The following is a 47,518-nucleotide window of genomic DNA, read 5'->3' on the forward strand; positions in this document are numbered from 1 at the left end:
CCCAAGAAACCCCGTAGCCCAAAGCTACGGGGTTTTTTGCATTGGGATGCAGGAAACGGGGGAACAGGCTGAACAGCCAAAACGGACATCCCAAAAAAGAGAGCGCTGACGCGCTCTCTTTTTTCATTTTGAATGCGCAATGCTTCAGAGCGGCAGGCATTCACCCTGTACAAAGACCTTGAGTTCGCCCGACTGGATCGAGGTCCAGGTTTCATTCTTGGTCAACGGCGCTGTGACGATGATGGCCACACGGTCCTGTGGTGTGGTCTCTCGGGCGAAGTCCACGGTAAGGTCCTCATCCGACAGATGGGCCTGGGCAAAGGGGTGGCGTCGTTCGATGTAGCACAGGTGTGTGGTGGCATGGGCCCACAGCGCTTCGCCGTTGGACAGCAGGAAGTTGAAGGTGCCGTGTGGCGAGATGCGCCTGGCCAGTTCGCGCAGCGTATGCGTGAGTTCCTGCACACTGGGCAGGCCGGCATGGGACTTCCAGAGCTCCTGAAGAATCCAGCAGAAGGCCTGCTCGCTGTCGGTGTTGCCTACCGGATGGAAGTGGGCATGCAGTTTGGGAGCGAAGCCCTTGAGATCTCCGTTGTGGGCAAAGACCCAGTTGCGGCCCCACAGTTCACGCACGAAGGGGTGGCAGTTCTGCAGGCTTACCGCGCCCTGCGTGGCCTTGCGGATGTGGGCGATGACGTTGCGGCTCTTGATCGGGTACTCGCGTATCAGCTTGGCGATGGGCGAGTCGATGGCGCGCTCATAGCCGACGAAGTGGCGCAGGCCCTTGTCCTCGAAGAAGGCGATGCCCCAGCCGTCCGTATGGTCGCCGGTATTGCCCGCCCGCTGGGTGAACCCCGAGAAGCTGAAGCGCACGTCGGTGGGCGTGTTGCAGTTCATTCCAAGCAGCTGGCACATGGCGGTATCGTTGTTTGCGTAGTTCAAGCCATAGCCTAACGCCTGGCGCGGCAGCTGCAAGCACAATGCGGGGCAACGGCAAAAAAACGGAACACACCCATGCCCATCCTCTGTCTGCATACGGCGCACAGCAACGCCGTGATCTTCGAGCAGGCGGCTGCCGAACTGGGCTGGCCGGCCCACTCAATCGTTCATCAGGTGCATGAGGAACTGCTGTTGGAGGCGGAGGCTGCAGGTGGCATGAATGCGTCGCTTCGGCAGAAAACGGCAGGGCAGCTCGATGCGCTGGCAGACCATGCCGACATCGATGCCGTGCTGCTGACCTGCTCGACCCTGGGTCCGGCCGTGGCGGATTGCCGCAGTGGCAAGGTCTGGCGTGCCGATGGCATGCTGGCGCGCAAGGTGGCCGCTGCCTTGCAAAGTGACCCCGGATCGCGCATTGCACTGCTGTGCGCCGCTCCCACAACGTACGAAGCCACGCGCAGTCTGTTCATGGGAGAACTGCAGCAAGGCAACGCAGATCAACGCATGCAGCTGCAGTGTGTTGAAGGGGCCTGGGCTCTTTTTCGCAGTGGTGATGTCGCCGGCTATGTGGCGTGCATGGCCGAGGCGGCTGTTCAGGCCCATGCCGCGGGTGCCACCCAGGTGGCCCTGACGCAGGTGTCCATGGATGGCGTTGCCAGGCACTGGAAGCCAGATACCTCCATGCCTGTGCCCTGGACGGTGGCTGGGAGTGCACTGCAGGCACTCATGGAAATACGGGATTAAAGACCAGGTTTCATGAAAAAAGGCAGCCAAAGCTGCCTTTTGCATGCATTGAGCGAAAGATCCTCAGCTGCGTTCGGACCAGAGCTTGCCGCCCGTGGCCCAGTTTTCGCGCTTGATGTCGGTGATCAGGATGTCCACCGATTCGGGCGAGCCACCGAGGACTTCGACCGAGACGCGCGTGATCTCTTCGACCAGCTTGCGCTTTTGTTCGACGGTGCGGCCTTCCATCATTTCGACGTGGTACGTGGGCATGTCAATCTCCTCAGGGATCAAGTTCTAGGGGGGTTGGGTCGGCGACATCATATCGGCCGACGCGGGCGGTCGAGGCTTGTCAGTGCCAAGCGCGCAGGCGGGGCACAGGCAGGCCTTGTTGCGCATGGGCTCCGGAATGCGGGCCAGTGCATCGGGTGCCACCGGGGTGTCCATGCACCAGCAGTTCAGCGGATCAACGCCCGCAAGAATGGCGCATTGATTGCTGCGGCCGCACAGCGGACACAGGCTGGCATCGGGGGGAGGGGCACTCATCGTGGTTCTGAGTGTAGATCCATGAAAAAAGCACCTCAGGCAAGCCTGGGTGCTTTTTCAAGCGCCGGGCGCCGCCCGCGTCAGGCGGCGGCCTTGACCTTCAGGCGCCAGGCATGCAGCAGGGGCTCGGTGTAGCCACTGGGTTGCTCCTTGCCCTTGAAAACCAGGTCACAGGCGGCCTGGTAGGCCATCGAGGTGTCGAAGTGGCCGGCCATGGGCTTGTACAGCGCATCGCCCGCGTTCTGCTGGTCGACCACGGCGGCCATGCGCTCGAAGGTCTCGCGGACCTGGGCCTCGGTCACGATGCCGTGCTGCAGCCAGTTGGCGATGTGCTGGCTGGAGATGCGCAGCGTGGCGCGGTCTTCCATCAGGCCCACGTTGTGGATGTCGGGCACCTTGGAGCAGCCCACGCCCTGGTCCACCCAGCGCACCACATAGCCGAGGATGCCCTGGACGTTGTTGTCCAGCTCCTGCTGCTTTTCAGCCGCGCTCCACTTGTCTTCCTTGACCACGGGCACCTGCAGCAGGTCGGCCAGGATGGTGGCGCGCTCGGCGTCGGCATTGGTCTGCTCCAGCTGCTTTTGCACTTCGGCCACGTTGACCTGGTGGTAGTGCAGGGCGTGCAGCGTGGCGGCCGTGGGCGAGGGCACCCAGGCGGTATTGGCGCCGGCCTTGGGGTGGCCGATCTTTTGCTCCAGCATGGCCTTCATCAGGTCGGGCATGGCCCACATGCCCTTGCCGATCTGCGCCTTGCCGCGCAGGCCCAGGCCCAGGCCCACGAGCACGTTGCTGCGCTCATAGGCGGCCAGCCAGGCGCTGCCCTTCATGTCGGCCTTGCGGACCATGGGGCCGGCATACATGGCGGTGTGCATTTCGTCGCCCGTGCGGTCCAGGAAGCCGGTGTTGATGAAGGCCACGCGCGATGCGGCAGCGGCGATGCAGGCCTTGAGGTTGACGCTGGTGCGGCGCTCCTCGTCCATGATGCCCAGCTTGACGGTGTTCTCGGGCAGGCCCAGCACCTTTTCCACGCGGCCGAACAGCTCGCTGGCGAAGGCGGCTTCCGCGGGGCCGTGCATCTTGGGCTTGACGATGTAGACGCTGCCCGTGCGCGAGTTGCGGATGCCGTTGGCGCCCAGACCCTTGATGTCGTGGACGGCGATGGCCGTGGTGACCATGGCGTCCAGGATGCCCTCGGGGATTTCCTTGCCGTTGTCCCAGAGGATGGCCGGGTTGGTCATCAGGTGACCGACATTGCGCACGAACATCAGCGAACGGCCATGCAGCTTGACGGGCTTGCCATCGGCGCCCGTGTACTCGCGGTCGGCGTTCAGTCCGCGCGTCATGCTCTTGCCGCCCTTGTCGAAGGTTTCGGTCAGCGTGCCCTTGAGGATGCCCAGCCAGTTGGCATAGCCCACCACCTTGTCTTCGGCATCCACGGCGGCCACGGAGTCTTCCAGGTCCAAGATGGTGGACAGGGCGGCTTCGACCACCACGTCGGCCACGCCGGCGGCATCGGTCTGGCCGATGGCCGTGGTCTTGTCGATGCGGATGTCGATGTGCAGGCCGTTGTTGAGCAGCAGCACGGAAGAGGGCGCCGCGGCATCGCCTTGGTAGCCGACGAACTGGGCGGTGTTCTTCAGGCCCGTGGTGCCGCCGCTCTTGAGTGCGACGACCAGCTGGCCAGCTTCCACGCGATAGCCGGCGGCATCCTTGTGCGAGCCCGAGGCCAGCGGGGCTGCCTGGTCCAGGAAATCACGTGCGAAGGCGATCACCTTGGCGCCGCGCACGGGGTTGTAGCCCTTGCCCTTTTCCGCGCCACCGTCTTCGCCGATGGCGTCCGTGCCGTACAGCGCGTCATACAACGAACCCCAGCGCGCGTTGGCGGCGTTCAGCGCATAGCGGGCGTTGAGAATGGGCACGACCAGCTGGGGACCGGCCTGGATGGCCAGTTCCGCATCCACATTGGTGGTGGTGGCCTTGGCATCCTTGGGCTGCTCGACCAGATAGCCGATCTGCGTCAGGAACTGCTGGTAGCCGGCCATGTCGGTGATGGGGCCGGGATGGGCCTTGTGCCAGGTGTCCAGCTCGGTCTGCAGGCGGTCACGCTCGGCCAGCAGGGCGGCATTGCGAGGAGCCAGATCGTTGACGATCGCGTCGAAGCCTTTCCAGAACGCCTCGGGAGCGACACCGGTGCCCGGGAGCACTTGTTCATTGATGAAACGGTGCAGCTCTGTAGCGACCTGCAGGCTGTGGGCTTGGGTGCGATCGGTCATGGTGGGAACCCCGGGTTGGATGGATGGAAAGGCTTGGCAGACCCTTTTCGGGCCTGACTATAAGGAATACTTTATTAGATTTATTTGCGTACATAAATAGACCATAAATCTTAAAACTCGTGACTTTTACGCAAAAATGTGGGAAGGTTATGCGCGCGCCAAAACCGGCCGGCTTTGGCGCGCAGCCCTATGCATGGTGCACATGGAGGACAGCCAGTGCCCACTATGCAAAAAGGCGAGTCACAGGAGACGGGTGTGCGGTCGCATGCCCCACAAGAACACGGAAAAGAAACGGACAGCGGTCATGGACAAGCTCAAGGCATTCGAGTCATTCGTATCGGTGGCAACGCGCGGCAGCCTCACGGCAGCGGCCAAGGCGGAAGGCGTGGCACCGGCCATCATGGGGCGGCGCCTCGATGCCCTGGAAGAGCACCTGGGCGTCAAGCTCATGGTGCGCACCACGCGGCGCATCTCCCTCACGCATGAGGGCAGCGCCTTTCTTGAGGATTGCCAGCGCCTGCTGTCCGATGTGTCCAACGCCGAGGCCAGTGTCAGCGCGGGCGGGGTCAAGGCCACGGGCCACCTGCGCATCACGGCGCCGGCGGGCTTTGGCAGGCGGCACGTGGCGCCCCTGGTGCCGCTCTTTCGGGATCTGCACCCGGATGTGACGATTTCCCTGAACCTCAGCGACCGCGTGGTCGATCTGGCCGGCGAAGGCTTTGACTGTGCGGTGCGCGTGGGCGATCTGCCCGACTCGGCCCTGGTCAGTGTGCGCATTGCCGACAACCGGCGCCAGTGCGTCGCCACGCCTGCCTATCTGGAGCGCCGAGGCACGCCGCGCCACCCCAGCGAGTTGACCCAGCACGACTGCCTGACGCTGTCCAGCGACGCCTCGCAGACGCGTGGCTGGGCCTTCCGCATCCCCCATCCCGACAGCGGCACCAGCGAGGTCGTGCACTTCAAGCCGGGCGGTCCGCTGGACTGCTCCGACGGCCAGGTACTGCACGACTGGTGCCTGGGCGGCTGGGGCATCGCCTGGCGCAGCACCTGGGAGGTCGAGGCCGAGATCACCTCGGGCCGCCTGGTGGCTGTGCTCGAAACATTCGCGGCACCGCCCAATGGCATTTTTGTCGTCTTTCCCCAGCGCAAGCACATGCCGCTGCGTGTGCGGCTGTGGATCGACTATCTCAAGCACCACTACGAGCAGCCGGATTTCTGGCGGCGTACCCACGCGGCCTGAGCGGGCCGCCCAGCAAGGAGGAATAAGCATGGCAGTGTCGATCGCGACGAAAGCGGTATCCGCAACGCAGGGCGCGGCCCCAGGACGGCGGCGCTGGATGCGCATGGCGCTGGGAGCCGCCTGCCTGGGCATGTTGGCAGGCTGCGCCGTCCAGGGTCCGGGGCAGGGCCGGCCGGACGGGATGCGGCAGGGCGCGGTGCCTGCCGGCATCGTGAGCGTGACCTTTGACGATCCCTCGCGGTTCGACGCCGGGCGCAACGGACCCCAAGAGTCCGAGAAGGCGCGCCGCGCCTGGGTCGATGCGCTGGCCCAGTTCCTGGCCGAGCGTGCCGCGCCCAGGCTGCCCCAGGGCCAGCGGCTTGAAGTTCACCTCACCGATGTGCAGCGCGCAGGCGGCTTCGAGCCCTGGCGCGGGCCCCAGGCTGCCGATGTGCGCATCGTGCGCGACATCTACCCACCGCGCATCGACCTGCGCTTCAAGCTGCTGGGAGCCGATGGAAAGCTGTTGCGAGAAGGCAGCCGCCAGCTGCGCGACGCCAGCTTCATGATGCGCCCGGACCTGTATCCCAACGATCCCCTGCGCTACGAAAAGACGCTGCTGGACGACTGGGTGCGCGCGGAACTGGGGCGCTGACCGGACCGCAGTGGTCTACCGATTGCCTCGGACATCACGATGGCAGTCCCCGTTTCTGGCGTAATGGACGCTTGGCCCAAGAGGCCCAATTTCTATACGGATTCCCCATGACGATAGAAGCCATCCTGGCCAGCCTCCACCTGCTGGCCATCCTCACCTTCGTGGTGTTCCTGTCCAGCCAGGCGGCGCTGTGCCGCAGCGAGTGGATGAGCGCCGCCGTGGTGCAGCGTCTGGCGCGGCTGGACATGATCTATGGCCTTGCCGTGGTCTTCCTGGTGCTGACCGGCATCGCCCGTCTGGTGTGGGGCGTCAAGGGCATGTCCTGGTACGTCTCGCAGCCACTGTTTCATCTAAAGATGACTTTGTTTGTCGTCGGTGCGCTGCTGTCGATCAAGCCCACGCTGGCCTTCCGGCGCTGGCGCCGCGCGCTGGATGCCGGCCAGGGTCTGCCCCAGCCGGCCGAGGTCGCCAGCACGCGCCGCTGGGTGATGTGGCAGGCCCATGTGGTGCCCGTGATCGCCGTCGTCGCGGTGTTCTGGGCGCGGGGCATGTAGGCTCCGTTGTCCTGTCCGGCGGCATGGGGTGGGCCTGCCACGTAGAATCCGCCGATGCTCTCCGTCAAACAGGAACTGCTCGCGGCTCTGGCCGGCGAGCTTGAAACTTTGTCGCCCGGCGCCGGTGCCCGTGCCGCTTTTGAATCCCCCAAGGTGGCTGCGCATGGCGATTTCGCCTGCACCGCCGCCATGCAGCTGGCCAAGCCGCTCAAGCTCAACCCGCGTGCGCTGGGCGAGCAGCTCAAGGCTGCGCTGGAGGCCACGCCGTCCTTCCAGCGTTGGGTCGATGCCATCGAGATCGCCGGCCCCGGCTTTCTGAACATCCGCCTCAAGCCCGCCGCCAAGCAGCAAATCATCCGCGAAGTGCTGGAGCAGGCCGAGAAGTTCGGCTGGCTGGCCGACCGTGGCGCAAAGATGCTGGTCGAGTTCGTCTCCGCCAACCCCACCGGCCCGCTGCACGTAGGCCATGGCCGCCAGGCCGCGCTGGGCGATGCCATCTGCAACCTCTATGCCACCCAGGGCTGGGGCGTGCACCGCGAGTTCTACTACAACGACGCGGGCGTGCAGATCGACACGCTGACCAAGAGCACGCAGCTGCGTGCCAAGGGCTTCAAGCCCGGTGACGAATGCTGGCCCATCGATCCCGAGAATCCGGCAAGCAAGGCCTTCTACAACGGCTCCTACATCCAGGACATCGCCGACGACTTCCTGGCCTGCAAGACCGTCAAGGCCGATGACCGCGAATTCACGGCCAACGGCGATGTCGAGGACTACGACAACATCCGCCAGTTCGCCGTCGCCTATCTGCGCAACGAGCAGGACAAGGACCTGCAGGCCTTCAACCTGCACTTTGACGAGTACTACCTCGAATCCAGCCTCTACACCAACGGCTATGTCGAGGACGCGGTGCAGCGCCTGATCGCGGGCGGACATACCTACGAACTCGACGGCGCGCTCTGGCTCAAGTCCACCGACTACGGTGACGACAAGGACCGCGTGATGCGCAAGCAGGACGGCAACTACACGTACTTCGTGCCCGATGTCGCCTACCACATCCAGAAATTCAAGCGCGGCTACTCCAAGGTCGTCAACATCCAGGGCACGGACCACCACGGCACCATCGCGCGCGTGCGCGCTGGCCTGCAGGCCGCCGACGTGGGCATCCCTGCCGGCTATCCCGACTATGTGCTGCACACCATGGTGCGCGTGGTGCGCGGCGGCGAGGAAGTCAAGATCAGCAAGCGCGCCGGCTCCTACGTCACGCTGCGCGACCTGATCGAATGGACCAGCAAGGATGCGGTGCGTTTCTTCCTGCTGTCCCGCAAGCCCGACACTGAGTACACCTTCGACGTGGACCTGGCCGTGGCCCAGAACAACGACAACCCCGTGTACTACGTGCAGTACGCCCATGCGCGCATCTGCTCGGTGCTGGCCGCCTGGGGGGGTGACGCGGCCACGCTCAAGGACGTGGACCTGTCGGCGCTGGAAGGCCCGCAGGCCCAGGCGCTGATGCTGCAGCTGGCCAAGTACCCGGCCATGCTGACCTCGGCCGCAGAAGGCAATGCGCCGCACGACGTGACGTTCTACCTGCGCGAACTGGCCTCGCTGTACCACAGCTACTACGACGCGGAACGCATCCTGGTGGACGACGAAAAGGTCAAGCTCGCCCGCCTGGCGCTGATCTCGGCCACGCGCCAGGTATTGCACAATGGCCTGGCAGTGCTGGGCGTCTCGGCCCCGCAACGCATGTAACTTCGAGCGACAAGCGATCTATGAAGACACAGCAACGTGGGGGCACCGTCATCGGTCTCATCATCGGCATGATCGTCGGGCTGGCAGCAGCCCTGGCCGTCGCCGTCTATGTGACCAAGGTGCCCGTGCCCTTTCTCTCCAAGGGCGGCAAGACGGCCGACCAGGACGCGGCCGAGGCCCAGCGCAACAAGAACTGGGACCCCAACGCGCCGCTGCAGGGCAAGAACCCGGCGCCGCCACCACCGGCCGCCGTCACGCCCAGCCTCCCCGGCAGCACCGCACCAACCGCCCCCACCCCGCCCGCCGTGGCCGGAGGCGTGACTCCACCACCCGCGCCCGTGGACCCGGCCAAGCCGCCCGCCAAGCCCGAAACCAAGGCCGATGGCAAGAGCTCGGCCGATCCGCTGGGTGACCTGGTCAAGTCGCGCTCCGCCGCCGCCGAGAAGGCGGAAAAGGCAGAAAAGGCCGACGCCGCCTTCAACTACTTCGTGCAGGCCGGTGCCTTCCGCAGCCAGGGCGATGCCGACGCGCAGCGCGCCAAGCTGGCCATGCTGGGTTGGGAGGCGCGCGTGAGCGAGCGCGAGCAAAACGGCATCACCATCTTCCGCGTGCGTGTGGGTCCGTTCACCAAGCGCGACGATGCCGAGCAGCTCAAGCAAAAGCTCGATGGCGCCGGGGTCGAGTCCACGCTGGTGCGCGCCGCACGCTGAAAGCGCGTTGCAACAAGAGCGCTGAACTTTTGGCGGGCCCCTGCCTCCTAACCTGCAGCATTGAACGAGGAGTTTGTTTTGATGAATCGCCGCGACTTTTCCCTGGCTGCCTCGGCAGCCGCTGCCAGCGCACTGACGCTGGGCACTTCCGCCGCCCAGGCCCAGGCCGCAGCGCCCAAGGAGGGCAAGGACTACATCAAGCTGGCCAAGCCCGCACCCACCAGCGCCGGCGCCGGCAAGGTCGAGGTGGTCGAGTTCTTCTGGTACAGCTGCCCGCACTGCAATGCGTTCGAGCCCACCTTTGCCGCCTGGAAGAACCAGGCCCCGGCCGACGTGGTCGTGCACCGCGTGCCCGTGGCCTTCAACGCCAGCTTCGTGCCCCAGCAAAAGCTCTACTACGCCTTCGAAGGCATGAACCTGCTGGACACCATGCATGCGCGCGCCTTCCACGCCATCCATGTGGAACGCAACCGCCTGGCCAAGGACGACGAGATCTTCGCCTGGGTCGGCAAGCAGGGCGTGGACGTGGCCAAGTTCAAGGAGGTCTACAACTCCTTCAGCGTCTCCAACCAGGTTCGCAAGGCCACCCAGCTGCAGCAGGACTATGACGTGGAAGGCGTGCCGGCCATGGGCGTGGCGGGCCGTTACTACACCGACGGCACCAAGGCCGGCAACATGACCAATGTGCTGCGCGTGGTCGATCAGCTGATCGCCACCAGCCGCAAGGGCTGAGGCCCGGGCCTCGGCCCAGCCAAGCCGCGACAGGCCCGCCATTGCGCGGGCCTGTCGCTTTTGGAAACCTCTTTTTGTGCCTTTGTGTCAGCGCTTTCCGTGCGCGTTGAAAGACGCCAGGAACGGTTGCGCGCGACACCCCCTACAATGGATGCAAGAAGCGTGCCCTCCATGAAACAACGACTTTCCTCCCTCCTGCTCGCCGCCGCCCTGGCGGCTTTCGCCGGTATGGCCCAGGCCGAAAAGGCCGACAGCACCAAGCCCATGAACATCGAGGCTGATGCGCTGCGCCATGACGAACTCAAGCAGACCAGCGTCTTCACTGGCAACGTGGTGATGACCAAGGGCACCATCGTGCTGCGCGGCGCCCAGCTCGATGTGCGGCAAGACCCTGAAGGCTTTCAGTACGGCGTGGTGACGGCCGAGGCGGGCAAGCGTGCCTTCTTCCGCCAAAAGCGCGATACCGTGCCGGGCCAGCCCGAGGAATTCGTGGAAGGCGAGGGCGAGGTCATCGAATACGACGGCAAGGCCGACCTCGTGAAGTTCATCCGCCGCGGCGAACTGCGCCGCTATCGCGGCGGCCAGCTCAGCGACGAGATCACCGGCTCCATCATCGTCTACAACAACCTCACCGACGTGTTCACCGTTGACGGGCAAAAGACCAGCGGTGGCCAGCCCAGCTCCACGGCCGGCCAGGGCGGACGCGTGCGCGCCGTGCTGGCACCCAAGGAAGGCACGCCGGGCTCGCAGCCGCGCGCCCCCGCAGCGGGCACGCCGGGCACGTCCCTGCAGCCCAGCAACAGCCTGGACAGCCTCGGCGGTACCAAGCGATGAGCGGGCAAGCCGCAGCCCCGGCTGCCACTGCACGCGCCGACCAGGGCAGCAGCCTGCAGGCACGCCATCTGGCCAAGTCCTACGGCAGCCGCAAGGTGGTCAAGGACGTGTCGCTTTCCGTGAAAAAGGGCGAGGTCGTGGGCCTGCTGGGCCCCAACGGCGCGGGCAAGACCACCTCGTTCTACATGATCGTGGGCCTGGTGCGCAGCGACGGCGGCGACATCTTCATCGACGGCCAGGCCGTGGGCAATATGCCCATCCACCAGCGCTCGCGCCTGGGCCTATCCTACCTGCCGCAAGAGGCATCGATCTTCCGCAAGCTCAGCGTCGAGGACAACGTGCGCGCCGTGCTGGAGCTGCAAAGGGACGAGCAGGGCCGGCCGCTGGCGCGCAGCGTCATCGAGGAGCGCCTGACGGCGCTGCTGCAGGAATTGCGCGTGGACCATCTGCGCGCATCGCCTGCGCTGGCGCTGTCGGGCGGCGAACGCCGCCGCGTCGAGATCGCGCGCGCCCTGGCCACTCAGCCGCGCTTCATCCTGCTGGACGAGCCCTTTGCCGGCATCGACCCCATCGCCGTGATCGAGATCCAGCGCATCATCGGCTTTCTCAAGGCGCGCGGCATCGGCGTGCTGATCACCGACCACAACGTGCGCGAGACGCTGGGCATCTGCGACCATGCCTTCATCATCAGCGACGGCCACGTGCTGGCCCAGGGCACACCCGAGGAGATCGTGGACAACGCCGAAGTGCGGCGTGTCTACCTCGGCGAACACTTCCGGATGTAGCGCCATGCCCTGCCTGGCCCGTCTGCGAGACTGTCTGCGCGAAGGAGCTGCCGCTTGAAGCCCGGTCTGTCGCTGCGCGTCTCCCAGCATCTTTCGCTTACTCCCCAGCTGCAGCAGTCGATACAGCTGCTGCAGCTGTCCACGCTGGAGCTGGCGCAGGAAGTGGAGCAGATGCTGGGCGACAACCCCTTCCTGGAGCTGGCGAACGAGGAGGGCGATCACGATGCGGCTGCCGGCACCCGCGAGCCTGCCGCGCCCGGCGCCGAGGCCACGGAGTCCTTCCAGGAAAGCCGCGCAGACCAGCCTTCGGCGGCGGTGGAGTGGGAGCCCTCGTCGGACGCATCCTCCGGCGATGCCGTGGAGACTTCCGGCACGGCCGAGTCCCTGAGCTGGGAAGGCGACGGCCAGACCACCTCGGGCAACGATGACCGCGACTGGGGCAGCGATGCGCCCTCCAGCCGCACGCGCGGGCAGGGCGAGGAAGACGAGGCCGATGCCACCGAACTGGCTCGCAGCGCCGAAAGCCTGACCGACCACCTGCACCGTCAGGCCCTGAGCCTGCGCCTGGGCGAGGTGGACCGCGCCGCACTGCGCTTTCTGATCGAGAACCTCAACGATGACGGCTACCTGGAAGACCCGCTCGACGAGCTGGCACAGGGCCTGGCGGGCGACGATCTGGAGGAGTGCGAGGAACTGGTGCACCGCTTCACCGTGGCGCTGCGCCTGCTGCAAAGCCTGGAGCCCGTGGGCGTGGGCGCGCGCGACCTGGCCGAATGCCTGACGCTGCAACTGCGCGACCATCTGGCCGATGCCGAGCGCGAAGGCAACGGCAGTGCCGAGGACGAAGACCGGCAGGCCGTGCTGCGCACCGCGCTGGACATCTGCGCCCAGCCCATGGACCTGCTTGCGCGGCGCGACCTGCGCAAGCTCGCCAGCCTGTGCGGTGCGCGCGAGGAGCGGCTGCGCGAGGCGCTGGTGCTGATCACCCGACTGGAGCCACGCCCGGGCCGGCGCTTTGCCGACGTGCAGCGCCAGATCGTCGTGCCCGACGTCATCGTGCGCCCCGTGCGCAGCGGCGCGGGCCGCATGGACTTCAGCGTGCAGCTCAACCCCGACGTCATGCCCAAGCTGCGCGTGCACGACATCTATGCCAGCGCGCTGCGCAGCCACAGGGGCAGCGAAGGCCATGCAGCGCTGCAGCAGCGGCTGCAGGAGGCGCGCTGGTTCATCAAGAACATCCAGCAGCGCTTCGACACCATCCTGCGCGTGTCGCAGGCCATCGTGGAGCGCCAGAAGAATTTCTTCGTGCATGGCGAGCTGGCCATGCGCCCGCTGGTGCTGCGCGACATTGCCGATGCGCTGGGCCTGCATGAATCCACCATCAGCCGCGTGACCACGGCCAAGTACATGGCCACGCCGCAGGGCACCTACGAGCTCAAGTACTTCTTCGGCTCGGGCCTGGGCACCGAGGCCGGTGGCAATGCCTCCAGCACTGCCGTGCGCGCGCTGATCAAGCAGTTCGTCGCGGCCGAAGATCCCAAGAAGCCGCTGTCGGACAACCAGCTCGCCGACATGCTCAAGGAGCAGGGTATCGAATGCGCGCGGCGCACGGTGGCCAAGTACCGCGAGCTGCTCAAGATCCCGCCGACCACGCTGCGCAAGGCGCTGTAGCCCAGGCGCGCAAACTCGCCATCGCGCCACCGTGGTGTCTATGGCGTTCGACCGGCCACGGCATCCCACTTCAAGCCGAATTTCAGCAGGTACTTGCGCAGGCGGTCGGCATCGTTGACCACGCTGCGCTGGGTGCGTGACTGGTCGAACAGACGGCGCCCCGCATCGGACAGCGAAGGTGACTCCCGGCACACGCGCAGCACCGCTTCGAGCTGCATGCGGTCGAACAGATCCAGCGGCTCCAGCACTTCGGCAGACAGCAGGCTTTGCAGGCTGGCGCCGGCCGGTTGCACGGCATCGCCTCTTTGCCACAGCCACTTCAGGCGCTGGATCTCGGCATCGACCAGGGCCGTGGAGATGCGCCCCCCGTCGGCCAGCGTCGCCAGGCGCGTCATGCTGGCCGACAGGTCGCGGAAGTTGCCGCTCCACAGCGCCTCGGGCGAGCGCGCAAAGCGCAGATAGCGCTCGCGGGCCTCTACGTTGAAGCGCACCATCTGGCCAGTCTCGTCGGCCGAGCGCGCGAGCAGGTGGTCCATGTTGGGTTCTATGTCCTCGGGGCGCCCGGCCAGGCCCGGCAGCGCGTAGGACCACAGGTTGATGCGCGCGAACAAATCCTCGCGAAAGCGCCCCTGCGCCACGTCGATGCGCAGGTCGCGGTGCGTGCCGGCGACCAGCTGGAAGTCGCTGCTGACCTCGCGGTCGCTGCCCATGGGATAGAAGCGCCTTTCCTCCACCGCCTTGAGCAGCATGGCCTGTTCGTCCAGCCCCAGCTCGCCGATTTCGTCCAGGAACAGCACGCCCTGGTGCGCGCTGCGCAGCAGGCCGGCGCGGTCGGCCGCAGCGCCCGTGAACGCCCCCTTCTTGTGGCCGAACAGCACCGAAGCCGCTCCATCGCCGCGCAGCGTGGCGCAATTGACCTCCACGAAGTCGCCCTGCACCTGGTGCCTGGCCTTCTTCAACTCGTACATGCGCCGCGCCAGATGCGACTTGCCCGCGCCCGTGGGACCCGTGAGCAGGATGGGCGCGCGCGAGCGCACGGCCACGCGCTCGATCTCGTCGATCAGCGCGTTGAACCCGGCATTGCGCGTGGCGATGCCGCTCTTGAGAAATTGCACGGCCTCGCTCTGCTCGGCGCCGAAGCGCTGGGCGATCACGTCGTAGCGCGACAGGTCCAGGTCGATCAGCGCATAGCTGCCCGGGTCGCCCATGCGCTGGCGCCGGGGCGGCGAGGTCTGGGCCAGCACGCCGGGAATGCGGCGCGACTCCACCAGCAGGAACAGGCAGATCTGTGCCACGTGCGTGCCCGTGGTGATGTGCGTCCAGTACTCCTCGCGCTCGGGGTCGAAGCGGTAGGCCTGCGTCCAGTCGAACAGCCGCGCATAGACCTCGCCGAAATCCCAGGGATCGGCAATGTCCATGGGCACGAGGTTCACCTGGGTCTCGGGCGATGCCGTGGCGATGTCGCCCTGCAGCAGCTGCGCCAGGGCCAGATGGGGCGGCGTGTAGAGCAGCTCCAGCCGCTCCACCACCAGATCCTCGTGCTGCATGAGGGAGAGGGTCGGCCGCCATTTTTCCCAGCGCCCCGCGCCCCTGCCGGAGTCCAGCTGCGTACCCAGAAAGCCGATGACGACCTTTTTCTTTTCCATGTTTCTGTCTAGTTGAATAGCTGAAATTCTAGTTTCTTTGGATCAAATACGAATTCAAGAAAAGTGTGATTTGAGATTTATTCAAATAAATCAATGGGTTGAAGAATTGTTTGGCGCCTGAGGCCAGGCTGGCACGCATCTCGCAATAACCAAGGCATCCAGTGCAGGCGGTGACCGCTCACAGGCCGGGGTTGGGGCAAAGGCCCGCCCCGCCGGTGCTGGAAGTCCGGGCCCTCAGGGGCTTGTCGATTTCCCGCATGCCGCACGCCGCAAGCGCTGGGTAACGGCAAGGTTGTGGAAACCGTCTCGCAAGGGACGCCTGGTTCGACTCCAGGCTTGCCAGCCACTGGTAGCTCAGTCTGGTAGAGCACCCTCGCAAGAGGACTGTCGCAGGTTCGATTCCTGTCCACTCTTCCGGCCGTAAGGCCGGGCTATTGAAACGGTCGAAAGACCACCCGCCGAACGCGGGAGGTGGCCACCGGGTTGCGATGCAGCCCAAGGCCCCCACCCGTCAGCGGCGGCGGCTGTGCCAGGTCCCGGCACGGTCCGCGCCCGCAGCCAGCCACGCTGCAACCTGTTTCCAGGGTTGCCGCCACGGCGCACTGCAAGGCCCGGGCCGTGCCCCCTGGAACCCCGCCGCTGCTGTAACGGCACCCCTATTGATTGCGGCGAAGACGCCGAACGAGGAGAAGAAGAAATGCTGAAGATCCAACGCATCACCATCAAGAAGAACGAACGCGCCCTGCTGCTGCGCAATGGCGATTTCGAGCGCGTGCTGCACAGCGGCCGGCACTGGCTGTTTGCCGGCACCGACCAGTTGCGCGTGGAAACCTTTGCCCTGGAGCAGCCCGCCTTCACGCACGGCCTGGCCGACTACCTGATGGCCCAGGAGCCCGCCGTGGTGGCCGCCGAATTCCTGCGTGTGGAACTGTCCGAGACCGAGGCGGGCCTGCGCAGCGAAAACGGCGTGCTGGTCGAGATCCTGCCGCCCGGCACGCGCCGCCTGTACTGGAAGGGACTGGTGGATGTGAGCGTGCAGGTGGTCGACCTGCAGGCCGGCGCCGAGCTGCCCGCCGCCCTGGCAGCGCGCCTGACCCAGACGCAGCTGCGCCAGCGCAGCGTGTCCGGCCTCAACGGCGTGCTGCAGGTGCAGGTGCTCGCAGGCCAGTGCGCGCTGCTGACCATCGACGGAAAGGTGGACCGCCTGCTGCAGGCCGGCAGCCATGCGTTCTGGAAGTTCGGCCGCAGCATTGCCGTGGAGCTGGTGGACCTGCGCCTGCAGGCCGTCGAGGTCTCGGGCCAGGACATCATGACCCGCGACAAGGTCAGCCTGCGCCTGAACCTGAGCGCCACCTATCGCCACACCGAGGTTCTGCGCGCCTTTGCCCAGCTGCAAAAGCCTGCCGAGCACCTGTACCGCGAACTGCAGTTCGCACTGCGCGCCGCCGTGGGCACCCGCACGCTTGATGAGCTGCTGGAGAACAAGACGGTGATCGATGACGTGGTGACCGCGCACATGGCGGCCAAGCTGCAGCCCTTCGGCATGGTGGTGGAGAGTGTGGGCGTGAAGGACATCGTGCTGCCCGGCGAGATGAAGGCCATCCTGACCCAGGTGGTGCAGGCCGAAAAGCAGGCCCAGGCCAACGTGATCCGCCGCCGCGAGGAAACGGCCGCCACGCGCTCGCTGCTCAACACGGCCAAGGTCATGGAGGACAACCCCGTGGCCCTGCGCATGAAGGAGCTGGAGACGCTGGAGCGCGTGGCCGAGCGCATCGACAAGATCTCCGTGTTCGGCGGGCTGGATCAGGTGCTCAACGGGCTGGTGAAGATGCGTTGACCGGCAGGCTGGTCGGGACACAACGGACAACGAAGAAACAAAAGAGAGGTACGGCCATGGCCGCATTCGAAGAACTATGGAGCTATGAGGTGGGCAAGGCGGGCTGGGCGACGTTGAAGTTCAGCACGCCCGAGGAGGACCTGGTGTGTGCCGTGTCCTACCTGCATGATTCGCTGGGTGATCTGGCCGCCATGGCGCTGGCCTTGGCCAAGGGCGCGCACCGCGCTGCCGCCGTGTTCATGGACGAGCCCGGCGAAGTGCACCTGAGCATGGAGGGTGACCGCGACACCCTTTCCTACGAGCTGCGGCAGTACGCGGACTGGGCCAGCTGGGGCATCACCGCCATGGATGACTATGAAGTGCTGGCCCGTGGGCAGGTGGCCCGCGAGGACGTGGTGCGCAGCGTGTACCGCGTGCTGGACGGTATTTATTGCGGCATGGGTGTAGAGGAATACAGAAAGCGCTGGCTGGAGCATGAATTCCCGCTGCGGGACTATCAAAGCCTGGGCAGCGCCATCCGCAAGCGGGACCTGTCTCGCCTGATGCGTGGATGAGCCGCGCGGCAGCAAGACCTAAACAAGACGAACAGACAAGAAGACTGAAGGACAACGCAATGAACTACCTGCAACACAACGTGGAAAACGGCGTCCCCATCAAGATGTGGACCAAGGGTGTGCCCGTCGAGGACGAGGCGCGCAAGCAGCTGGAGAACGCCGCGCGCCTGCCCGTGGTGTTCAAGCATGTCGCGGCCATGCCCGATGTGCACCTGGGCATAGGCGCCACCGTGGGCTCGGTGATCCCGACCATCAAGGCCATCATCCCGGCGGCCGTGGGCGTGGACATCGGCTGCGGAATGATGGCCGCCAAGACCACGCTGCGCGCCGAGGACCTGCCCGACAACCTGGGCCCGCTGCGCTCGGCGATAGAGCAGGCCGTGCCGCATGGCTCGGTGCCGCGCCACCGGGGCCGTGATCCCGGCAGCTGGGAAAACCCGCCCGTGTCGGTGGACCAGGTCTGGGCCACGCTGGCCGATGAGTTCGACCTGCTGTGCGAGCTGCATCCACGCCTGGCCAACACCAACAACCGCAAGCACCTGGGAACGCTGGGCAGCGGCAACCACTTCATCGAGATCTGCCTGGACGAGGCGGGCTTCGTGTGGTTCATGCTGCACTCGGGCTCGCGCGGCGTGGGCAATGCCATCGGCACCCATTTCATCGAGCTGGCCAAGAAGGATGCAGAACTCCATCAGCGCAACCTGCCCGACAAGGATCTGGCCTATTTCGAGGAAGGGGCCCGCTACTTTGGCGACTATGTGCGCGGCGTGTCCTGGGCGCAGAAGTTCGCCATGCGCAACCGCGAGGTGATGATGGCCAACCTCATCGCCACGGTGCGCAAGGTGATCGCCAAGCCCTTCGAGTCGCATGTGGAGGCGGTGAACTGCCACCACAACTACGTGCAGCAGGAGCGCCATTTCGGGCAGGACGTGTTCATCACCCGCAAGGGCGCGGTGAGCGCGCGGCGCGGCGAGCTGGGCATCATCCCGGGCAGCATGGGCGCGCGCAGCTACATCGTGCGCGGCCTGGGCAACCCGGAGAGCTTCGAGAGCTGCAGCCACGGTGCGGGCCGCGTGATGAGCCGGACCAAGGCCAAGAAGATGTTCAGCGTGGAGGACCACATCAAGGCCACCGAGGGCGTGGAATGCCGCAAGGATGCGAATGTGGTGGACGAGATTCCCATGGCCTACAAGGACATCGATGCGGTCATGGCCGCGCAGCAGGATCTGGTCGAGGTGGTGCACACCCTGAAGCAAGTGGTGTGCGTGAAAGGGTGAGTGGATGAGGGCCCCGGGCTCTCATCCTCCAGAACAGAAAGCAGGATGAGAGCATGAGGGAAGAGAAGGTATTGAGCGCGCATCCGGTCTCCGACGCCATGCGCGCCACGGTGCTGGCCAACCTGGTCGAGGTGGAGCGCAGGCACGAGGTCACGGTGCTGTTTGCCTGCGAGTCGGGCAGCCGCGGCTGGGGCTTTGCCTCGCCCGACAGCGACTATGACGTGCGCTTCATCTATGTCCACCGCCTGCCCTGGTATCTGACCGTGGCGCCGGGCCGCGATGTCATAGAGCAGCCGCTCAGCGGCGAGCTCGATGTCAGCGGCTGGGAGCTGCGCAAGGCGCTGGGGCTGCTGCGCGCCTCCAACCCCACGCTGCTTGAATGGCTGCGCTCGCCCGTGGTCTACCGGCAGGAGCAGCCCTGGGCCGAGCGCCTGCATCTGCTGGCCGAGCAGGGCTTTTCGCCGGTGCGCGGCTACCACCACTACGTGGCCATGGCGCGCAAGAACCTGCGCGCCCACCTGCAGAGCGATGTCGTGCGCTACAAGAAATACTTCTACGTGCTGCGCCCCTTGCTGGCCGCGCGCTGGATACGCGAGGGGCGCGGTGCGCCGCCCATGCGCTTTGCACAGCTGGCGGCGGGCACGCTGGAGGATGCAGGCCTGCTGGCCGAGCTCAACGAGCTGCTGGAGCTCAAGATGCGCCTGGGCGAGGCCGCCAAGGGGCCGCGCCGGGTGCGCGTCCATGATTTCCTGGAGCGCGAGCTGGCCCATGCCATGGCCCATGCGCCGGATCCGGGGTACCAGGCCGATGCGGCGCCGCTGGACCGCTATCTGCGGGATGCCGTGGCGCGCTTTGGCGGCAATTGGCGGCAATGAATGAAAGAGAAAAATGAAAGTGATCGAGATCGACGGCTCCGCCGGGGAGGGCGGAGGCCAGATGCTGCGCAGCGCGCTGGCGCTGTCCATGTGCACGGGCCAGCCCTTTGCCATGCAGCGCATCCGTGCCGGGCGCGCCAAGCCGGGCCTGATGCGCCAGCACCTGGCCTGCGTCAATGCCGCCGCCGAAATCTGCGGCGCGCAGATGCAGGGCGCCGAGATGAATTCCCAGGCGCTGCAATTTGCGCCGGGGCCGGTGCGTGCGGGCGAGTACCGCTTCGTGATCGCCTCGGCGGGCAGTTGCACCCTGCTGCTGCAGACGCTGTGGCCCGCGCTGATGCTGGCCAATGGCGAAAGCCGCCTGACCCTGGGCGGCGGCACCCACAACCCGGCCGCGCCGCCCTTCCACTTCCTGGAGCGCAGCTATGCGCCGCTGCTGCACAGGCTGGGCGCCCGCTGCGAACTGCGGCTGCGCCGGCTGGGCTTTTATCCGGCCGGTGGCGGCGAGATGGACGTGACGATCACGCCGGCAACCAACGGGCTGGTGCCTTTCGATATCACCGAACGCGGCGCGCCCGTGGCCAGCCATGCCGAATGCTTTGCGCCCGCGCTGCCACGCGCGGTGGCCCAGCGCGAACTGGACCATCTGGGCGAGGCCCTGGGCTGGTCTGGCGAGCAGCTGCAGGTGGCTGCCGTGCGCCAGAACGAGGGGCCGGGCAACGCGCTGCTGGCCACGCTGGCCTATGAGCACCTGAGCGAAGTGTTCACGCAGTTCGGCATGAAGGGCGTCAGCGCCGAAAAGGTGGCGCATGACCTGGCGCGCGAGGTGCGCCGCCACCAGGGCAGCCGGGCCGCGCTGGGCCCGTACCTGGCCGACCAATGGGCCCTGCCGCTGGCGCTGGCCGTCTGGCGCAGCGGGCGCGCTGCCAGCTACACCTGCACGGAACTGACGCCGCATGCTCGCAGCAATTTCGAGGTGATCGAGCGCTTTGTGCCTGTGCGCTTTGTGCCCGTGCGCCTTATCACGGACGCAACGGGCGACGGCTGGCGTGTTTCGCTCTCGCCAGCCTGAGCGGCCTCAGCGATCGGCCCGCACCAGCGTGCTCTTGCCGAACAGGCTCTCCAGCAGGTCCACCACCAGTTCGGCCGTCTGGTTGCGCACATCCAGCGCGGGATTGAGCTCCACCAGATCCATCGAGCCCAGGCGTCCGGTGTCGGCCAGCATCTCCATGCACAGCTGGGCCTCGCGGTAGCTGGGGCCGCCGCGCACGGGGGTGCCGGTGCCGGGCGCGATGTCGGGATCGAGGTAGTCCACGTCGAAGCTCAGGTGCAGGTGGGTGTCGCTGCCTTCCAGGTCTTCCAGCGCGCGGCGCATGACCTCGCGCATGCCCAGCTCGTCGATGGCGCGCATGTCATAGACCTCCACGCCCAGCGAATGCAGCAGGCGCTTTTCCTGGTCATCCACGCTGCGCAGGCCGATCTGGCACAGCGAGGCGGCTGCCAGTGCCGGATCGCCGCCCTGGGACAGCGCGGTGAGCGCCGCGGGCCCCAGGCCGCACAGGCTGGCCACGGGCATGCCGTGCAGGTTGCCGCTGGGCGAGATATCGGGCGTGTTGCAGTCGGCGTGGGCATCCAGCCAGATCACGCGAAGCGCGCGGCCCAGGCGGCGGCAGTGGGCGGCCACGGCGCTGATCGAACCCATGGCCAGGCTGTGGTCGCCGCCCAGCATCAGCGGCAGCTCGCCGTCGTCCAGCGCCTGGCCCACGGCCTGGTGCACGGCCTGCATCCAGGCACGGGCCGGTGCGAGGTGGCGCAGCCCCTGCTCGGGCGGTGTCTGCGGATTGGGCGGGCCTGCCAGATTGCCGATGTCGCTCACCTGGCAGCCCAGCTGGCGCAGCGCCGGGCCCAGGCCGGCCACGCGCAGTGCGTCGGGCCCCATGGCGCTGCCCAGGCGGCTGGCACCGATGTCGGTGGGCACGCCTATGAGTCTCAGGGCGCGTGCGGTCTGCGGGGTCGTATGGGTGTTCATGCTCATGGGACCCATGGTATGCAGTCCCCGTGTCAGCCAAAGCCGCGTTCTGCCTGCCCGGCCTCGCGCACCAGCCGGTACAGGTCGCGGGGGTCGGCCAGCGCAGGCACCAGGTCGATCGACTGCATCAGTCCGGTGTCGTGGGCCAGCGCGCGCAACCAGCGCAGGGCCGAATAGTCCTCGAGCGCAAAGCCCACGGAGTCGAACAGCGTGATCTCCGTGTCATGCCCGCGGCCCGGCGCCTGGCCGTTGATGACCTGCCACAGCTCGGTCACGGGCGCATCGGCGGGCAACTGCTGCAGCTCGCCTTCCACGCGCGTCTGGGGCGTGAACTCCACGAAGATGCGCGCGCGCCGCAGCAGTGCCAGGGGCAGCTCGGTCTTGCCGGGGCAATCGCCGCCGACGGCGTTGATGTGGGTGCCCGGGCGCACATCGGCATCGGCGATCACGCAGGCGCGGTGCTTGGCGGCCGTCACCGTGGTCACGATGTCGGCGCCCTCCAGGGCCTCGGCGCTGCTGGCGCAGCAGGTGATGCGCTGGGCCGCGATGCCCGCATGGCCCAGGTTGTCCACGAGCTTGCGCATGGCCTGGACATCGATGTCGAAGATGCGCAGCCGTTCCACGCCCAGCAGGTGGGTGAAGGCCAGGGCCTGGAATTCGGACTGCGATCCTGCGCCGATCAGCGCCATGCTGCGGCAGCCCGGCCGCGCCAGCCGGCGCGCGGCCAGCGCCGAGGTGGCGGCAGTGCGCAGCGCCGTGGCCAGCGTCAGGTCGGACAGGAAGACCGGCAGGCCCGTGGCCACGTCGGCCAGGGCGCCGAAGGCCATCACCGTGGGCAGGTCCCGATCGGCGTTGTCCGGGTGGCCGTTGACGTACTTGAAGGCGTAGTCGAGCGCATCGGACACGGGCATGAGCTCGATCACGCCGCCGGGCGAATGGTGGGCGATGCGGGCCGATTTCTCGAAATCGGGCCAGCGCGCGAAGTCTTCCTCGATGGCATCGGCCAGGCCGGCCAGGCAGGTGGCAACGCCGACCTGCGCCACCAGGCGTGCGGCCTGCGTGGCGCCGAGGAAATCCGTGTGGACGGGCGTGGTTCGAGGCTTCATGGTGCTCTCCCTCGCGGTTGCTTCCACTGTAGGCCCGGGCCGAAGCGCAGGCAAGCGGGTTTCGGCTGGCGCCTGCGCGGGGAATCGCGGTGCGCGTATGCTCGGCACCCAAGCTATGAACCAACTGCATCTGTTTTTGCCCTGCGCCGCCGGCGTCGAGGGATTTCTGGCCGACGAGGTCCACGCGATCACCGGCCTGAGCGGCCACGACCTCATGGTGGGCCGTGGCGGCGTGATGGTGCGCGGCCTGTGGCGCGACGCCCTGCTGCTGAACCTGCACAGCCGACTGGCCCAGCGCGTGCTGGTGCAGCTGTCGCAGACCCTGTACCGCAACGAGAACGACCTGTACCGCGCCGCCAGCGAAGTGGCCTGGGAGATCTGGTTCTCCCCGCGCGAGAGCTTCAAGATCGAGGTCACGGCCCAGCACAGCCCGCTGACCAGCCTCAACTTCGCGGCGCTGCGCGTCAAGGACGCCATTGCCGACCGCTTCCGCGACAGGAAGGGCGTGCGCCCCGACGTGGAAACGCGCCACCCCGACGTGCGCGTGCACCTGCACCTGACGACCGACGAGGCCACCATCTACATCGACACCTCGGGCGAGGCGCTGTTCAAGCGCGGCTGGCGCGAGGACAAGGGCGATGCGCCGCTCAAGGAAACCCTGGCCGCGGCCATGATCGCCGCCACGGGCTGGGACCCGCATGGCGACGATCCCCAGCCGCTGTACGACCCCTGCTGCGGCAGCGGCACGGTGCTGATCGAGGCCGCGCAGATTGCACGCCGCATTCCGGCCGGCATTCTGCGGCGCTTCGCGTTCGAGAAGCTGGTGCCCTTCCAGAGGCATGTGTGGGAAGCCATGCTGGACGAGGCCGAGGCCGCCATCCTGCCCGACAGCCCCGTGGCCATCTATGGCTCCGACGTGTCCCACCGCATGGTGGACTTTGCCCAGCGCAACGCCGAGCGTGCGGGCGTGGGCCAGACCGTGCAACTGCGCGGTGGCGACGCGCTGCAGCGCATGCCGCCCTGCGAGCAGCCCGGCCTGATGCTGCTGAACCCGCCCTATGGCGAGCGCATTGCCGCAGCCGGCTCGGCCGGCCGCAGCGCCGGCGAACGCATGGAAGTGGTCGAGCGCGCGGGCCGCGAGACGGCCCAGACCGAGGACGGCGTGGAATTCTTCAGCCAGCTGGCCACCCACTGGAAGAAGAACTACAGCGGCTGGAGCGCCTGGATGCTCACGCCCGACCTCAAGCTGCCCGGCAAGATGCGCCTGAAGGAGGCACGCCGCACGCCCATGTGGAACGGCCCCATCGAATGCCGGCTGTTCCGCTTCGACATGATCCGTGGCGCAGTCAAGCCCAGAAAGGCCGCCGAAGGCCCGGCAGAGGGCGCCGCGCCATGAAGATCGTGCTGCGCTGGCCGCAGTGCAACGACGGCTACGAAGGTCCCCTGCCCCGGCCCGTGGTGCTCGATACCAATGTGGTCCTTGACATGCTGATCTTCGACGATCCGCATGTCCCCCCCATCCGCGAACTGGTGGAGCAGGGACAGATGCGCTGGATTGCCGACCAGGCCCAGCGCCTCGAACTCGAACGCGTGCTGCACTACAGCCAGATCGCGCCGCGCGTGGCTTTCTACGGCAAGACGGTCGAAGGCGTGCTCTCGGCCTTTGACGGAGCGGTCGAGTACGTGGCCGATGCGCCGCGCATCCGCTTTGCCTGCACCGACCCCGACGACCAGCATTTCCTGGACCTGGCCAGCCAGCACCAGGCGCTGCTGATCAGCAAGGACAAGGCCGTGCTCAAGCTGCGCAAGCGCGTGGCCGGCCTGGGCGCCACCGTGGGCAACATCCTGCTGGCCGAGCACGAAGAGGCGCAGGCCGCCTGACGCCCTGGTCGCTGTTGTGCAGCAACCACCCAGGCGGCAATGGGGCAACAGCCTGGGTGCGGCCCACTGGACGGCTTTCTCCTAAACTGGCGGCCATGCAGCAAGGCGCAAGCCCTTCTGCCAGGAGGACGTCCTCCCCCACATCGGGACATGCATGCGCCGGGACGACCCGGCTTCACAAGGAGTTTTCCATGGCATGGGTCTATCTGTTGGTGGCGGGGCTGCTCGAAGTGGTCTGGGCGTTTTCGATGAAGCAATCGCACGGCTTCACGCGCCTGGTGCCCAGCGCCATCACCATCGTCACCATGATCGCCAGCTTCGGCCTGCTGGCCGTGGCCATGCGCAGCCTGCCGCTGGGCACGGCCTACACGATCTGGACCGGCATCGGCGCCGTGGGCGCCTTCCTGGTCGGCATCACGGTCCTGGGCGAGCAGGTCAGCGCCATGCGCATCGGCGCGGCCGTGCTCATCGTTTCGGGCCTGGTGCTGATGAAGCTGTCCTCGGACTGAGCGGGGCCGCCCCCTGCCGGCCAGGCCGGCAGGAGGTCGGGGACCGGGCTCAGAACCTGGCTCAGAAGCGGTATTTGACGCCCACCATCAGATTGCGCGGCGTGCCGTAGTGGCTGTAGTAGCCCGCGTAGCTGAAGTACTTGCGGTCCAGCGCGTTGTTCAGGTGCACCGACGCACTCCAGTGCCGGTCGATGTCATAGCGTGCCATCAGGTTCACCACGGCATAGCTGGCCTGCCGTACCGTGGCGTCGCCTACCTCGCTTTGCCAGTTCACTCCGCCGCCCAGTGTCAGCCCCTGTAGTGCGCCGCCCAGGCGGTAGCTGCTGAAGAGCTTGACGCTGTTGCGCGGCAGCATGGTGTTGATGCGCTGGCCCTCTGCATTCGTGGTCAGGGTGTTGGCATAGCCGGCAGAGACCTGCCAGCCCGGCGCCAGCTCACCGCTCAGTTCCATCTCCAGCCCCTGGGAGGTGGTGTTCTGCTCGGCCTTGTAGACATTGCTGCCCGGAAATTGCGCCTGCCACACCGCCAGGTTGTCCTGCTTGAGGTTGAACAGGGCCAGGCTGGAGTTGAGCTTGCCGTCCAGGTGCCTGCCCTTGATGCCGACCTCCAGTCCCCGGCCTTCCATGGGCGCCAGCGTGGCATTGTTCTCGTCGCGTACCCAGGAGGCCTGGGGATTGAAGATCTTGGTGTAGCTGGCGTACAGCGCCCACTGGGGCGTCATGTCGTAGACGGCTCCCACGTAGGGGATGAAGGCGCCGTTTTCCCGGGCGCGGGTGGTGGTGGCTTCCCCTGTGTCCGGCGTGCTGGCGGTGTCGCGCCCCCAGTAGATCTGGCGGCTGCCCAGGATCAGGCGCAGCGGCTCGGAGATGCGGAAACGTCCGGTCAGATAGCCTGCGTACTGGTGCTCCCTGGTGGAGAACCGGCCGCTGGTCGCGAAGTCGGGCACGGGATTGCTGCCGTCATAGGTGAACAGGTTGTCTATGCGGCCTGCCGCCGAGCCGGAGTAGTCGTAGAGCCAGCTGCCGGAGGTGGGCCCCTTGTCCTCGAAGCGCGACAGTGTCAGGCCGGCGATCAACTCGTGCTCGCGGCCGAACAGCTTGAGCGGGCCGGTCAGGTACATGTCGAGGTTGTGCTGGCGCGGCTGGCCCTGAAAGCGCACGGGTAGCAGGCTGGTGCCGCTGCCATCGGCCTGCAGCGTGCCGTTGAGGTAGGTGTAGACCGAGTCGTAGCGGTCCTGGCCGTAGGCGTACTCGACCTTGCCGGTCCAGCCGCCGCTCAGCTCGCGCTCGATGGAGGTGAAGAAGCCGCTTTGCTCATGGTTGTTGTACGACCAGTTCGGCGATCCGTTCAGGGCGCGGGGCAGCCGGGTGGCACTGCCGTCCGGAAACCGCGACGGCAGGCCCGAGCGCATCGGCGCATCCACATCGTTGCGCAGGTAGCTGAAGCCCACGGTCCACAGGGTCCGGTCGTCGAGATCGACCTCGGCGATGCCGTACAGCAGGCGCGAGTCCTGGTGGTAGCGCTCCAGCCAGGCATCGCCCGATTGGTAGTCCGCAACCAGGCGCGCGCGGGCCGAGCCGTCCTGGTTCAGCGGGCGGGAGATGTCCAGGCCCGCGCCTCGGCGTCCCCAGCTGCCGGCATCGACATTGAGCTGCGTCTGGGGCCTGGCCGTGGGGCGCTTGCGGATCAGGTTGATGGTGGCCGAGGGGTTGCCCATGCCGCTGATGAGGCCCGTGGCGCCGCGCACGATCTCCACGCGGTCGTACATGGCCATGTGCTGGGTGTACTGGTTCAGGCCCGCAGCCGTGGGCACGCCATCGATCTCGTAGTTCTGGATCTCGAAACCCCGCGACCAGTAGCCGTCGCTTTCGGCACCCAGTCCGTCGCGCGTGACGATGATGCCGGGCGCGGCCTCCAGCATGTCGCTGAGCCGCGTGGTGCCCAGATCCTCCAGCCGCTGGCGCGTCATCACGGTCAGCGCCTGGGGCGTCTCCTGGGGAGCCAGGTTCAGGCGCGTGGAGCTGCTGGACGATGCCGTGGTGTAGGAGTCCGTGCCCTCCGTGGTCGAGCCCGGGGCCTTGCCGGACACGGTCACCGTGGCCAGGCTGACGCCTTGCTCCGGCAAAGGCGCTGCCGACGCAGGCAGGGCGCTGGCCTGGGGCGCTGGCCGCACGCCGAGCACGCCCTGGGCATCGCGCGTGAGCACCAGGCCGCTGCCGGCCAGCGCGGCCTGCAGCGCCTGCTCCGCCGTGTAGCTGCCCTGGATGGCAGGTGCCTGCTTGCCCGAGGCCAGGGCGGGGTCCAGCGACAGCGTGCGGCCGCTGTGCTGGCCAATGGCCAGCAGCGTCCGGGCCAGCGGCCCGGCTGGCAGGTCATAGCGTTGGCGCTGGGCGGCTTCGGCGCCGGAGGCTACCGCGGCCTCCTGGGCGGTCTGGGCCTGGACGGGCAGGGTGGCGATGAGGGCGGCCAGGGCTGCGGCATGGGCCACGGGGCGCCATGCGAAAAGAGAGCGGGACATGCTTGTGGACTCCGGAGAATGGGGGATGACACAGGACATGTCGCGCGAGCGGGTCGGATGTGATCACCCCTGGCGCAGTTTTTTTTGGAGCCCCGCGTTGACCGGGCCTCAGGCCGCATCGATCAGCGTCAGCCAGCCGCCGCGATAGCGCGTCACGCGGATGGGCAGGCTGCTGGCCAGCGCCTGCAGCGCACGGTCGGTATTGTCCAGCGGGAAGGTGCCCAGCACGCGCAGCCGGGAGGCGGCAGGGGCGACGCGCAACAGGCCGGTCCGGTAAGGCCGCAGGGCGTCGACCACCGAGTCCAGCGGCCAATCGTCCACGGCCAGCATGCCGCTTTGCCAGGCCGCTGCCGCCTCGGCGCGCGCCAGGGCCTCGGAAATGGCGGCCCCGTCCATCCAGGCGCTGGCGCCGGCCTGCAGCGGGGACTGGGCGCCCAGCCGCGTGTGCAGGTCCACGTCCTGCGCGAGCGCGGCCACCTGCGTGCGTTCTTCCTGCAGGCGCACCATGAAGCGCGCGCCGTGCGCTGCCGGCACCTGGGCCTGGCCATGCCGGGTCTGCACGGTGAAGGGGCTGCCGGCCGGCACCTGCGCGATCAGCGCGCCCTGGCGCAGATGCACGCGGCGGCGGTCGGCGCCCAGGTCGATATCGATGGCGCTGCGCGCGTCCAGCAGCAGCCGGCTGCCGTCGGCCAACTCCAGGCTGCGCCGCTCGGCCGTGGCGGTATGGGCATCGGCCAGCAGGCCAGGCAAAGGCGTGAATCGGTGGGCCACCAGGCCTCCCAGGGCCGCGCCCGCAAAGGCCAGTGCGCCGCCCGCAATGCGCCTGCGGCGGCGGTCGGGCTGCAGCAGTGCGCTCAGCGCTGCATCGGCTGACGCATGGCTGGAGGTGTGGGGCGCCAGCGGTTGGAGCACGCGCTCCAGCGAGCCGCTCACCTGGGACCACGCGGCTTCGTGGGCCGGGTCGGCCTGTCGCCAACGGTCCAGGGCCTTGCGCTGGTGCTCGGTCATGGCTCCCGAGCGCGACTCCACCAGCCAGGCGATGGCCTGCTGGCGCAGGGCGGCGGCCGAGGTGGCACTCATTGCGGCAGCGCCGTTGCGCAGTCCAGTGCGCAGCAGGCGGCTATGGCGCGCCCCATGTGGCGCCGCACGGTGATCTCGGCAATGCCCAGGCGCAGCGCGATCTCCCGGTAGGGCATGTCGTGCAATTGGTTGAGCAGCAGCACGCGGCGCGTGGTGGGTGGCAGCGACTGCAGCACGCGGTCCACGGCCTGCAGCGCCTGCACGAGGGCATAGCGCTCCTCTTCCGAGGGCTGGTGGACGGCGGGCTGGGCCGTCAGCGCTTCCAGGTAGGCCTGCTCCAGGTCACGCCTGCGCCAGAATGAGAACAGCGTGCGCTTGGCCATGGTGGTCAGGTAGGCGCGCGGGTTGTCCAGCGGTGGAAGGTGGCGGGTGGTGAGCAGTTGCACGAAGGTGTCGTGCGTCAGGTCTTGCGCCTGTGCGGTGTCGCCCAGCTTGCGGCGCAGCCAGCCTTGCAGCCAGCCATGGTGGTCTGCGTAGAGCACGGCGACGGGAGGTGGCGGCAGGGGATGGGCGGGCATGCGGCGGGACAGGTGATGGGATGGGAATGCGTCTCAATTATCACGCCATGCCCTCACTCCCCGTGATTCACCTCGCCCGTGAGGCCCTCAGCGGCCCGTGCCCAGCTCCAGCGTCAGGCGCAGCATGTCGCGGTGCTGCACGCCGCGCTCCCACAGCTGGGTGGTGTAGTGCCTGAGGAAGAAATCCCGGTCTATGCCCGTCACGCGAAAACCCGCGCGCTGGTAGAAGACCAGCTGGTCGCCAAAGCTGCCCGTGCCGACCTCGATGCGCGGCGCTCGCTGGGAGCGCGCCCATTCGATGGCACGCCGCAGCAGGGCGCTGCCCAGGCCCCGGTGGTGCAGCGATTCCGCAACCGCGATGTTCATCAGCTCCCAGGCGGGTGGGCCTGAGGCCTCATCGCCGCTGGCGCGCAGCGGCACCAGCACGCACATGCCCAATACCTCGCCGCGCCCGCCGGGGCGCGGCGGCTGGCCTTCGCGCTGGAAGGACTCGCGCGCGGCAAAACAGGTGGAGCCCGCCAGATAGCCGCGCACCTTCTCCCGCGACGGATCCGCCGACAGCAGCAGCGGCCACGGCGCCTCGGCCGGGTTCAGCGGCTCTATGTGCCAGGGTGCGAGGGAAACGGAAGGCGCGGTCATAAGCCTGAATCATCCCATGCCTGACATTGGGACGCAGTTGGGCTCCTCTGCGGAATCTTGACGTGCGCTTACAACTGTGCCTTTGCACGGGTGGATCTAGTGGTTTATACTTAGACCTAGGGTAAACGCTTAGAGGGTTTTCCCGGCATTCGCGGCACTTGAGATGCATGCCGCCAGTGATTGTTGAGCGTCTCAGTAAGGAAGTTCACCATGCGCCAAGCAATCTATTCCCTGATCGATTTCATCCAGCAAGCCCGCAACGCCGAGCTCGAAATCGCCAACCAGTAATCCGGTTGGAGGCAGGTGCGCCCCGAAGCGCGCCCACCGATGCGATCGCCCCATTGCCGATGATGGCCTTGGGGCTTTTGTGTTTCTGGGCGCCGGGCTTGCGGGCGCCGGGCTGCCCTGTAGCCCTGGCTACAGGCCCAGCACCAGCCTGCCGCTCCTGGCGCGCGAGCAGCAGCTCATCATCTTGGTGCAGGCCGCGCGCTCGCCGCGCGTGAGCACCATGTCGCGGTGGTCCACCTCGCCTTCGAGCACGGGCACTTCGCAGGACCCGCACAGCCCTTCCCGGCAGTCGCTTTGCACTTCGATCTTCGCGCTGCGCAGGGCGTCCAGCAGCGTCTGGTCGTTGCGCACCTGCAGCACAAGGCCCGAGGCGCGCAGTTCCACCTCGAAGCCCTGCTCCCTGGCAGGGTCCAGCGCCCCCACGGTGGAGACGAAATGCTCCACGCGCAGGCTGTCCTCGGGCCAGTGGCGGCTGGCGGCCTCCAGGCCGTCCAGCAGGCGCGCCGGTCCGCAGGCATGGATGCGGGCTCCGGCGCGCGGCGTGGCCAGCAGGGCGGCGTAGTCGGCGCGCCGGCCTTCCTCCGCCACGTACAGATGCAGCCTGGCGCCATGCTCGGCCAGCAGCGGCGCCAGCAGCGCCATGCCCGCGCGGCGCCGGCCGCTGTAGTGGATCTCATAGGACAGGCCCAATGCCCTGGCGCGCCGTGCCATGGCCGAGATGGGCGTGATGCCGATGCCGCCGGCCACCAGGATCAGGTGGCTGGCGCCTTCGTCCAGCGGGAAATGGTTGCGCGGGCCCCGCACCTGTACGGTGGCGCCGCGGTGCAGATGCTCGTGCACCCAGGCCGAGCCGCCACGGCCGTTGGCCTCGCGCAGCACGGCAATCTCGTAGCTGCCGGTGTCCTGCGGGTCGCCGCACAGCGAGTACTGGCGTGACAGGCCCGTGTCGCCGCATTGCAGGTCGATGTGCGAGCCCGGCGTCCAGCGCGGCAGGGCGTGTCCATCGGCGGCCTTCAGGCGCAGGCGCAGCACGCCTTCGGCGGCGGCCTCGGCCTCGGCCACGACCATGGGCCGGCTGGCGCCGCCCTGCAGGGCTTCGCCGATGCGCACGGGCTGGCGCGCCTGCAGCAGGGCGGGACGGGCGCGCTCGGGGTTGAGGGCCGGGTCCCACTCCACCCACAGGTGCTCGGGGCCCCGGAACGAGGTGTTGGGCACGTAGGTGAACCGCTGCTCGGCCAGCCGCATGTGGGGAAGGCGGCGCGTGAACTCCTCCAGGAAGATCTGCATCTCCATGCGCGCCAGGTTCTTGCCCATGCACTGGTGCGAGCCATAGCCGAAGGTCAGGTGGTCGCCGGCGTTGTCGCGGTGGATGTCGAAGAAGTCGGCATCGGCGAAATGCCGCTCGTCGTGGTTGGCCGACGAGGTCACGATGAGCAGCTTCGAGCCCGCCGGCACGGCCACGCCGCCGATCACCACGTCGCGCGTGGCCAGGCGCCGCCAGGCGGCCACCGAGCCGTTGTGGCGCAGGCATTCCTCCACGGCATTGGGGATCAGCGCGGGGTTCTCGCAGATCTGCTTCCAGGCGCCGGGATGCTGCAGCAGCAGCTTGACGGCGTTGGCTGTGGCATTGGCCGTGGTCTCGTGCGCGGCCACGATGCCGGCCATCATCATGGAGTGCAGGTAGGAGTCGGTGACGACCTCGGGAAGCTCCTTTTGCTTGCGTATGCCGTATTGCATCCAGCCCGGCGCATCGGGGTTCTCGCGCATCTTGGCCAGCACCTTGCCGGCCAGCTGCCAGAAGTTGCCCACCGCATGGGCCACGGCCACCTGCTGCTCGGGCCGGGGCCGGCCCCAGGTGTTGACGGTGTGGGCGATGGAGTACTCGCGCAGCCGGTCCATGTCCTCCTCGGGCACGCCGAGAAAGTGCAGGGCTACGGTCAGCGGCACCTCCCACAGCATCTGGTCCACGAGGTCGGCGCGGCCGTCGTCGATGAAGCGGTCCACATAGGCGCGCGCCAGCTCGCGCACCATGGGCTCGTGGTGGCGCAGCTCCTCGGGCGTGAACGGGTCCATCAGCGCGCGGCGGCGCGGCATGTGGGCGGGCTCGTCCTCGTTGACCAGGGTGCGGTTCAGCGCGAAGCCGTAGGAGGCCAGCACGGCATTGGCCTCCTCGCCCGTGGGCGTGATCTTCTCCAGCGCGATCGAGGGACTGAAGGCGATGTTGTCGCGGAACACCGCCTTGATGTCGTCGAAGCGCGTGACCACCCAGTAGCCCAGTTGCGGGCTGTAGAACACCGGCTCCTGCTCGCGCGCCCAGCGCACATATTCGGGCGGGTCCTGCTGGTAGCCGTCGCTGAACGGGTCGAAGGCCGCGGCACCCGCGCTGACGGGGCAGCCCGTGGGGCCGGTCTGGCCGCTGGGCTGGCGGTGGTCGAAGGGGCAGCGCGCGGAGGCGGGCGCAGAGCCGGACGCAAAAGCGGACGCAAAGGCGGACGGGGCGGTGTCGGGGGCGGCGGAGGCAGTCATGGCAGGTTCGCAGGCAGGAGGCGCGGAGGGTCAATCCAAAGTGATGTTCTGGTCGCGGATCAGCTGGTGCCAGCGCGTGCTTTCGCTGGCCAGCAGCGCGGCGAACTGCTCGGGCGTGTTGCCCACGGGCTCCACGCCGAAATCCACGAGCTTCTGGCGCACGGCGGGCTCGTTGATCGCGGCCACGACCTGCCTGTGCAGGGCCGCGATGACCGGGGCCGGGGTCCTGGCGGGCGCCACCAGTCCCACCAGGGCGGCGGCCTGCACCTTGGGCAGGCCCAGCTCGGCGAAGGTGGGCACGTCGGGCAACTGGGGCAGGCGCGTGGCGTTGGCCACGGCCAGCGGGCGGACCTTGCCGCCCTTGATGAAGCCTGCGCCCGCGGCCAGGTCCACCATCATCACGGGCACCTGGCCGCCAGCCACGTCGCCCAGGGCCGGCGCCGCGCCCTTGTAGGGCGCGTGCACCAGCTTCAGGCCGGCCTCCACCCTGAGCAGTTCCATGGCCAGGTGGTGCGGGCTGCCGGCACCGGCCGAGGCGTAGTTCACGCCGTCCTTGCTGGTGCGCGCCTGGGCCAGGAAGTCTTTGGCCGTGGCCGCTGCCATGCCGGGGCCGGCCACCAGGATCATCGGGAAGCGGCCCATCAGCGTGACCGGCGCGAGGTCCCTGGCGGGGTTGTAGCTGAGGCTCTTGTAGAGCACGGGATTGAAGACCAGTGTGCCGTTGTCGGCCGACAGCACGGTGTAGCCATCGGCGGCGGCGCGCGCGGTTTCCGAGGCACCTATGGCCGTGTTGCCGCCCGGGCGGTTGTCCACCACGATGGGCTGGTGCACCTGGCCGCCCCAGGCCTGGCCTATGGTGCGGGCCAGGAAGTCCGAGCCGCCGCCGGCCGCGTAGGGAACGATCCAGCGCACGTTCCTGCTGGGGAATCCGTCCTGGGCCAGCGCGCCGGGCAGGGCGGTGGCCGATAGCAGGCCTGCGGCCAGTGTGGTGAGGAAAAGGCGCTTGTGCATGGGGCTTGTCTCCGGTGAGGCCTGGGTGGAATCCATGGAATCTTGTTTTGCGTAATTTTTCTACGCATTGCGTAAAAACACCGCCCGGGATTACCCGCAAGCTGCGGCACAATGCCCCGCCAGCCCTTAAAACAGGCCTTTCCAGACCCGTCCTGCCGCCATGACTTCCACTGTTGCCTCCGAGATTGACGAGCCCGCGCCGCCGCGCGAAAGGCGCCAGCGCGTGCAGGCCGCCGAGACCTGCCTGGCCGTGCTCAAGGCCCTGGCCACGCTGGGCGGACGCGCCAGCCTCACGGCCATCGCGGGCGCGGTGGAGGAAAGCCCGGCCAAGGTCCACCGCTACCTGGCCAGCCTGATGGCCGAGGGGCTGGTGGAGCAGGACCGTGGCGGCACGCAGTACGCGCTGGCGGCCGAGGCCATGCGCGTGGGCCTGGCCGCCATGCGGCAGTCCGACCCCATCCGCCTGGCCGAGCCTGCCCTGCTGCACCTGCGCGAGGCCTTGCAGGTCACCAGCTTCGTGGCCGTGATGGGCAACCTGGGGCCGACCATCGTGCGCTTCGAGGAGCCGGGCCTGCCGGTCACCGTCAATGTGCGCGTGGGCTCGGTGATGTCGCTGCTGTGGTCGGCCACGGGGCGCGCCTTCTTCGCCTTCATGGACGACGATGCCCGCGTGGATGCGCTGCTGGCCCGGGAGCTGGCCGAGGCGCCGGCCGCGCGGCGCGCGCTGCTCGATGGCGCGGACCCGCTGGGCACGCTGCGCCGCGAGATCCGCGCTGCGGGCTGCGCCTCGGTGCGCGACGTCAACCTGCCGGGCATCAGCGCCGTGGCGGCGCCGCTGCACGACTACACAGGCCATGTGGTGGGCGTGCTGTGCGCGCTGGGCGCCAGCGGCGGCTTCGACCCGGACCCGCAGGGCGCGGTGGCCCGGGCCCTGCGCGCCGAAGCGGCGCGCGTCAGCGCCTCGCTGGGCCATCTGCCCGGTGAGGCCCGGCTGAAGCCCGGCTGAGGTCCGGCTGAGGCCTGCAGCCCGCTGCCGCTACGGCGTCACCAGCGTGTAGGCCATGCGCACGCGCTGCATGTCGCGGCCCAGGCGGCGGCTTTCGGGCAGGCGGCGCACCCAGGCCAGCTGTTTCACGGTGCGCGCCATCAGGGCGCGGGTCTCGGGCTCCATGGACTGCACGAAGTCCCGCCAGGCCGTGCGCGCGGCCGGCATGGCGCCGGCCTGCTCCAGTATCCAGGCCGTGGAGTGGGCGTAGCACAGGGCATCGCGCACGCGGCACAGCGCCAGGGGCAGGTGGGCGGCAGGGTCGTCCTCGAAGTCGATGAAGCCGATCACGCCATCGGCACAGCAGACCATGTTGCGCGCAAAGGCCTGGCTCAGGCAGTCGCCGCTGCCATGCACCTGCTGCAGGGTCTGCAGGCCCTGCAGCCACAGCGCCAGCGTGCTGCCATCCCCGCGGGGCAGGGCGGCTTCCATGGCATTGCCCAGAGAGGGCGCTTCCACGCCGGGGCTGCCCAGGTGGCGCATGGCAAAGCCGTCCTCGCACTCGGCCAGCACGGCAGGCACGCGCAGGCCGCGTTGCGCGAGCTGGCGCAGGCGGCGTACCTCGGTGCGGATGGCTTCGTGGCCGCCGGGATTGGGCACGGGCCGCAGCACGGGCAGGCGCAGGCACAAGGCGAGCAGGGCCAGCGCGCGATAGCGCCATGCCGGGTTGCTGGCGCCCGCGCGCTTGACCCAGATGGTTTCGTCTTCCCGGTCATAGCGCTGGATGCTGAGAGGCTGGCTCAGCACATGGGCGCGCAAAAAGGCGTCGTAGTCTGGCGGCTCGGGAGGCGGGACGGCGGAGGACGGTTCGGACACGGCAGGCTCTGGAAAGTGAGTGGCTGGCGCGCAACGCCAGCCGGATGCGGCAATTGTGCCGTGCCAGGACTTGCCGCTTGCGCCGGCCGGCAGGGGCGCCAGGGTTTGCACTGCGGCAAGGCTGGTGGATTTGCCGCCCGGCAGCCGGAAAATTGAGACAATCGTTTCATCTTTAGCAGTGCCGAAAACCATTCATGAACACAGAAGACAGTGGCAAGCTGGTGGCCGCCCTGGTGCGCGGCATCTCCGTGCTCCAGTGCTTTTCCAATAAGCACCAGGAACTCAGCGCCCGTGAACTGATGGACATGACGGGCCTGCCCAAGCCCACGCTGTTCCGCCTGATCGACACCCTGTGCGAACTGAACCTGATGCGCTACTCCGAGCGCCTGTCCAAGTACGTGCCGGGCGTGGGGCTGCTGAACCTGTCCTCGCCCGTGCTGGCGCGCATGCACATGCGCCAGTTCGCGCGGCCGCACATGCAGGAGCTGGCCAACCATCTGGAAGGCCAGATCCAGCTGGCCGTGGGCCACGGCCGCCAGCTGTGCCTGGTGGAGCTGGCCAACGGCCTGACCAACAAGGTCTTCCTGCCCGAGATCGGGGTGCACATCTCGCTGTCGCGCACCGCCACGGGCCGCGCCTACCTGCTGAGCCTTCCCGAGGCCGAGCGCGAGGCCTTCATCGCGGAACTGCAGGCCGACGATCCCGCACGCGCCCAGCAACTGCGCGAGCGGCTCGACGATGCGCGGCGCGACCTGGCCGAGCACGGCTTTTGCCGCAGCCACGGCGACCTGCACCGTGAGATCCAGTCCATTGCCGTGCCCATGTCCACGGCCAAGGACGGCGAGTACTGGGTGTTCTCGGTCTCCCTGCCCATCTACAGCCCGCAAAGCCGCGCGCTGGAAAGCGATGCCGGGCCGCGCCTGATCACGCTGGTGCGCCTGGTCGAGGGCATGCTGGGCGCCTCCAGCCTCTCGTGAATCAGCGGGCGCTGCGCCAGACTTCCTGCGCGCGGCCTGCGCCCACCTTCTCCAGCACGCTGGCGGTGTCGGAGCCTGCGGCATTCGCAGGACCCGGCGCATAGGCCTGGCCGTCAAAGCGCGGCGCGGGACTGGCCTGCAGGGCGCCGCCTTCGGGCTGCAGATAGACGCCACGCGCCTGAAGGTGCGGGTGGCTGGCGGCTTCCACAGGGCTGAGCACGGCGCCGAAGCAGGCATCGCTGCCTTCCAGCAATTGCTGCCAGTGCGCGCGGGGCCGGGAGGCGAACAGCGTCTGCAGCTGCGCGCGCCGCGCGGGCCAGGCGGCGCGGTCCCACTGCGGGCCCTGGAACGCTGCGGCACCGGCCAGGCCCAGCCTGTCCAGCAGCAGGGCGTGGAACTGCGGCTCGATGGCGCCCACGGTGATGAAGCCGCCATCGGCACAGGCATAGGTTTCGTAGAACGGCGCACTGTCGTGGATGCTGTGGCCGCGCTCGTCGGCCACCAGCCCGCGCTGGCGCGCGTGCAGCATGAGGTTGAGCATGTGCGCCGCACCATCGACGATGGCTGCATCCACCACGGTGCCGCATCCCGTGGCGCGTGCCTGCACGATGCCGGCCAGCAGCCCCGTCATCAGGTACATGGCGCCGCCGCCGATGTCGCCCAGCGTGGCAAACGGCGAGACCGGCCGGGCATCGGCCGGCGCGCATCCCCACAGCGCGCCCGAGACGGCCGCATAGTTGTTGTCGTGGCCGGCAGCCTGGGCCAGCGGGCCGTCCTGGCCCCAGCCCGTCATGCGGCCATAGACCAGGCGCGGGTTGAGGGCCTGGCAGGCCTCGGGTCCCAGGCCCAGGCGCTCCATGGTGCCGGGCCGCATGCCTTCGATCAGCGCATCGGCATCGCGCACCAGGGCGAGCACCAGGTCACGCCCTTCGGGTGACTTGAGATCGGCGAACACCGAGCGCTTGCCGCGCGACAGCGCGGAGGCGCCCGCAGCAGGTCCGGCCTCGGGCCGCACGATGGACACCACATCGGCCCCCAGGTCCGCCAGATGCATGGCGCAGAACGGCCCCGGGCCGATGCCGCCAATCTCCAGCACGCGCACGCTGTCCAGCACCTTCATGGCGTCTCCGTCGAAATCGGTTCAGTCGAGTTGCAGCTGGCGGCTGGTGATCAGCGCGCCCCAGCTCTTGCGGTCGTTGTCCACCAGCTGGGTGAACTGCGCCTGCGGCATGCCGCCGGGGCGGCCGCCGAGCTCGCGGTAGCGGCGCGCCACCTCGGGGTCTCGGAGCACGGCGACAAGGCCGTCGGTGAGCTTGCGCACCACGGCGGGCGGTGTCTGCGCGGGCAGGAAGAAACCCATCCAGCCGACCTTGTCGAAGTCCTGCAGGCCCAGCTCGGTGGTGGTGGGGACGTTGGGCAGCTCGGGCTCGCGCTGCGCGCCCGTCACGGCGATGGGATGCAGCTTGCCCGCCTTGATATGCACCAGCGAGGCCGTGAGGTTGTCGAACATGAACTGCGTCTCTCCCGACACGATGGCCGCCGTCGCCGGTGCCGAGCCGCGGTAGGGCACATGCACCACGTCCACGCCCGTGCGCTCGCGCAGCAGCTCGCCCATGAGGTGCGTGGTCTGGCCCACGCCGGCCGAAGAGAACGACAGCTTGCCCGGCGCCTGCCGCGCGGCCTTGAGCAGATCGTCCAGCGAGCGCACCGGCGATGCCTGCGGCACGACCAGCACGTTGGAAAACGAGATCATGTCCGTCAGCGCCACGAAGTCCTCGGGCCTGTAGGGCAGCTTCTTGTAGGCCGTGTAGTTGATGGCGTTGGAGCCCGTGTTGCCCACCAGCACCGTATAGCCGTCCGGCTGCGCGCGTGCCACCTGGCTGGCACCGATGGAGCCGCCCGCGCCGGGCCTGTTGTCCACGATGACGGGCTGCCCCAGCCGCTCGCCCAGCTTGAGCGCCAGCAGCCGCGCGGGAATGTCGGTGGAGCCCCCGGCCGCGCCCGGCACGACCAGGGTGATGGGCCGCGTGGGCCAGGCGTCGGCTGCAATGGCGGCCGTGGCGCACAGCCAGGCGGTAGCCGCCAGCGTGAGGCGTTTGAACATGGTGTTTCTTCTCCGCGCGTGTGCTGGGCCAGGGCGCTTCTCAGCGAGGACTCATCCGAATGGCACCGTCCAGGCGAATCGTCTCGCCATTGAGCATGGGATTTTCAAGAATGTGCAGCGCGGTCATCGCGTACTCGGACGGGTGGCCCAGGCGTGCGGGGTTGGGCACGGAGGCGGCCAGCGACTGGCGGATGTTGTCGGGCAGCTTGGCCAGGATGGGCGTGTCGAACAGGCCCGGCGCAATGGTGCACACGCGGATCATGCGCGTGGCCAGGTCGCGCGCGGCGACGATGGTCATGCCGATGATGCCGGCCTTGGCCGACGCATAGGGAATCTGGCCGATCTGCCCCTCATAGCCCGCCACCGAGGCCGTGAGCACGCAGGCGCCGCGCTCGCCTTGCACGGGCTCGTTGCGCGCCATGCTGGCGGCGGCCAGGCGCAGCGTGTTGAAGGTGCCGATCAGGTTCACGCGCACGATGCCCGTGTACTTGTCCAGCGAGCCGGGGCTGCCGTCCTTCTCCACCAGCCGCAGCGGCCCGCCCACGCCCGCGCAGTGCACCAGGGCACGGAATTCGCCGAAGTCCTCGGCGGCCGCAATGGCGGCGGTCATCTGGTCGGCGTCGGCCACGTCGGCCTTCACGAAGCGCAGGCGGCTGCCGTGGCGCCGGCGGGCGGCGTCCACCATGGCCGCGCCGCGGTCCTCGTTCAGGTCCACCACCACCACGTTCAGGCCGCGTTCCAGCAGCGCCTGGGCCGATGCCTCGCCCAGGCCCGATACGCCGCCCGTCACCAGGGCCGTCATGTTCTCTTGCAGTTGCATGGATGTGTCTCCGGTGCCTGGCTCACAGGCGTTCGATGATGGTGGCGTTGGCCATGCCGCCGGCCTCGCACATGGATTGCAGGCCATAGCGCGCGCCGCTGTCCTCCAGCGCGTGCAGCATGGTGGTCATCAGGCGGATGCCCGAGGCCCCCAGCGGATGGCCCAGGGCGATGGCGCCGCCGCGCGGGTTCAGCCGCTCGGGGTCGGCGCCCAGTTCCCTCAGCTCTTTCAGCCAGGCCAGGGGCACGGAGGCAAAGGCCTCGTTGATCTCGCAGTGGTCCATCTGCTCCAGCCGCATGCCGGCCTTGGCCAGCACGCGCCGCGTGGCGGGAATGGGGGCCGTGAGCATGTACAGCGGATCGTCGCCCACCACGTCCAGCGCCACGAAGCGCGCACGCGGGCGCAGGCCCAGTTGCTGGGCGCGCTTCTCGCTCATCAGCAGCATGGCGCTGGCGCCGTCGGTCATCTGCGAGGCATTGCCCGCCGTGGTGTGCCAGCGGATCTGCGGAAAGCGCGCCGACAGCTCGTCGTTCTGGAACACGGCCTTGAGCGCGCCCAGCTTCTGCACCGTGGTGCCCGGGCGGATGGTCTCGTCGGCCGTGACGAGGCCGGCAGGCGTGGTGATGCCCACGATCTCGCGCTCGAAGTGCCCGGCCGACTGGGCCGCATGGGCGCGCTGGTGCGATCGCGCGGCATAGGCATCCAGTTCCTCGCGGCCCAGGCCCCAGCGCGCGGCCACGAGGTCGGCCGACACGCCCTGGCCCACCAGCCCCGGCGCGAAGCGCGCATCGAAGCGCGCGCCCGTGGTGTTCTGCCCCATGCGCGAGCTGCCCATGGGCACGCGGCTCATGGACTCCACGCCGCAGGCGATCACCATGTCCTGCGTGCCCGACATGATGGCCTGCACGGCAAAGTGCACCGCCTGCTGGCTGGAGCCGCACTTGCGGTCGATGGTGGTGGACGGCACATGGGCCGGCAGGCCTGCGGCCAGCCAGGCCAGGCGGCCCGGCGTGCCGGCCTGCTCGCCGGCTTGGCTCACGCAGCCGGTGATCACATCGTCCACCGCGCCGGGGTCGATGCGGTTGCGCTGCACGAGCTGCTCCAGCACCTGGCTGAGCAGATCGACGGGGTGGAGCTGGGCCAGGGCGCCATCGGGCTTGGCCCGGGCCATGGGACTGCGGATGGCATCGACGATGACGGGAGTGTTCATGCGGATTTAATGAGACTGGAGGTTCATGAAATGAATGATAAGTCTCGAAATTTGCATTGAACAAAGCGTTTTCCCGGATGAAAAACCGAGCGTAAACAAAAATACTTGCTGAAAACCCGATGAATTCGAGACGTTGGATTCAAAAAAGCAAAGGAGACAGGCGTGCATGACTTTCACAGCTGGGCCGATGCCCGGCCCGACCGCGTTGCGCTGACCATGGGCGACAGCGGCCAGCAGCACACGGCGGGCGCGCTGGCGCAGCGCTCGCGCGAGGTGGCGCAGTGGATGGCCGGGCAGGGCCTGGCGGCCGGCGACACGGTGGCCGTGCTGATGGAAAACCGCGTGGAGATCCTGGAGCTGGTGCTGGCCGCGCGCCTGGCGGGCCTGTACGCGGTGGTCATCAGCACCCATCTGACGGCACCTGAGGTGGCCTACATCCTGGGCGACAGCGGGGCGCGCCATGTCTTTGCCTCCGCCGCCACGGCGGCGCAGCTGCCGGCTGCGCTGGCGGCCACCGTGCATTCGGTGGACGGAGACTGCGCATCCACGGGCCTGCCGTCGCTGGCCGATGCCCTGGCCGCCTGGCGTGCGCAGGCGCCTGCGCCCATCGACCTGTCGGGCCGCCCGCTGGGGCGCGACCTGCTGTACTCCTCCGGCACCACGGGCCGGCCCAAGGGCATCAAGAAGGCGCTGCCGGCGGCGCTCTACCGCACGCAGGCCGATCCCGAATTCCTGGCCTGGCAGCGCAACATGGGCTTTGATGCCGACGCGGTCTACCTCTCGCCCGCGCCGCTGTACCACGCAGCGCCGCTGCGCTACTGCCTGCGCACGCTGGACGGCGGCGGCGCGGTGGTGATCACGGCGCGCTTCGACGCACAGCAGGCGCTGGCGATGATCGAGCGCTACCGCATCACCCACAGCCAATGGGTGCCGACCATGCTGGGCCGCCTGCTGCAGCTGCCCGAGGAGGTGCGGCGCGGCTATGACCTGTCCAGCCACCGCTGCGCCATCCATGCGGCCGCGCCCTGCCCGGTGGCCGTCAAGCAGGCGCTGCTGGACTGGTGGGGCGACATCCTGCTGGAGTACTACGCAGGCTCCGAAGGCTGCGGCATCACCCTGATCAACTCCGCCGAATGGCGCCGGCGCCCAGGCTCCGTGGGCCGCGCCAGCTACGGTCGGCTGCGCATCGTGGGCGACGACGGGCAGGAGCTGCCTGCAGGCCAGATCGGCCGCGTGTTCTTCTCGGACGTGGCGCCCTTCGCCTACCTCAACGACCCCGCCAAGACCCGCGAGGCCATCGACGAGCGAGGCTGGGCCACCTACGGCGACCTGGGCCATGTGGACGAAGAGGGCTACCTCTTCCTCAGCGACCGGCGGGCGGACCTCATCCTGTCGGGCGGCGTCAACCTCTATCCGCAGGAGATAGAGAACGCGCTGGCCACGCACCCGGCCGTGCAGGAGGTGGCCGTGGTCGGCGTGCCCGAGCCCGACTTCGGCGAGCAGCCCATGGCCGTGGTCGTGCTGCGCCAGGGCCATGCGGCCAGTGCCGAGATGGCGCGCGCCATCGTCGCCGAGGCCGGCGCCACGCTTTCGCGCCTCAAGCGCCCGCAGCGCCTGCAGTTCGTGGACGAGCTGCCGCGCCTGCCCACGGGCAAGCTGCTGCGCCGCGTGCTCAAGGACAGGCTGCGCGAGCAGCCCCACGCGGGCTTCAACCTGCGCAGCGCCTGAACGGCCCTTCACCGTCTTTCCTCACCGACAACCACCGGATACCGACCCATGCAAGACCTGACCGAGCGCTCCGTCTACCGCGAAGACCATGAACAGTTCCGCGAGCAGGCCCGCCGCTTCTTCGAGCGCGAGATCGTGCCCCACCATGCCGAATGGGAGCGCCAGGGCATCGTGCCCAAGGAGGTCTGGCGCAAGGCCGGGCGCGAGGGCCTGCTCAACCCCATGCTGCCCGAGCCCTACGGCGGCGGCGGCGACTTCGGCCATGCGGCCGTGCTGCTGGAGGAGATCGCGCGCACGGGCGCCAGCGGGCTGGGCTTTCCGCTGCATTCGGACATCGTCGCACCCTACATCCATGCCTACGGCAGCAAGGCGCAGAAGGACCGCTGGCTGCCGCGCATGGCCGCAGGCGAGCTGATCGGCGCCATCGCCATGACCGAGCCCGGCGCGGGCAGCGACCTGAAATCCGTGCGCACCACGGCGCGGCGCGAGGGCGACCACTACGTGCTCAACGGCCAGAAGACCTTCATCACCAACGGCATCAATTCGGAGCTGGTCATCGTCGTCGCCAAGACCGCGCCCGAGATGGGTGCCAAGGGCGTGTCCCTGATCGTGGTCGAGGACGGCATGCCCGGCTTCTCCAAGGGCCGCAAGCTCGAGAAGATCGGCCTCATGGCGCAGGACACCTCGGAGCTGTTCTTCGACAACGTGCGCGTGCCGGCCGACCACCTGCTGGGCGAGGAGAACGCGGGCTTCAGGTATCTGATGCACGAACTGGCCCAGGAGCGCCTGGTGGTGGCCGTGCGCGCCGCCGCGTCCATCGAGGCCTTTTTGCACAAGACCATTGCCTACACGCGCGAGCGCAAGGCCTTCGGCCAGCCGGTGTTCGACTTCCAGAACACGCGCTTCAAGCTGGCCGAGGCCAAGGCCCAGGCCACCATGCTGCGCGTCTTCGTGGACGACTGCATCGCCCTGCACCTGCGCCGCGCGCTCGCCCCCGACCGCGCCGCCATGGTCAAGCTCAATGCCACGGCGCTGCAAAACCGCCTGCTCGACGAATTCCTGCAACTGCACGGCGGCTACGGCTACATGACCGAATACCAGATCGGCCGCGCCTGGACCGATGCGCGCATAGGGCGCATCTACGGGGGGAGCGACGAGATCATGAAGGAGATCATCGCAAGGACACTGTGAACCCCTGAGCGGCTGCGCGGGCGTGCGGCGCCCTGATCCGGGGGCGGCCAGCCGGGGCGATGTGTGGCGGCAGCACATCATGAAGGCCCTTGCTCCGGCCGCTTGTCCTAGGCTTTTCCCAAGCCCGTTCCGGGTGGGAGAGCCGGCAACTTCCCTTTGGCAATCCTATTTTTCGGCAGAAACTGGAATTTCCATGGGGCGGCTCATTCTTCCATGATCTTTCCATATCGAAAGACCGGGAGGGCGCCCCGACAGGGCGCGAGCACCAATGACACGCCGAGTCACCATCCATACGCCATTGGGCGATGAACTGCATTTCCGTGAATTGCGCGGCCAGGAAAACATCAGCCAGCTCTTCAACCTCGATGTGGAAATGCTCAGCGAAAGCGAAAGCATCGATCCCAAGGCCCTACTGGGCAAAAACGCCACCATAGAAATAGAAACCCAGGGCGGTGGCAGGCGCTTCATCGACGGCATCGTCACCCGCTTTGGCATGCAGGGCCAGGACCACCGCCACTACGCCTACAAGGCGCGCCTGAGCCCCTGGCTGTGGCTGGCCACGCGCAAGAGCGACTTTCGCATCTTCCAGAACCAGACCGTGCCCGACATCATCGAGCAGGTATTGGGCGTCTATGGCCATCCCCTGCAAAAGAAACTCACGCGCGCCTATCGCAGCTGGGACTATTGCGTTCAATACAACGAAAGCGATTGCGACTTTGTCTCGCGATTGATGGAGCACGAAGGCATCTACTACCACTTCGCGCATGCCATGGGAGAACACACCCTGGTGCTGTGCGACGACATCATTGCCTCGCATGGCGCATTGCCAGGCGGCGAATCCATTCCCTTCTATCCCCCCGAAAAAGCCGCTGCAGGCGACCAGGAAAACATCCACGCCTGGCAGCTGGAGCAGGAAATCAAATCGGGCCGCCATTACAGCGACGACTACGACTTCAAGAAGCCCCGGGCCGACCTCACCCACCTGCGGCGCGACCCACCAGGCCATGCGCACGACGGCCATGAAACCTACGAATGGCCGGGCGGCTACACGGAGTACGGCGATGGAGAGGCCTACATCCGCGTGCGCCTGAAGGAAAGCCTCACGGGCCAAAGCCGGGTGCGGGGCCAGTCCTGCCACCGGGCGCTGGCCACGGGCTACACCTTCAGCCTCTGCAACTACCCGCGCGGCGACCAGAACCAGCAGTACCTGATCACCGGCCTGAGCTACCACCTGAAAGAAAACCCTCGCGTCAGCGCGATCACCAGCGTACGTGGCGTCCCATCCGCACCGAGTGCCCGGGACGGCGCCAAGGAAGAAGGCTCCTTCCAGCGCTACGAGTTGCAGGCCCAGCCCACGAGTCTTGCCTACACCCCTGCACGCACCACGCCCAAGCCGCGCACCACCGGCCCGCAGACCGCCGTCGTCGTGGGCCCTGCTGGGCAGGAGATATGGACCGACGAATACGGCCGCATCAAGGTGCAGTTCCACTGGGACCGCCTGGGCAAGAAGGACCAGAACTCCGGCTGCTGGATACGTGTTGCCACCCAATGGGCGGGCACAGGCTTTGGCGTTATCTCCATCCCGCGCATCGGCATGGAAGTCATCGTGGACTTCCTCAATGGCGACCCCGACTACCCCATCGTCACGGGCTGCGTCTACAACGCGGCCAACATGCCGCCCTGGGCGCTGCCTGCCAATGCCACGCAATCGGGCATCAAGACGCGGTCGAGCAAGGGCGGCGCACCGGGCGCGGGCATGAAGAACGGCCCGGGCGACGCCAATGCCATCCGCTTCGAGGACAAGGCCGGGCAAGAACAGCTGTGGCTGCATGCGCAAAAGGACCAGCTCACCGAAGTCGAGAACGACGAGGACAAATGGGTGGGCAACGACCGGCGCAAGACCGTGGACCGGGACGAGACCAACGTCATCCACCGGGACCGCACGGAGACCGTGGGCCGCAACGAGAAGATCGACGTGCACGGCTGGCGCACGGAGGTGGTGGACCTGGACGAGACCCTCACCGTCCACCAGAACCGCACGCGCACGGTGGACCTGGATGAAAGCATCCGCATCTGCAAGAACCGCACGAAAACCGTGGATGCCAATGGGCGCGACAGCATCGGCCGCAACTGGACCTTGGCCACGGGGCGCATGAAATCCGAAACCGTGGGCATCGGCTACACGCAGGGCACGGGCCTGTTCAAGATGGTCACCGTGGGGTGTGCCTACAACCTCAACGTGGGCGCGGTGCTGATGAGCAACGTGGGTGTCCTGCGAAGCGACAGCGTGGGGATGGACTGGAGCCGGACCGTGGGGCGCAATCGCAGCGCGCAGGTTGGCAACGATGAAGGCCTCGTCGTGGGCCACAACCGCAGCAGCACCATCCAGAACAATGACAGCACCGAGGTAGGGCAGGACCAGTCGGTCAACGTCGGCAACGACCACGCGCTGCGGGTGGGCGCCAACAGCCTGCTCGATGCGGGCGGACAGCTGGCCCTGGCGGCGGGCACCACGCTGACGGTCGATGGGCAACAGGTCATCGTCACCGGCACCCAAAGCATCCGGCTGCAGTCGGGGGCGAGCTCCATCGAGATCTCTGCGGCCATGGTCGAGATCAAGTCGCCGCTGGTGAAGATCAACTGCTGAACCCGGGGCACTCGCATGGGACAACCTGCAGCAAGAGTGGGCGACATGCATGCCTGCCCCGCCCACGGGGGCGGGGCCATTCTCTCCGGCCAGGCCAATGTGCTCATCGGCGGCATGCCGGCGGCCAGGGTCACGGACAAGGCGCTGTGCCCCCGTTCACCGCCCGATGCCCTGGCCGAAGGCGAAGCCACGGTACTGATCGGTGGCAGGCCCGCGGCCCGCATGGGGGACAGGACCGTGCACGGCGGCGTGGTCGTCTCGGGCTGCACCACCGTCTGGATCGGTGCGAATGCGGGCCGGTGCCTGGCCGAAGCCGCGCAATCGGGGGCCGCCTTCGTGTCGGCCATGGAGGACTGAATCGCCATGCCGAAGCTCAACCCGCCCGCCCTCTGCCTTCCCGGAGCTCTCCAAATGGCCCGCCGGGCCGTGCTGCAAAAGACTGCGGCGACTTATGACGGCCTGCTCTACGCCGTCGTGGACGCGGCGGCGGATGAGCACCTGCATGACGCCCTCCTGGCCGAGCCGCCGCAGTCCGGCATCACCTGCCTGTATGACGGAATGCCCGCCGCCCGCTATGCGCGCTACGCGCCCTATCTGCTGCGGGTGCATGCAGGCAGCCCCCTGTTCCAGCGCTGGCCGCTGGAGGGCTGGCAGGCGCACTGGGGCATTTTCCTGATCAGCCGGCTGCCGGCCCCTGCGCTCAAGCGCCATCTCAAGCGGTTTCTGCAGGCCAGGGGAGACGGCGGCCAGCGGCTGTGGCTGCGCTTTTACGACCCGCGCGTGCTGCCTCGCCTGCTGGCGCAGTTCGACCCGGCGCATCTGGGGGACTGGTTCCACGGCCACAGCATCCTCGCCTGCCTGGCACCGCATCCCGAGGGGATCTGGGTCGGCTTGGCGCAGCGCAAGTTTCTGGACCACGTCACAGGCCTGGCGCGCCTGGACAACAGGCAATGGGAGGTGTCTTCGCCATGATGGAAATTTCAACCCTGGAAATGCAGCGCACGCTGCGCCGCAACCTGGTGCCCAGCGAGGGAGGGATTGCCGCCATCGTGCGGCAGACCTGCCATCTCAGCGAGCAGGATTGGCCGCATGACAGGCTGCTGGCCCATACCCGGCGAGGCCTTGACCGCGCGGTGGGCTGGGGCCTGTCGACGCCGGACGATGTCATCGGCTTCCTGGCCTTGCGCCACCAGTTTGGCGAGCGCTTCGACGAGTTTCCCCGCCGTGTGCAAGTTTTCTCTCGCGCACCGACCTGCCGTCTGACGGACGCATCCAGCTGATGATGCTTGAACTGCC

At 67.8% G+C, this 47,518-nt stretch carries 44 protein-coding genes; 26 read left to right on the plus strand and 18 right to left on the minus strand.

Going from position 1 to position 47,518, the window contains the following annotated elements; genetic code table 11:
• Nucleotides 1-144 precede the first annotated feature (144 nt).
• On the minus strand, nucleotides 145-912 hold the full coding sequence (locus DA1_RS26250; protein WP_012202593.1) for a class II glutamine amidotransferase: 768 nt from the start codon (nucleotides 910-912) through the stop codon (nucleotides 145-147).
• Between the two features lie 99 nt (nucleotides 913-1,011).
• Here DA1_RS26250 and DA1_RS26255 point away from each other — a divergent pair, with 99 nt between their 5' ends.
• Nucleotides 1,012-1,680 carry a hypothetical protein gene (locus tag DA1_RS26255; RefSeq protein WP_034389502.1) on the plus strand — a complete coding sequence of 223 codons (669 nt, stop codon included), beginning with the start codon at nucleotides 1,012-1,014 and terminating at the stop codon, nucleotides 1,678-1,680.
• Nucleotides 1,681-1,743: 63 nt separating this feature from the next.
• Here DA1_RS26255 and DA1_RS26260 read toward each other — a convergent pair whose 3' ends face one another.
• The 3 genes from DA1_RS26260 to DA1_RS26265 form a co-directional block, all read right to left on the minus strand.
• Nucleotides 1,744-1,932: a 4-oxalocrotonate tautomerase gene (locus tag DA1_RS26260; RefSeq protein WP_012202595.1), complete on the minus strand. Its 189-nt coding sequence runs from the start codon at nucleotides 1,930-1,932 to the stop codon at nucleotides 1,744-1,746.
• Nucleotides 1,933-1,956: 24 nt separating this feature from the next.
• Nucleotides 1,957-2,205: a cysteine-rich CWC family protein gene (locus DA1_RS30065; protein ID WP_080736780.1), complete on the minus strand. Its 249-nt coding sequence runs from the start codon at nucleotides 2,203-2,205 to the stop codon at nucleotides 1,957-1,959.
• 80 nt (nucleotides 2,206-2,285) lie between these two features.
• Nucleotides 2,286-4,478 (minus strand): malate synthase G, encoded by a 2,193-nt coding sequence (locus DA1_RS26265; protein WP_034389503.1) that lies wholly within the window; start codon nucleotides 4,476-4,478, stop codon nucleotides 2,286-2,288.
• Nucleotides 4,479-4,782: 304 nt separating this feature from the next.
• On the opposite strand from DA1_RS26265, the gene DA1_RS26270 reads away from it, so the two are divergent.
• The 9 genes from DA1_RS26270 (at nucleotide 4,783) to DA1_RS26310 (ending at nucleotide 13,390) form a co-directional block, all read left to right on the plus strand.
• Nucleotides 4,783-5,718: a LysR family transcriptional regulator gene (locus DA1_RS26270; RefSeq protein ID WP_013804758.1), complete on the plus strand. Its 936-nt coding sequence runs from the start codon at nucleotides 4,783-4,785 to the stop codon at nucleotides 5,716-5,718.
• Nucleotides 5,719-5,746: 28 nt separating this feature from the next.
• Nucleotides 5,747-6,352, plus strand: coding sequence for a DUF3016 domain-containing protein (locus tag DA1_RS26275; RefSeq protein WP_034389504.1), 606 nt, complete (start codon nucleotides 5,747-5,749; stop codon nucleotides 6,350-6,352).
• A 107-nt stretch (nucleotides 6,353-6,459) separates the two neighbouring features.
• Nucleotides 6,460-6,906 carry a DUF2214 family protein gene (locus DA1_RS26280; RefSeq protein WP_034389505.1) on the plus strand — a complete coding sequence of 149 codons (447 nt, stop codon included), beginning with the start codon at nucleotides 6,460-6,462 and terminating at the stop codon, nucleotides 6,904-6,906.
• Between the two features lie 54 nt (nucleotides 6,907-6,960).
• On the plus strand, nucleotides 6,961-8,658 hold the full coding sequence (gene argS, locus DA1_RS26285; RefSeq protein WP_034389507.1) for an arginine--tRNA ligase: 1,698 nt from the start codon (nucleotides 6,961-6,963) through the stop codon (nucleotides 8,656-8,658).
• Between the two features lie 20 nt (nucleotides 8,659-8,678).
• A complete protein-coding gene (locus tag DA1_RS26290; protein WP_012202602.1) occupies nucleotides 8,679-9,368 on the plus strand; it encodes an SPOR domain-containing protein in 690 nt (229 codons plus the stop codon).
• A gap of 81 nt (nucleotides 9,369-9,449) precedes the next feature.
• Nucleotides 9,450-10,100 carry a thiol:disulfide interchange protein DsbA/DsbL gene (locus DA1_RS26295; protein WP_013804754.1) on the plus strand — a complete coding sequence of 217 codons (651 nt, stop codon included), beginning with the start codon at nucleotides 9,450-9,452 and terminating at the stop codon, nucleotides 10,098-10,100.
• Nucleotides 10,101-10,271: 171 nt separating this feature from the next.
• The gene (gene lptA, locus DA1_RS26300) at nucleotides 10,272-10,934 is read left to right on the plus strand and encodes a lipopolysaccharide transport periplasmic protein LptA (protein ID WP_013804753.1); all 663 of its coding nucleotides are present in this window, start codon (nucleotides 10,272-10,274) and stop codon (nucleotides 10,932-10,934) included.
• Nucleotides 10,931-11,719: an LPS export ABC transporter ATP-binding protein gene (gene lptB, locus DA1_RS26305; RefSeq protein ID WP_012202605.1), complete on the plus strand. Its 789-nt coding sequence runs from the start codon at nucleotides 10,931-10,933 to the stop codon at nucleotides 11,717-11,719. Before lptA ends, lptB begins: the two co-directional genes overlap by 4 nt.
• A gap of 54 nt (nucleotides 11,720-11,773) precedes the next feature.
• On the plus strand, nucleotides 11,774-13,390 hold the full coding sequence (locus DA1_RS26310) for an RNA polymerase factor sigma-54 (RefSeq protein WP_034389509.1): 1,617 nt from the start codon (nucleotides 11,774-11,776) through the stop codon (nucleotides 13,388-13,390).
• Nucleotides 13,391-13,428: 38 nt separating this feature from the next.
• Here the strand turns inward: DA1_RS26310 and rtcR are convergent, their stop codons facing one another.
• Complete coding sequence (rtcR, locus tag DA1_RS26315) at nucleotides 13,429-15,036, minus strand: RNA repair transcriptional activator RtcR (protein WP_034389511.1); 1,608 nt, start codon at nucleotides 15,034-15,036, stop codon at nucleotides 13,429-13,431.
• A gap of 697 nt (nucleotides 15,037-15,733) precedes the next feature.
• Here rtcR and DA1_RS26320 point away from each other — a divergent pair.
• The 5 genes from DA1_RS26320 to rtcA are packed head-to-tail and all read left to right on the plus strand — an operon-like array spanning nucleotide 15,734 to nucleotide 20,651.
• Nucleotides 15,734-16,873, plus strand: coding sequence for a slipin family protein (locus tag DA1_RS26320; protein ID WP_034389514.1), 1,140 nt, complete (start codon nucleotides 15,734-15,736; stop codon nucleotides 16,871-16,873).
• Nucleotides 16,874-16,929: 56 nt separating this feature from the next.
• A complete protein-coding gene (locus DA1_RS26325; RefSeq protein WP_034389516.1) occupies nucleotides 16,930-17,427 on the plus strand; it encodes a hypothetical protein in 498 nt (165 codons plus the stop codon).
• 59 nt (nucleotides 17,428-17,486) lie between these two features.
• A complete protein-coding gene (locus DA1_RS26330) occupies nucleotides 17,487-18,704 on the plus strand; it encodes an RtcB family protein (RefSeq protein WP_174549419.1) in 1,218 nt (405 codons plus the stop codon).
• A gap of 53 nt (nucleotides 18,705-18,757) precedes the next feature.
• Complete coding sequence (locus DA1_RS26335; protein WP_034389518.1) at nucleotides 18,758-19,579, plus strand: nucleotidyltransferase domain-containing protein; 822 nt, start codon at nucleotides 18,758-18,760, stop codon at nucleotides 19,577-19,579.
• A 13-nt stretch (nucleotides 19,580-19,592) separates the two neighbouring features.
• Nucleotides 19,593-20,651: an RNA 3'-terminal phosphate cyclase gene (gene rtcA, locus DA1_RS26340; RefSeq protein WP_034389520.1), complete on the plus strand. Its 1,059-nt coding sequence runs from the start codon at nucleotides 19,593-19,595 to the stop codon at nucleotides 20,649-20,651.
• A 6-nt stretch (nucleotides 20,652-20,657) separates the two neighbouring features.
• On the opposite strand, the gene rocF is transcribed toward rtcA, so the two are convergent.
• A complete protein-coding gene (rocF, locus tag DA1_RS26345) occupies nucleotides 20,658-21,623 on the minus strand; it encodes an arginase (protein WP_034389523.1) in 966 nt (321 codons plus the stop codon).
• A gap of 17 nt (nucleotides 21,624-21,640) precedes the next feature.
• Nucleotides 21,641-22,714: an ornithine cyclodeaminase gene (gene ocd / locus DA1_RS26350; RefSeq protein WP_034389525.1), complete on the minus strand. Its 1,074-nt coding sequence runs from the start codon at nucleotides 22,712-22,714 to the stop codon at nucleotides 21,641-21,643.
• A 115-nt stretch (nucleotides 22,715-22,829) separates the two neighbouring features.
• Here ocd and DA1_RS26355 point away from each other — a divergent pair, with 115 nt between their 5' ends.
• From DA1_RS26355 to sugE, 3 genes are all read left to right on the plus strand, one after another.
• Entirely contained in the window at nucleotides 22,830-24,110 is a 1,281-nt protein-coding gene (locus DA1_RS26355) for a THUMP domain-containing class I SAM-dependent RNA methyltransferase (protein ID WP_012202615.1), read from the plus strand.
• On the plus strand, nucleotides 24,107-24,595 hold the full coding sequence (locus tag DA1_RS26360) for a putative toxin-antitoxin system toxin component, PIN family (protein ID WP_034389526.1): 489 nt from the start codon (nucleotides 24,107-24,109) through the stop codon (nucleotides 24,593-24,595). Before DA1_RS26355 ends, DA1_RS26360 begins: the two co-directional genes overlap by 4 nt.
• A gap of 191 nt (nucleotides 24,596-24,786) precedes the next feature.
• Nucleotides 24,787-25,104 (plus strand): quaternary ammonium compound efflux SMR transporter SugE, encoded by a 318-nt coding sequence (sugE, locus tag DA1_RS26365; RefSeq protein WP_012202617.1) that lies wholly within the window; start codon nucleotides 24,787-24,789, stop codon nucleotides 25,102-25,104.
• 61 nt (nucleotides 25,105-25,165) lie between these two features.
• On the opposite strand, the gene DA1_RS26370 is transcribed toward sugE, so the two are convergent.
• The 6 genes from DA1_RS26370 to DA1_RS26395 form a co-directional block, all read right to left on the minus strand.
• The gene (locus DA1_RS26370) at nucleotides 25,166-27,622 is read right to left on the minus strand and encodes a TonB-dependent siderophore receptor (RefSeq protein WP_034389528.1); all 2,457 of its coding nucleotides are present in this window, start codon (nucleotides 27,620-27,622) and stop codon (nucleotides 25,166-25,168) included.
• A gap of 108 nt (nucleotides 27,623-27,730) precedes the next feature.
• Nucleotides 27,731-28,702, minus strand: a complete 972-nt coding sequence (locus DA1_RS26375) for a FecR family protein (RefSeq protein WP_034389531.1) — start codon at nucleotides 28,700-28,702, stop codon at nucleotides 27,731-27,733.
• The gene (locus DA1_RS26380; protein WP_034389532.1) at nucleotides 28,699-29,220 is read right to left on the minus strand and encodes a sigma-70 family RNA polymerase sigma factor; all 522 of its coding nucleotides are present in this window, start codon (nucleotides 29,218-29,220) and stop codon (nucleotides 28,699-28,701) included. The genes DA1_RS26375 and DA1_RS26380 overlap by 4 nt, the downstream gene beginning before the upstream one ends.
• Nucleotides 29,221-29,307: 87 nt before the next feature.
• Nucleotides 29,308-29,859, minus strand: a complete 552-nt coding sequence (locus DA1_RS26385) for a GNAT family N-acetyltransferase (protein ID WP_034389533.1) — start codon at nucleotides 29,857-29,859, stop codon at nucleotides 29,308-29,310.
• 417 nt (nucleotides 29,860-30,276) lie between these two features.
• Nucleotides 30,277-32,673, minus strand: a complete 2,397-nt coding sequence (locus DA1_RS26390) for a cytochrome P450/oxidoreductase (RefSeq protein WP_034389535.1) — start codon at nucleotides 32,671-32,673, stop codon at nucleotides 30,277-30,279.
• Between the two features lie 30 nt (nucleotides 32,674-32,703).
• Nucleotides 32,704-33,684: a Bug family tripartite tricarboxylate transporter substrate binding protein gene (locus DA1_RS26395; RefSeq protein WP_034389537.1), complete on the minus strand. Its 981-nt coding sequence runs from the start codon at nucleotides 33,682-33,684 to the stop codon at nucleotides 32,704-32,706.
• A 160-nt stretch (nucleotides 33,685-33,844) separates the two neighbouring features.
• Here DA1_RS26395 and DA1_RS26400 point away from each other — a divergent pair, with 160 nt between their 5' ends.
• Nucleotides 33,845-34,690: an IclR family transcriptional regulator gene (locus DA1_RS26400; RefSeq protein WP_016450515.1), complete on the plus strand. Its 846-nt coding sequence runs from the start codon at nucleotides 33,845-33,847 to the stop codon at nucleotides 34,688-34,690.
• 30 nt (nucleotides 34,691-34,720) lie between these two features.
• Here the strand turns inward: DA1_RS26400 and DA1_RS26405 are convergent, their stop codons facing one another.
• Entirely contained in the window at nucleotides 34,721-35,545 is an 825-nt protein-coding gene (locus DA1_RS26405) for a BUD32 family EKC/KEOPS complex subunit (protein WP_051940479.1), read from the minus strand.
• Between the two features lie 194 nt (nucleotides 35,546-35,739).
• On the opposite strand from DA1_RS26405, the gene DA1_RS26410 reads away from it, so the two are divergent.
• Nucleotides 35,740-36,522, plus strand: coding sequence for an IclR family transcriptional regulator (locus tag DA1_RS26410; protein WP_012202623.1), 783 nt, complete (start codon nucleotides 35,740-35,742; stop codon nucleotides 36,520-36,522).
• 1 nt (nucleotide 36,523) lies between these two features.
• Here DA1_RS26410 and DA1_RS26415 read toward each other — a convergent pair whose 3' ends face one another.
• From DA1_RS26415 to DA1_RS26430, 4 genes are read right to left on the minus strand one after another with little or no spacing between them, the layout of a single operon-like run.
• On the minus strand, nucleotides 36,524-37,642 hold the full coding sequence (locus tag DA1_RS26415) for a CaiB/BaiF CoA transferase family protein (RefSeq protein WP_034389542.1): 1,119 nt from the start codon (nucleotides 37,640-37,642) through the stop codon (nucleotides 36,524-36,526).
• Between the two features lie 21 nt (nucleotides 37,643-37,663).
• Nucleotides 37,664-38,626 carry a Bug family tripartite tricarboxylate transporter substrate binding protein gene (locus DA1_RS26420; protein ID WP_034389544.1) on the minus strand — a complete coding sequence of 321 codons (963 nt, stop codon included), beginning with the start codon at nucleotides 38,624-38,626 and terminating at the stop codon, nucleotides 37,664-37,666.
• A 40-nt stretch (nucleotides 38,627-38,666) separates the two neighbouring features.
• Nucleotides 38,667-39,446 carry an SDR family NAD(P)-dependent oxidoreductase gene (locus DA1_RS26425; protein ID WP_034389546.1) on the minus strand — a complete coding sequence of 260 codons (780 nt, stop codon included), beginning with the start codon at nucleotides 39,444-39,446 and terminating at the stop codon, nucleotides 38,667-38,669.
• Nucleotides 39,447-39,468: 22 nt separating this feature from the next.
• Entirely contained in the window at nucleotides 39,469-40,656 is a 1,188-nt protein-coding gene (locus DA1_RS26430; RefSeq protein WP_034389548.1) for a thiolase family protein, read from the minus strand.
• Between the two features lie 162 nt (nucleotides 40,657-40,818).
• Here DA1_RS26430 and DA1_RS26435 point away from each other — a divergent pair, with 162 nt between their 5' ends.
• The 6 genes from DA1_RS26435 (at nucleotide 40,819) to DA1_RS26460 (ending at nucleotide 47,502) form a co-directional block, all read left to right on the plus strand.
• Nucleotides 40,819-42,384, plus strand: a complete 1,566-nt coding sequence (locus DA1_RS26435) for an AMP-binding protein (protein ID WP_034389549.1) — start codon at nucleotides 40,819-40,821, stop codon at nucleotides 42,382-42,384.
• Between the two features lie 48 nt (nucleotides 42,385-42,432).
• Entirely contained in the window at nucleotides 42,433-43,575 is a 1,143-nt protein-coding gene (locus DA1_RS26440; protein ID WP_012202629.1) for an acyl-CoA dehydrogenase family protein, read from the plus strand.
• 268 nt (nucleotides 43,576-43,843) lie between these two features.
• Nucleotides 43,844-46,222, plus strand: coding sequence for a type VI secretion system Vgr family protein (locus DA1_RS26445; RefSeq protein WP_034389550.1), 2,379 nt, complete (start codon nucleotides 43,844-43,846; stop codon nucleotides 46,220-46,222).
• Nucleotides 46,223-46,237: 15 nt separating this feature from the next.
• The gene (locus DA1_RS26450; protein ID WP_141831033.1) at nucleotides 46,238-46,579 is read left to right on the plus strand and encodes a PAAR domain-containing protein; all 342 of its coding nucleotides are present in this window, start codon (nucleotides 46,238-46,240) and stop codon (nucleotides 46,577-46,579) included.
• A gap of 54 nt (nucleotides 46,580-46,633) precedes the next feature.
• Complete coding sequence (locus DA1_RS26455) at nucleotides 46,634-47,194, plus strand: DUF4123 domain-containing protein (protein WP_230590694.1); 561 nt, start codon at nucleotides 46,634-46,636, stop codon at nucleotides 47,192-47,194.
• Nucleotides 47,191-47,502 carry a hypothetical protein gene (locus DA1_RS26460; RefSeq protein ID WP_255288205.1) on the plus strand — a complete coding sequence of 104 codons (312 nt, stop codon included), beginning with the start codon at nucleotides 47,191-47,193 and terminating at the stop codon, nucleotides 47,500-47,502. The genes DA1_RS26455 and DA1_RS26460 overlap by 4 nt, the downstream gene beginning before the upstream one ends.
• The last annotated feature ends 16 nt before the right edge of the window (nucleotides 47,503-47,518 follow it).

The sequence above is a fragment of the Delftia acidovorans NBRC 14950 genome, assembly GCF_001598795.1.
GTDB classification, from domain to species: Bacteria; Pseudomonadota; Gammaproteobacteria; order Burkholderiales; family Burkholderiaceae_C; genus Comamonas; species Comamonas acidovorans.

Excerpts from the sequence above, each read along its gene's own strand:
- DA1_RS26410 (WP_012202623.1), top strand. The coding sequence starts at position 35,740 with ATGAACACAGAAGACAGTGGCAAGCTGGTGGCCGCCCTGGTGCGCGGC.
- DA1_RS26280 (WP_034389505.1), top strand. The coding sequence starts at position 6,460 with ATGACGATAGAAGCCATCCTGGCCAGCCTCCACCTGCTGGCCATCCTC.
- DA1_RS26290 (WP_012202602.1), top strand. The coding sequence starts at position 8,679 with ATGAAGACACAGCAACGTGGGGGCACCGTCATCGGTCTCATCATCGGC.
- DA1_RS26415 (WP_034389542.1), bottom strand. The coding sequence starts at position 37,642 with ATGAAGGTGCTGGACAGCGTGCGCGTGCTGGAGATTGGCGGCATCGGC.
- DA1_RS26295 (WP_013804754.1), top strand. The coding sequence starts at position 9,450 with ATGAATCGCCGCGACTTTTCCCTGGCTGCCTCGGCAGCCGCTGCCAGC.
- DA1_RS26320 (WP_034389514.1), top strand. The coding sequence starts at position 15,734 with ATGCTGAAGATCCAACGCATCACCATCAAGAAGAACGAACGCGCCCTG.
- rtcA (WP_034389520.1), top strand. The coding sequence starts at position 19,593 with ATGAAAGTGATCGAGATCGACGGCTCCGCCGGGGAGGGCGGAGGCCAG.
- DA1_RS26395 (WP_034389537.1), bottom strand. The coding sequence starts at position 33,684 with ATGCACAAGCGCCTTTTCCTCACCACACTGGCCGCAGGCCTGCTATCG.
- DA1_RS26380 (WP_034389532.1), bottom strand. The coding sequence starts at position 29,220 with ATGCCCGCCCATCCCCTGCCGCCACCTCCCGTCGCCGTGCTCTACGCA.
- DA1_RS26445 (WP_034389550.1), top strand. The coding sequence starts at position 43,844 with ATGACACGCCGAGTCACCATCCATACGCCATTGGGCGATGAACTGCAT.
- DA1_RS26430 (WP_034389548.1), bottom strand. The coding sequence starts at position 40,656 with ATGAACACTCCCGTCATCGTCGATGCCATCCGCAGTCCCATGGCCCGG.
- DA1_RS26255 (WP_034389502.1), top strand. The coding sequence starts at position 1,012 with ATGCCCATCCTCTGTCTGCATACGGCGCACAGCAACGCCGTGATCTTC.
- DA1_RS26250 (WP_012202593.1), bottom strand. The coding sequence starts at position 912 with ATGTGCCAGCTGCTTGGAATGAACTGCAACACGCCCACCGACGTGCGC.
- DA1_RS26330 (WP_174549419.1), top strand. The coding sequence starts at position 17,487 with ATGAACTACCTGCAACACAACGTGGAAAACGGCGTCCCCATCAAGATG.
- rocF (WP_034389523.1), bottom strand. The coding sequence starts at position 21,623 with ATGGGTCCCATGAGCATGAACACCCATACGACCCCGCAGACCGCACGC.
- lptB (WP_012202605.1), top strand. The coding sequence starts at position 10,931 with ATGAGCGGGCAAGCCGCAGCCCCGGCTGCCACTGCACGCGCCGACCAG.
- DA1_RS26440 (WP_012202629.1), top strand. The coding sequence starts at position 42,433 with ATGCAAGACCTGACCGAGCGCTCCGTCTACCGCGAAGACCATGAACAG.
- DA1_RS26450 (WP_141831033.1), top strand. The coding sequence starts at position 46,238 with ATGGGACAACCTGCAGCAAGAGTGGGCGACATGCATGCCTGCCCCGCC.
- rtcR (WP_034389511.1), bottom strand. The coding sequence starts at position 15,036 with ATGGAAAAGAAAAAGGTCGTCATCGGCTTTCTGGGTACGCAGCTGGAC.
- DA1_RS26455 (WP_230590694.1), top strand. The coding sequence starts at position 46,634 with ATGGCCCGCCGGGCCGTGCTGCAAAAGACTGCGGCGACTTATGACGGC.
- DA1_RS26375 (WP_034389531.1), bottom strand. The coding sequence starts at position 28,702 with ATGAGTGCCACCTCGGCCGCCGCCCTGCGCCAGCAGGCCATCGCCTGG.
- DA1_RS26420 (WP_034389544.1), bottom strand. The coding sequence starts at position 38,626 with ATGTTCAAACGCCTCACGCTGGCGGCTACCGCCTGGCTGTGCGCCACG.
- DA1_RS26385 (WP_034389533.1), bottom strand. The coding sequence starts at position 29,859 with ATGACCGCGCCTTCCGTTTCCCTCGCACCCTGGCACATAGAGCCGCTG.
- DA1_RS26400 (WP_016450515.1), top strand. The coding sequence starts at position 33,845 with ATGACTTCCACTGTTGCCTCCGAGATTGACGAGCCCGCGCCGCCGCGC.
- DA1_RS26390 (WP_034389535.1), bottom strand. The coding sequence starts at position 32,673 with ATGACTGCCTCCGCCGCCCCCGACACCGCCCCGTCCGCCTTTGCGTCC.
- DA1_RS30065 (WP_080736780.1), bottom strand. The coding sequence starts at position 2,205 with ATGAGTGCCCCTCCCCCCGATGCCAGCCTGTGTCCGCTGTGCGGCCGC.
- DA1_RS26270 (WP_013804758.1), top strand. The coding sequence starts at position 4,783 with ATGGACAAGCTCAAGGCATTCGAGTCATTCGTATCGGTGGCAACGCGC.
- argS (WP_034389507.1), top strand. The coding sequence starts at position 6,961 with ATGCTCTCCGTCAAACAGGAACTGCTCGCGGCTCTGGCCGGCGAGCTT.
- DA1_RS26460 (WP_255288205.1), top strand. The coding sequence starts at position 47,191 with ATGATGGAAATTTCAACCCTGGAAATGCAGCGCACGCTGCGCCGCAAC.
- DA1_RS26335 (WP_034389518.1), top strand. The coding sequence starts at position 18,758 with ATGAGGGAAGAGAAGGTATTGAGCGCGCATCCGGTCTCCGACGCCATG.
- DA1_RS26360 (WP_034389526.1), top strand. The coding sequence starts at position 24,107 with ATGAAGATCGTGCTGCGCTGGCCGCAGTGCAACGACGGCTACGAAGGT.
- DA1_RS26275 (WP_034389504.1), top strand. The coding sequence starts at position 5,747 with ATGGCAGTGTCGATCGCGACGAAAGCGGTATCCGCAACGCAGGGCGCG.
- ocd (WP_034389525.1), bottom strand. The coding sequence starts at position 22,714 with ATGAAGCCTCGAACCACGCCCGTCCACACGGATTTCCTCGGCGCCACG.
- DA1_RS26425 (WP_034389546.1), bottom strand. The coding sequence starts at position 39,446 with ATGCAACTGCAAGAGAACATGACGGCCCTGGTGACGGGCGGCGTATCG.
- DA1_RS26260 (WP_012202595.1), bottom strand. The coding sequence starts at position 1,932 with ATGCCCACGTACCACGTCGAAATGATGGAAGGCCGCACCGTCGAACAA.
- DA1_RS26370 (WP_034389528.1), bottom strand. The coding sequence starts at position 27,622 with ATGTCCCGCTCTCTTTTCGCATGGCGCCCCGTGGCCCATGCCGCAGCC.
- sugE (WP_012202617.1), top strand. The coding sequence starts at position 24,787 with ATGGCATGGGTCTATCTGTTGGTGGCGGGGCTGCTCGAAGTGGTCTGG.
- DA1_RS26265 (WP_034389503.1), bottom strand. The coding sequence starts at position 4,478 with ATGACCGATCGCACCCAAGCCCACAGCCTGCAGGTCGCTACAGAGCTG.
- DA1_RS26355 (WP_012202615.1), top strand. The coding sequence starts at position 22,830 with ATGAACCAACTGCATCTGTTTTTGCCCTGCGCCGCCGGCGTCGAGGGA.
- lptA (WP_013804753.1), top strand. The coding sequence starts at position 10,272 with ATGAAACAACGACTTTCCTCCCTCCTGCTCGCCGCCGCCCTGGCGGCT.
- DA1_RS26325 (WP_034389516.1), top strand. The coding sequence starts at position 16,930 with ATGGCCGCATTCGAAGAACTATGGAGCTATGAGGTGGGCAAGGCGGGC.